Here is a 50,656-nt window from a genome sequence, read left to right as displayed (position 1 = left end):
GGAAGTTGCGATTAAGTGGTCCGCAGCTCCCGATATGACGCCCCAAACCGTCCTTTATCGACGTCCTGTGGCTCAATTTTCCAATTTTCAGCCCAAAATCGTCTCTTCGTGGCTGATTTTGGCCCTGTTTCAGGCTAATTTCCTCATTTCAGGTAGATCTCGCCTGTGCCCGTATCAATTGGTCAACTCGAACCAGGTTCGCCAGGGTGAATAACATCGCCAGTTGACTGTCATTTTTAGCCAGCCCCTTGTACCTGGCTTTGACGAAACCAAACTGACATTTTACTATCCGAAATGGATGCTCAACCTTCGCTCGGATACTCGCTTTCAGGTATTCGTAACGGATGGCCAGCTTGTTCTTGCGCGGGTGTTGCTTCAATGCATTCACTTTGCCGGGACGCTTGGCGATAAGCCAGTCTGCGCTGACATCGCTGAGCTCATCGCGCTTTTCGGCCCCCTGATAACCAGCATCGGCTGAGATAAATTCTTCATCGCCATGCAGTAACTTGCCAACCTGATTGAGGTCGTGCTCGTTAGCCGCCGTGGTCACCAGACTGTGGGTCAGGCCACTTTTGGCGTCCACGCCAATGTGCGCTTTCATGCCGAAGTACCACTGGTTACCTTTCTTGGTCTGGTGCATGTCTTCATCACGGCTGTTGTGTTTGTTTTTGGTAGAGCTGGGGGCTTGAATGATGGTGGCATCCACCAAGGTGCCCTGGGTCATTAGAACGCCACACTCTGCTAGCCAGTGATTAACGGTACTGAAGATTTTGCGGGCCAGTTCATGCTGCTCCAGCAAATGCCGGAAATTCATGATGGTAGTGCGGTCTGGAATGGCTTTATCCAGTGACAGGCGAGCAAATTGGCGCATGGAGGCGATTTCATAGAGGGCATCTTCCATGGCCTCATCGCTCAGGTTGTACCATTGCTGCATGCAGTGAATACGCAGCATGGTTTCCAGCGGATAGGGCCTGCGACCATTACCGGCCTTGGGATACACAGGCTCGATAACGCCAAGTAATTTGTCCCAGGGAAGCAAGTCATCCATTCTGCCAAGGAAAACTTCTTTGCGGGTCTGGCGGCGTTTACTGGAAAACTCACTGTCGGCAAAAGTCAGTTGCTGGCTCATCCGGTTACTCATTCTGGGTTCAGGTTACAACACGATGATCTCACATCTCGGACTTATTCGCACCTTCCCTAACTCGGTCTGCGGCCACCCTCAACAAGGTGAAAGTCACGAAGAGGCTGTTATCCGCCGCTGTCGTTATGAGCTGGGCGTAGAGATTGCCAGTCTGACTCCCGTCTACCCGGCATTTCGCTATCGCGCGACCGATCCCAGTGGGATCGTCGAGAATGAGGTCTGCCCGGTCTATGCAGCACGGGTGACCAGTGAACTGCAGGTCAATCGCGATGAAGTGATGGATTATCAGTGGAGCGATCTGGAGGAGGTTTTACGCGGAATTGACGCGACGCCGTGGGCTTTCAGCCCGTGGATGGTGATGCAGGCGTCAAACGATACGGCGCGAGCGTCACTCCTTAACTTTAGCCGTCAGAAATAAAAAACCCCGGCATGTCAGCCGGGGTTTTTTATTAGCCGTCGCCGTGAAGCTTATTTGACCGGACGCATCGCCGGGAACAGGATCACATCACGGATGGTGTGGCTGTTGGTGAACAGCATCACCATACGGTCGATACCAATACCCAGACCCGCGGTCGGCGGCAGACCGTGCTCCAGCGCGGTGACGTAGTCTTCGTCGAAGAACATCGCTTCGTCGTCGCCCGCCGCTTTCGCGTCAACCTGATCCTGGAAGCGCTGCGCCTGATCTTCCGCATCGTTCAGCTCGCTAAAGCCGTTACCGATCTCACGACCGCCGATGAAGAACTCAAAGCGATCGGTGATTTCCGGGTTCTCGTCATTACGACGCGCCAGCGGAGACACTTCTGCCGGGTATTCGGTAATGAACGTCGGCTGAATCAGATGCGCTTCGGCCACTTCTTCGAAAATTTCCGTCACGATACGGCCCAGACCCCAGCTCTTCTCGACCTTGATACCGAGAGATTCAGCGATCGCTTTGGCGGAGTCGAAGTTATCCAGTTCAGCCATTTCCGTTTCCGGACGGTATTTCTTGATAGCCTCGCGCATAGTCAGTTTTTCGAACGGTTTGCCGAAGTCGAACACTTCATCGCCGTAAGGCACTTCCGTTTTACCCAACACGTCCTGCGCCAGCGTACGGAACAAAGACTCGGTCAGTTCGATCAGATCTTTATAGTCCGCATAGGCCATGTAGAGTTCCATCATGGTGAACTCTGGGTTATGACGCACGGAGATCCCTTCGTTACGGAAGTTACGGTTGATTTCGAATACGCGCTCGAAGCCGCCAACCACCAGACGCTTCAGGTACAGTTCCGGCGCAATACGCAGGTACATGTCCAGATCCAGCGCATTGTGATGGGTGATAAACGGACGCGCAGACGCGCCGCCTGGGATCACCTGCATCATCGGGGTCTCAACTTCCATAAAGCCGCGACCGACCATGAACTGGCGGATGCCTGCCAGGATCTGAGAACGCACTTTAAAGGTGTTGCGGGATTCATCGTTAGAGATGAGATCCAGATAGCGCTGACGATAACGCGCTTCCTGATCCTGCAAACCGTGGAATTTATCCGGCAGCGGACGCAGCGCTTTGGTCAACAGACGCAATTCGGTGCAATGGATAGACAGTTCGCCGGTTTTGGTTTTGAACAGCTTTCCTTTGGCGCCGAGGATGTCGCCGAGATCCCATTTTTTGAACTGCTCGTTGTAAACACCTTCCGGCAGATCGTCACGGGCAACGTACAGCTGAATGCGGCCACCCACGTCCTGCAACGTCACAAAGGACGCTTTCCCCATGATACGACGGGTCATCATGCGGCCTGCAACGGACACCTCGATGTTCAGCGCTTCCAGCTCTTCGTTCTCTTTCGCATCGAAGTCAGTATGCAGTTGGTCTGAGGTGTGATCGCGACGGAAATCGTTCGGGAAGGCGATACCCTGCTCACGCAGGCCAGCCAGTTTCTCACGACGCGTTTTCAGTTCGTTATTAAGATCGGCTACCGCGTCAGCGCCCTGTGCGTGTTGTTCAGACATGTTGGTTCCTCATAACCCTGCTTTCAAACTTGCTTCGATAAATTGATCCAGGCTGCCATCCAGCACCGCCTGCGTGTTGCGGGTTTCAACCCCGGTACGCAAGTCTTTAATGCGGGAGTCATCAAGGACGTAAGAACGGATCTGGCTTCCCCAGCCGATGTCGGATTTAGTGTCTTCCATCGCCTGCTTCTCAGCGTTTTTCTTCTGCATTTCCAGTTCATAAAGCTTCGCTTTCATCTGCTTCATGGCCTGGTCTTTGTTCTTGTGCTGGGAGCGGTCGTTCTGGCACTGCGTCACAATCCCGGTCGGGATGTGGGTAATACGCACCGCGGATTCCGTACGGTTAACGTGCTGACCGCCCGCACCGGATGCGCGATACACGTCGATACGCAGGTCCGCCGGGTTGATTTCGATATCAATATCGTCATCCACTTCCGGGTAAACGAACGCGGAGCTAAACGAGGTATGGCGACGACCACCGGAGTCGAACGGGCTCTTACGCACCAGACGGTGAACGCCGGTTTCCGTACGCAGCCAGCCGTAGGCATATTCGCCAGAAATCTTAATGGTCACGGACTTGATCCCGGCCACTTCCCCTTCTGACTCTTCAATAATTTCGGTCTTGAAGCCGCGTGCTTCTGCCCAGCGCAAATACATACGCTCCAGCATGCTTGCCCAGTCCTGCGCTTCAGTACCGCCGGAACCGGCCTGGATATCGAGGTAGCAATCGGCGCTGTCATATTCGCCGGAGAACATACGGCGGAACTCCAGTTGCGCTAGTTTTTCGTCAAGCGTATCGAGTTCAGCAACGGCTTCGTTAAAGGTTTCTTCGTCGTCGGCTTCTACAGCCAGATCCAGCAGGCCGGAAACATCTTCCAGACCCTGAGACATTTGGTCGAGGGTGTCGACAATCGCTTCAAGCGAGGAACGTTCCTTACCCAGCGCCTGTGCGCGTTCGGGTTCGTTCCAGACGTCAGGCTGTTCCAGCTCGGCGTTTACTTCTTCCAGACGCTCTTTCTTGGCATCATAGTCAAAGATACCCCCTAAGAACGTCAGAGCGCTCCGTGAGGTCCTGAATGCGGTTTTTTACCGGATTAATTTCAAACATGGTCTGATTTCTTTTATTGGACTTGTCAAAATGCGGTGATAAGAGCGGGATTGTACCCAATCCACGCGCTTATTTATAGAGAATAGTGACGGGAAATTGGTCAGATTACACGGGCCAGATATTATCGATGATGATCTGCAAACTGCGGTTGCCGCGAAATTCGTTAATATCCAGTTTGTAGGCCAGCTCGACTTCGCGCACGCCGTTATCCGGCCAGCAGGCAGTGTCGACGTTAAAGGCGATGCCGTCTAACAGCGGTCCTCCGCCAACGGGTTCGACCATCACTTTCAAATGTCGCTCGCCAACCAGACGCTGCTGAAGCAGGCGAAAACGCCCGTCAAACAGCGGTTCCGGGAACATTTGCCCCCACGGACCGGCATCACGCAGCAGTTGCGCGACCTCCATCGTCATCTCCGCGGCGCTGAGCGGGCCGTCAGAGACCACTTCCCCCTGTAACAGCGAGGGATCCAGCCATTCCGTGACCAGCTCGCCAAAACGCTGCTGGAACAGGTCGAATTTTGCCTCTTCCAGCGACAGTCCCGCCGCCATCGCATGGCCGCCGAATTTAATCATCAACCCCGGATGCAACGTATCCAGCCGCTCCAGCGCATCACGCATGTGCAGTCCCTGAATGGAACGTCCGGAGCCTTTTAGCGTGCCATCGCCAGCCGGTGCGAAAGCGATCACCGGGCGGTGAAAACGCTCTTTAATGCGCGAGGCGAGGATCCCGACCACCCCCTGATGCCACTCAGGATGATACATCGCCAGACCTCCGGGCAGCGTTTCGCGACTGCGTTCCAGCTTCTCGCACAGGGTCAGCGCTTCCGCCTGCATTCCCTGTTCAATCTCTTTACGGGTCTGGTTTAACGCATCCAGTTCGTTGGCCAGTACCCGCGCTTCGCCAATGTTATCGCACAACAGCAGCGCCACGCCGACGGACATATCATCCAGCCGACCCGCCGCATTCAGACGCGGACCAAGCGCAAACCCTAAATCGCTGGCGGCGAGTTTTTGCGCATCACGGTTGGACACTTCCAGCAACGCTTTGATCCCCGGACGGCATTTCCCGGCACGAATGCGGCTTAAGCCCTGCCAGGTGAGGATTCGGTTGTTGGCATCCAGCGGCACCACGTCCGCCACGGTGCCCAGCGCGACCAGATCGAGCAGATCCGCCAGGTTTGGCGGCGCAATGCCGCGTTCGTCAAACCAGCCTTTGTCGCGCAGGAAGGTGCGCAGGGCGAGCATCAGGTAAAACGCCACGCCCACACCGGCCAGCGATTTCGAGGGGAAATCACAATCGGGCAGATTCGGGTTGATGATGGCTTCGGCGGCGGGCAGCGTCTCGCCCGGCAGGTGGTGATCGGTGACCACGACCGGGATCCCCAGCGCCCTGGCGTGATCCACACCGGCATGGGAAGAGATACCGTTATCGACGGTGACGATCAGCTGCGCGCCACGCGCATGGGCCTGATCGACCACTTCCGGACTTAAGCCGTAACCATCCTCAAAGCGGTTTGGCACGAGGTAGCTGATGTTATCGCAGCCCAGAGCGCGCATACCCAGCACGCTCAGGGCGGTACTGGTCGCCCCATCCGCATCGAAATCGCCGACAACAATGATGCGCGTCCCCTCGCGAAAGGCGTTATAGAGAATTTCGACCGCTTTTTCGACGCCACTCAGTTGCTGCCATGGCAGCATGCCTTTGACGCTGCGCTCAAGATCCTGAGCACTGCGTACGCCACGGCTGGCATACAGGCGACGTAGCAGCGGCGAAAGGTCGGCAGGCAGTTCTACCGACTCATCGACTTCCCGCCGACGAAGTTGTATCTGTTGTTTCACGCGAATTACTTACCACTGGTCTGTTTTTGGTGCTCGTCAAGAAACGCTTTCATCTCTTTCGGTCCCTGATAGCCTGGCACGACATAGCCGTTGCTCAGCACAATCGCCGGTGTACCGCTTACGCCAAACTGCACGCCCAGCGCATAGTGATCCGCGATGTTCACCTCACAGGTCGCCGCTTTCACGCCTTTGCCTGCCATCGCGTCGTCAAACGCTTTGGCTTTGTCTTGCGCGCACCAGATTGACTTCATATCCTGCTCGGCCTGACTATCCAGTCCCTGACGCGGGAAGGCGAGATAGCGCACGGTAATGCCCAGCGCATTGTAATCCTTCATCTCTTCATGCAGCTTGTGGCAGTAGCCGCAGGTGATATCGGTAAAGACGGTAATGACGTGTTTTTCCTGCGGCGCCTTATAGACGATCATTTCGTTTTCCAGCGCGTTCAGATGCTTCATCAGCAGCTGGTTGGTCACGTTGACTGGCGTCGCGCCGCTGACATCGTACATTGGCCCCTGAATGATGTGTTTACCATCTTCAGTCACATACAGCACGCCGCTGTTGGTCAGCACCGTTTTCATCCCGGCAACCGGGGCGGGTTGAATATCCGTGCTCTGCACGCCCAGTTTCGTCAGAGACTGACGGATCGCGGCGTCGTCGGCGTGTGCCAGGCCGGAAAACGCAGTGGTCAGCAGGGTAAACAGCATTAAACCTTTTTTCATAACCTTTCCTGTTCGCTCAGCATTCACGCTCTTGGGTGATGCTGTTGATGAAGTTGACGCAGGCGCGCTGTCGCAACATGAGTATAAATCTGCGTGGTGGAGAGATCGCTGTGACCCAGCAACATCTGCACCACGCGTAAATCGGCGCCATGATTGAGCAAATGCGTGGCAAATGCGTGGCGTAAAACGTGCGGCGACAGCTTTTCACTGTCGATTCCCGCTAAGACGGCATAGTGCTTAATGCGGTGCCAGAAGGTTTGGCGCGTCATCTGCTGCGCGCGCTGGCTGGGAAACAGCACGTCAATCGATACGCCGTTCAGCAGCCACGGACGCCCATGTTCCAGATACGTCTCCAGCCAGTACACCGCCTCTTCGCCCAATGGCACGAGACGCTCTTTATTGCCTTTACCAATCACCCGCACTACGCCCTGACGCAAGCTGACATCGCTCATCGTCAGTCCGACCAGTTCAGACACGCGCAGTCCGGTGGCATATAAAATCTCAAGCATGGCTTTATCGCGTAACTCCAGCGGTTGGTCAACCACGGGAGCTTGTAATAACCGTTCTACTTGCGCTTCACTGAGATCCTTCGGCAGACGCTGCGGGAGCTTGGGCGATGCCAGCGTCGCGCTTGGATCGTCGGTGCGAATTTTCTCGCGGTAAAGATGCTGGAATAGCCGCCGCACCGCGCTCAGCAGTCGTGCGGTACTGGTAGCTTTATACCCACCGTCCATCCGCTCGGCCAGCAAGGCCTGCAGATCATCACTTTGCGCGGTTTCCAGCGACACCTGACGGTGCGCGAGCCACTCCACCAGCATGGTCAGATCGCGGCGATAGGCGCTCAGCGTATTTTCCGCCAGATTTTTCTCCAGCCAGAGCGCATCAAGGAATTGTTCGATGCGCGCAAGATCCTGTTCCACATCTGCTCCTTTGATTCTGCAGTCTGCCATTATGACTCAATGATACGGGTTTCTGGTACACTACGCGCAAAGTCATAGCAAGTATTGAGACGTTTACGCGATGAATATTGGTCTTTTTTACGGTTCCAGCACCTGCTACACCGAGATGGCTGCGGAGAAAATTCGTGACATCATCGGCCCGGAACTGGTGACGCTGCATAATCTGAAAGATGATGCCCCGGCCCTGATGGAGCAGTACGATGTGCTGATCTTAGGCATTCCCACCTGGGATTTCGGTGAAATTCAGGAGGACTGGGAAGCCGTCTGGGATCAACTGGACGAACTCAACCTCGAAGGCAAAATTGTCGCGCTTTACGGTATGGGCGACCAGTTAGGCTACGGCGAGTGGTTCCTTGACGCGTTGGGCATGTTGCATGACAAACTGTCGACCAAAGGCGTCAAATTCGTCGGTTACTGGCCTACCGAAGGCTACGAGTTCACCAGCCCTAAACCGGTCATTGCCGATGGGCAGTTGTTCGTCGGTCTCGCACTGGATGAAACCAATCAATACGATCTCAGCGATGAGCGTATTCAGGCGTGGTGCGAGCAGATTCTCGGTGAAATGGCCGAGCACTATTCCTGATAACCGTTTTGCCGGATGATGGCGTGAACGCCTTATCCGGCCTACATGACACACCGCATCGTAGACCTTAAAGCTGCCCGCCATCAGGCATTCGTCGGCGCTACCCTTGCGTCGACGGTTGCATCATCAGGCGGCGTAAATCCCGCCATTCCGCCTTATCCATACTGTCAGCCGCGAGCCACAAATGCTGGCGTTTACCGGCTTCTGAGCGCAAGCGCAGCATCATGCCGGTTTTGATCATCCACGGTGCACTGACGATATGCCAGTCCTGCCCCTGCCAGCGGAGCCGTCCATCCATCAGAAGTTTGACCTCTCCCTGACGGGCGTTAATTCGCCGCTGGCTGCGGACACAGTCAAACACCACTAGCGAAAGCAGTATCAACCACAGCGGCGTGTAGCTCAGCGGCCATGGCATTAATAGAATCGCCGCGGCCACCAGCCCATGCAGAAGGAGTGATAGCCACTGTGCGCGCCATGAGACGCGGAGATCAGATTGCCACAGGACCACGATCCCGATTCCGTGTCTGGATGAGTCGTACCATCTGCTCCAGTTCAGCATCTGCCGGTTTACCGTGATTCATCAACCAGTTGAATAAATCCGGGTCATCACACTCCAGCAGGCGGATAAAAATACGTTTTTCATCATCACTCAACGTGTCGTATTCATGTTCGAAAAACGGCATGATGGAAATATCGAGTTCACGCATACCGCGTCGGCATGCCCAGTGAATACGTGCTTTATTGTTAATATCCATGTTCTTCTTCCTGTCTCACTCAAATGAACTACCCGGCTATTGTAACGTGTTTTTCATCCTGTTTTGCGGGAATATCCGTAACCACAAGCGCGATCGCTAATTAAATCCCCAATAAGTCAATGGGTTCATGTTTTCTGGATGCCGCCTCGCAATCTGTAAGATAAGGCACAAATGGGACTATCAAAGCGCTTGCATTGGGCCATAGCTCTTTTACCATTAGTCATTATCACTGCGTTAAGCAAATCAGGACATTTTTATGGCATTTACTCCATTTCCACCTCGTCAACCCTCAGCTTCAGCGCGTTTGCCCTTGACGCTGATGACGTTAGATGACTGGGCGCTGGCCACGATTACCGGGGCTGACAGCGAGAAGTATATCCAGGGTCAGGTGACAGCTGACGTGAGTCAACTGACTGAACACCAACACGTCCTGGCCGCCCACTGCGACGCTAAAGGAAAAATGTGGAGCAACCTGCGGCTGTTCCGCGACGGCGACGGTTTTGCCTGGATTGAACGCCGTAGTCTGCGTGATGCGCAGGTGGGCGAACTGAAAAAATACGCTGTGTTCTCGAAAGTGACGATTGCCCCAGACGACGAACGCATACTGCTGGGTGTGGCGGGTTTCCAGGCGCGTGCCGCACTGGTGAATCTGTTCAGCGAACTGCCCGACAGCGAAAAGCCTGTCACGCATGAAGGAGCGACGACCCTGCTGTGGTTTGAACATCCGGTAGAACGCTTCCTGTTGGTTACCGATGTGGCAACCGCGGAAACCGTAACCGAAAAACTGCGTGGTGAAGCCGAACTGAATAACAGTCAGCAATGGCTGGCGCTGGATATTGAGGCCGGTCTGCCGGTGATTGATTCAGCAAACAGCGCGCAGTTTATCCCGCAGGCGACTAATCTCCAGGCGCTGGGCGGTATCAGCTTTAAGAAAGGCTGTTATACCGGTCAGGAGATGGTGGCACGAGCGAAATTCCGCGGGGCGAACAAACGCGCGTTATGGTCTCTGGCGGGTAAGGCCAGTCGTGTACCGGAAGCGGGTGACGATCTTGAAATGAAAATGGGTGAGAACTGGCGTCGTACTGGCACCGTCCTCGCGGCAGTGCAACTGGATGACGGTCAGCTACGGGTACAGGTGGTGATGAACAACGATATGGAGGCCGACAGCGTATTCCGCGTGCGCGACGATGCCAACACGTTGCACATCGAACCGCTGCCCTATTCACTGGAAGAGTAATTCATCAGCACCTGATGGCGCTTCGCTTATCCGGTCTACGGGGAAAAGTCGTAGTCCGGATAAGACGGTAAAGCATCACATCACGCCTGTCCTACGTACAAATAGATGGCCAGAAAGTGGCATACGCTGCCGCCCAGCACAAACCCGTGCCAGATAGCATGGTTGTAGGGAATACGCTTACTGACGTAGAAAATCACTCCCAGCGAATAGACCACGCCGCCTACGGCCAGTAGCGTTACGCCGCCCGCCGCCAGTTTGATCGCCAGTTGATACACCACAATCAGTGACAGCCACCCCATCGTCAGATAGGTCACCAGCGACAGCACTTTAAACCGGTGGGCTATCGTCAGTTTGAATAAAATGCCGAGCAGCGCCAGACTCCAGATAACGATCATTAGCCCACGCGCCAGCGGTGAATTTAGCCCAACCAGCAGAAACGGCGTATAGGTCCCGGCAATGAGCAGGTAAATCGCACAGTGGTCGAATTTTTTCAGCCAGATCTTCGCCCGCTGATGTGGTATCGCGTGATACAGGGTCGATGCCAGAAACAGCAAAATCATGCTGCCGCCGTACAGGCTGTAACTGGTAATCGCTGTCGCACTGGCATTCATGTCCACCGCCTGCACCAGCAACAACACCAGACCGACGATACCAAACACCAGCCCAATGCCATGACTGATGCTGTTGGCGATTTCCTCTGCCAGTGAATATCCTTGCGCGATTAATGGCTTCTGGACCATAACTTACTCCGGAGAAACGAACTTGTTCGTGATTGCACCTCTAGCGTAACTGAGAATGGTTCCAGTGAACACCTGTTAGCTAAAATAAATATCACTTTAAAACTAATCGTTATAAATCAAAATGTTGAAACGTATTTTTCAACTAACAGTTGTTCATTTAATTCAAAGGCGTTTAAAATCAATCACATAAAACTGTGACTGATTCGGGTAAATCTCGCCAATCACCCGCTTCAGTTCCTCCAGCGTCATGTTTTCCTGTTGTGCATGTTTTTCCGTCAACGTGTCGAGCGTGACGGTTGACGTTCCCAGCACCTCAATTGTGCAAAAATAGCCATCGTCCTCGAAACGCCCTACCCGCAGAATGTCACCGGTCCTGAAGTGAGATTCTGACTCATCACGAATAGTGATCGTTTTACGCCCTGCCAGAATGTCGTCCTGGAAACGCTGAAAAAAAGTGATGTCATTTGGCTGCATGTTATTATTCCCTTTAGGTAAAATCTGATGAGTGAGTATTGCCATAGTGAGTATGTTCTCCCACGCTGCCATCGCCAGTCTCAACAACATTGAGATGTTGGTCTACAACTATGTCATCAAGAACCGTGACAAAGTCATGTACATGACCATTCGGGAGCTGGCTGAAGCGGCGGGTGTATCGACCACCACCGTGTTGCGTTTCTGTCGCAAGCTTAACTGTGAAGGCTACTCTGAATTTCGCGTACGCTTTAAATTATATTTAGAGCAGAACGAACCGCAACAGGCTAATTTTGGCGCCAGCGAAATTATCAGTTTCTTTAAAGGCGTAAATAACGATGAATTTGATCAATTACTCGATCAGGCTGTAGAGATTATTTTATCGTCCGAGCGCATTATATTTGTCGGTGCCGGTACCTCAGGTGCCCTGGCGAAATATGGCGCGCGTTTTTTCTCAAACGTCGGGAAATTCAGCAACCACATTGATGATCCTTATTTCCCGGTGACGAACGATATGGCGCGTAATGCGCTGGCAATTGTGTTATCGGTCTCTGGCGAAACCGAAGAGATCCTGCGCTTTGCCAGCCAGTTCAGCCTGCATAACTGCAAAGTGCTTTCGATTACCAGCCATGAACACTCGCGCCTCGCCAAACTGGCGGACTTTAATCTCTCCTGGCATGTGCCGCAAACCCGCATTGCTGGCGTGTACGATATCACCACGCAAATTCCCGTTATTTATATTCTCGAATCCCTTGGCCGAAAGCTGGCGAAAAAAATAGCATAAAAAAACAGATTGTTTTTTGGCGGTAACAAATTACCGTTTCGCTATTTTGTTATATCGTGACATTTACCTTCCCTTTGTTAGACTCAAATCAGATTGTATTAATTTGAGATGACGCAACGATGAAAAAACTCACCTTACCAAAAGATTTTCTCTGGGGCGGCGCGGTTGCTGCACATCAGGTTGAAGGCGGCTGGAACAAAGGCGGTAAAGGACCGAGCATTTGTGACGTTCTGACCGGCGGCGCGCATGGCGTACCCCGTGAAATCACTCAGCAGGTGGTGCCGGGTAAATATTACCCGAACCACGAAGCGGTCGATTTTTATGGCCACTATAAAGAAGACATCAAGCTGTTTGCCGAAATGGGCTTTAAATGCTTCCGCACGTCCATCGCCTGGACCCGAATCTTCCCACAAGGTGACGAAACACAGCCAAATGAAGAAGGGCTGAAATTCTACGACGACATGTTTGATGAATTGCTCAAGTACAATATCGAACCGGTCATTACCCTTTCTCACTTTGAAATGCCGTTGCACCTGGTTCAGCAGTACGGCGGCTGGACTCACCGCAAGGTCGTTGATTTCTTTGTTCGTTTTGCCGAAGTGGTGTTTGAACGCTATAAGCATAAGGTCAAATACTGGATGACCTTCAACGAAATCAACAACCAGCGCAACTGGCGTGCGCCGCTGTTTGGCTATTGCTGCTCTGGCGTTGTTTATACCGAGCACGAAAACCCGGAAGAGACCATGTACCAGGTGCTGCACCACCAGTTTGTTGCCAGCGCGTTAGCCGTGAAGGCGGCGCGTCGCATCAATCCGGAGATGAAGGTGGGCTGCATGCTGGCGATGGTCGCGCTGTATCCATTCTCCTGCAAGCCAGAAGACGTCATGTTCGCCCAGGAATCCATGCGCGAGCGTTATGTTTTCACTGACGTTCAGTTGCGCGGTTACTACCCGTCCTATGTCCTCAATGAGTGGGAGCGTCGCGGCTTTAACATTAAAATGGAAGACGGCGATACCGCGATTCTGCGTGAAGGTACCTGCGATTACCTCGGCTTCAGTTACTACATGACCAACGCAGTGAAGGCCGAAGGCGGCAGTGGCGATGCCATTTCGGGGTTCGAAGGCAGCGTACCGAATCCGCACGTCAAAGCCTCCGACTGGGGCTGGCAGATTGACCCGGTGGGTCTACGCTACTCGCTGTGCGAACTGTATGAACGTTACCAGAAACCGTTGTTCATCGTTGAAAACGGCTTTGGCGCTTACGATAAAGTAGAAGACGATGGCAGCATTAACGACGACTACCGCATTGACTATCTGCGCGCCCATATCGAAGAGATGATGAAGGCGGTCACGTATGACGGTGTGGATCTGATGGGTTACACGCCATGGGGCTGTATCGACTGCGTCTCTTTCACTACCGGCCAGTACAGCAAACGTTATGGCTTTATCTATGTGAACAAGCACGACGACGGCACGGGTGACATGTCCCGTTCACGCAAGAAGAGTTTCGACTGGTACAAAGCCGTGATCGCCAGCAACGGCGAGGTGCTGTGAGCTTTTGCCGGATGACGGTGTAAACGCCTTATCCGGCCTACATGCTCTTTCGGGAAAGGGAATATAAGCCGGATATCGCGCAGCGTTATCCGGCAAACATTACATTACTTCCCGCCCGCCAGTTCCAGAAAACTGCCCGTGACATACGACGCTTTCTCGCTCAGCAGCCAGGCTATGGCCTGCGCCACCTCTTCCGGCTGTCCGCCGCGCTGCATAGGTAACATCGACTTCACGCGATCCACCCGTCCAGGCTCGCCACCGGAGGCGTGGATTTCGGTGTAAATTAACCCCGGACGTACACCGTTGACCCGTATACCCTGCGCCGCCACCTCCAGCGCCAGTCCCGTCGTCAGAGAATCGACAGCCCCTTTCGACGCCGCATAGTCAACATATTCCCCCGGCGCGCCCAGCCGCGACGCCGCTGACGACACGTTCACAATCGCCCCGCCGTGACCGCCGTGTTTGTGCGACATCCGCTTGACCGCTTCGCGACAGCAGAGGAAATACCCCGTCACGTTGGTCGCTAACACGCGGTTAATCCGCTCGGCAGAGAGGTTTTCGATTGTACTTTGTTCAAACAAAATTCCGGCATTATTGACCAGCGCCACCAGCGGCTCATTTTCACGGTCGATCGATTCGAACATCGCCACGACCTGCGCTTCGTCACTGATATCTGCACGCAGGGTAAACGCGTTCCCGCCAGCGGCGACTATCTTATTCACCACCTCGGTGGCAGCCCGAATATTATGATGAAAATTAACGGCAACCGTGTAACCCTCATCTGCCAGCTGCAACGCGGTCGCGCGCCCAATGCCACGACTGCCGCCGGTAACCAGTGCGATTCCCATAGCGTTCTCCCGATATGAAAAAGCCGGGTGGCGGCTTCGCCTTACCCGGCCTACAAATGATTTACTACCGTGGCAAAATTACTGGTATTCGCTCATCGGCACGCAGGAGCAGAACAGGTTACGGTCGCCATAAACGTCATCAAGACGCTTCACGGTTGGCCAGTACTTGTTCGCTACACCCGCCGGGAAGACCGCCACTTCACGGCTGTAACCGTGATTCCACTCTGCTACCAGCTCGTTTTGGGTATGCGGCGCGTTAACCAGTGGGTTATCTTCCAGCGTCCATTCGCCGCTCTGCACGCGATCGATTTCCGCACGAATCGCCAGCATCGCGTTGATAAAGCGATCCAGTTCCACTTTGCTTTCTGATTCCGTTGGCTCAACCATCAGCGTACCCGCGACCGGGAACGACATGGTCGGCGCATGGAAGCCGTAGTCGATCAGGCGTTTGGCAATATCCAGTTCACTGATACCGGTCGCTTCTTTCAGCGGACGGATGTCGAGAATACACTCGTGCGCCACGCGACCATCGCGGCCGGTATACAGAACCGGGAATGCGTCTTTCAGACGGCTGGCAATGTAGTTGGCATTCAGAATTGCCACCTGACTTGCCTGCTTCAGTCCTTCAGCGCCCATCATGCGGATGTACATCCAACTGATTGGCAGAATTGATGCGCTGCCGAACGGTGCGGCAGACACCGCGCCCTGACGGGTCAGCATCCCTTCAATCTGCACCACACTGTGGCCTGGTACAAACGGCGCAAGGTGCGATTTCACGCCAATCGGTCCCATGCCTGGGCCACCGCCGCCGTGCGGAATGCAGAAGGTTTTGTGCAGGTTCAGGTGCGAAACGTCAGCGCCGATAAATCCCGGCGAGGTGATACCCACCTGAGCATTCATATTTGCGCCGTCGAGATAAACCTGACCACCGAATTGATGCACGATCTCGCACACTTCGCGGATCGTCTCTTCGTAAACGCCGTGGGTAGACGGATAGGTCACCATGATGCAAGAGAGATTTTCGCCCGCCTGAGCGGCTTTTTCACGCAGATCGCCAAGATCGATATTCCCGTTCTTATCACAGGCCACGACCACTACCTGCATCCCCGCCATCTGTGCGGAAGCCGGGTTAGTCCCGTGCGCAGAGGCCGGAATCAGGCAGATATCGCGATGCCCTTCATTGCGGCTTTCGTGATAATGGCGGATCGCCAGCAGACCGGCGTATTCCCCTTGTGCACCAGAGTTCGGCTGCATACAGACGGCGTCGTAACCGGTCAGTTTGACCAGCCAGTCAGAAAGCTGACCAATCATCTGATGGTAGCCTTCCGCCTGTTCTGGCGGGCAGAAAGGATGCAGTTCGGCAAATTCCGGCCAGGTAATCGGGATCATTTCCGCTGCCGCATTCAGCTTCATGGTGCAGGAACCCAGCGGGATCATCGCCTGATTCAGCGCCAGATCTTTGCGCTCCAGCGAGTGCATGTAGCGCATCATCTCAGTTTCACTGTGATAGCGATTGAATACCGGGTGGCTCAGGATGGCGTCATCACGCAGCATACTTTCCTGAATTGAACGACTGTCGTGCGCCACCTCTTTGTCCAGGGTGTCGATGTTCAGACCGTGGCCGTCACCCAGCAGAACCGTAAACAACTGCAAGACATTTTCACGGGTGGTGGTTTCATCAAGCGTAATGCCGACTGCGTTATGGATATCACTGCGCAGGTTGATTTCTGCCGCTTGCGCACGCGCCAGCACTGCGGCTTTGTCCGCCACTTCCACGCACAGTGTGTCAAAATAGTGGGCATGACGCAGTTTCAGCCCTTTTTGTTGCATGCCCACGGCCAGGATATCGGTCAGACGGTGGATACGATTCGCAATGCGTTTCAGGCCAACCGGGCCATGATACACGGCATACAGGCTGGCGATGTTTGCCAGCAGTACCTGTGAGGTACAAATGTTGGAGTTCGCTTTCTCGCGGCGAATATGCTGCTCACGCGTCTGCATCGCCATACGCAGCGCGGTATTGCCCGCCGCATCTTTCGATACGCCGATAATACGACCCGGCATGGAGCGTTTGAATTCATCTTTTGCTGCAAAAAATGCCGCGTGTGGACCGCCATAGCCCATCGGTACGCCAAAGCGTTGCGCAGAGCCGAAAACAATGTCCGCGCCCTGTTTGCCCGGCGCGGTCAGCAGCACCAGCGCCATAAAATCGGCAGCAACGCTGACGATCACTTTGCGTGATTTCAGTTCGCTAATCAGCGTGCTGTAGTCGTGGACTTCACCGGTGGTACCCACCTGCTGTAACAGCACGCCGAACACATCCTGGTGATCCAGTACTTTCGCCGCATCATCCACAATCACGTCAAAACCAAAAGTTTCCGCACGCGTACGAACAACATCCAGCGTTTGTGGATGCACATCTGCGGCAACAAAGAAACGGTTCGCGTTTTTCAGTTTGCTGACGCGCTTCGCCATTGCCATCGCTTCTGCAGCCGCAGTGGCTTCATCGAGCAGCGAAGCGGAAGCCATGTCCAGACCGGTCAGATCCAGTGTCACCTGTTGGAAGTTCAGCAGTGCTTCCAGGCGGCCCTGAGACACTTCCGGCTGATAAGGCGTATAGGCGGTGTACCAGCCCGGGTTTTCCAGCATGTTACGCAGGATAACCGGTGGCAGTTGCACGGCGGTATAACCCATGCCGATGTATGACGTGAAGCGCTTGTTACGTCCGGCGATGGCCTTTAATTCTGCCAGCGCGGCGTATTCGGTCGCCGCCTCGCCCACCTGCGGCGGTGTTGCGAGCTGAATGTCTTTCGGCACAATCTGGCCGATCAGCGCGTTTAACGACCCGGCACCAACGGCATTCAGCATCTCTTGCTGTTGCGTGGCGTCCGGTCCGATGTGGCGTTCAATGAAAGCGCCGCTGTTTTCAAGCTGGCTTAACGTCTGTGTCATGGGCGATGGTTCCTGAAACGTGCAGTGAATCGTGATTGTCTCTGTCTGCGAGCCCGGTGGCGCTAACGCTTACCGGGCCTACGCATGCCTTCCAGGCCGGATAAGCGCAGCGCCATCCGGCAAAGGCAGATTTACTCGTCTTCTAACAATGCTTCGTACGCAGTGGCATCCAGCAGCGAGTCCAGTTCGCTCTCATCACTGGCTTTGATTTTGAAGATCCAGCCATCGGCGTACGGCTCGCTGTTCACCAGTTCCGGGGAGTCGCTCAGGGCATCGTTAACGGCCACGATCTCACCGCCGATCGGCGCATAGATATCAGAAGCGGCTTTGACCGATTCGGCAACCGCGCAGTCATCACCCGCACTCACGGTCGTGCCGACTTCCGGCAGGTCAACAAAAACCATGTCGCCCAACAGTTCCTGAGCGTGTTCGGTAATGCCAACGGTGTAAGAGCCGTCAGCTTCTTTGCGCAGCCATTCGTGTTCTTTACTGTATTTCAGTTCTGCTGGTACGTTGCTCATCAATCAATCTCCAGAAAAGGATGAATCACGCGACGGCTTTGCCGTTACGCACAAAAACAGGTTTAGTGACTTTTACCGGCATTTCGCGGTTGCGAATCTGCACAATGGCCGTTTCGCCAATTCCCTCAGGGACGCGCGCCAGCGCGATGCTGTAGCCCAGCGTCGGTGAGAAGGTACCGCTCGTGATAACGCCTTCCTGCTGATTGCCCTGGGCATCGGTGAAACGTACCGGCAGTTCGTTACGCAGCACACCTTTTTCGGTCATGACCAGGCCAACCAACTGTTCGTGGCCTTTTTCACGCTGCGCTTCCAGTGCTTCACGACCGATAAAGTCGCGATCGGCGGGTTCCCAGGCAACAGTCCAGCCCATATTAGCCGCCAGTGGAGTGATCCCCTCATCCATCTCCTGGCCATACAGGTTCATACCCGCTTCCAGACGCAGCGTATCGCGCGCGCCCAGACCACACGGTTTCACCCCCGCTTCCACCAGCGCACGCCAGAAATCCGCCGCCTTTTCATTCGGCATCGCAATCTCATAGCCCACTTCACCGGTATAACCGGTCGTGGCGATAAACAGGTCGCCGGCCTGCACGCCGAAGAACGGTTTCATGCCTTCAACGGCTTTGCGCTGCTCATCAGTAAACAGAGATGCCGCCTTCGCCTGCGCGTTAGGCCCCTGCACCGCGATCAGCGACAGGTCATCACGCACGGTAATGTCGATGGCATAAGGTTCAGCGTGTTGGGTAATCCAGGAGAGGTCTTTTTCGCGAGTGGCGGAGTTAACAACGAGGCGGAAGAAGTCTTCGGTAAAGTAATAGACAATCAGGTCATCTATCACGCCGCCCGAGGCGTTAAGCATACCGGAATAAAGCGCCTTGCCGGTTTTCGTGAGCTTTGCCACATCGTTCGCCAGCAGATAACGCAAGAACTCCCGAGTGCGACTGCCGCGTAGATCGACGATGGTCATGTGCGACACATCAAACATTCCGGCATCGGTGCGAACCGCATGGTGTTCATCGAGCTGAGAACCATAATGCAGCGGCATCATCCAGCCGTGGAAATCGACCATGCGCGCGCCGCATAGCGTGTGTTGTTCGTACAAAGGCGTCTGTTGAGCCATCTTGTCCTCATTGAATAAGCGGGGCTGACCACCCTTTCGCAGCGAAAATTGTCGCCACGAAACCCGGCATCGACGTCACTCCTGGACTCCGACGCAAACGTTCTCTTTGCCCCTGAACTTACCACCGAAATCCACGCTAAACCATAAAACAAAATTAACCATCACATTAGCTTATGACCAAAAACCGCCAAAACACCATCAGCATAAAAAACCATTGAAAAGGCCATTAATACAGATAAATGATAAGCACTCATCCATATCAGCCGCACATATCAACATTAAACTCTAAAAAAATGTCAAAACTGGCGTTGCGATAAAATCATGACATTAGAAAATATAATGCGAAAAGAAGAGTGAAATTAGTTTATTTCAAATGAGGGAAACCTCCCGGCGAAGACGCCGGGAGAAGGAAATGTGACGGGTTTCAAATTCTTTAAAAAGAGGGAATGCTTAGCGAAGCCACTCAGGCAGATCGTTTAATCCCATTGCCTGACGGAGAAGTTGCGGTTTAACGCCAGGGAGCGTATCAGCCAGTTTCAGCCCTATATCACGCAGCAGTTTTTTCGCCGGATTCGTCCCCGCAAACAGCTCGCGGAATCCCTGCATGCCCGCGAGCATCATCGCGGCGCTGTGCTTACGGCTACGCTCATAGCGACGCAAATAAAGGTACTGACCGATGTCTTTACCCTGACGATGCAGACGTTTGAGTTCATCCACCAGTTCTGCTGCATCCATAAAACCGAGGTTTACGCCCTGTCCGGCCAGCGGATGGATAGTATGCGCAGCGTCGCCCACCAGCGCCAGACGATGCGCGGCAAACTGGCGCGCATAGCGTCCTGTCAGCGGAAACACCTGGCGGTCGCTTTCCACCTGACACAGCCCCAGACGATTATCAAAGGCGATGTTCAGCGCCTGATTAAATTGCTCATCGCTAAGCTGCTGCATCCGTTCAGCCGCTTCCGGCACAAGCGACCAGACGATGGAGCACAAATGCGGATCGCTGAGCGGCAAAAACGCCAGAATGCCTTCACCGTGAAACGCCTGACGGGCAACAGCACCGTGCGCTTCTTCGGTGCGAATAGTCGCGACCAGCGCATGATGGCGGTAATCCCAGAAGGTCAGCGGGATGTCTGCCTTATTGCGTAGCCACGAATTCGCCCCATCGGCGCCAATCACCAGACGCGCGGTGAGCATTGCGCCATCTTTCAGCGTCAGGAAGGCTTCGTTTTCCCCCCACGCCACCTGCTGCAATTCGGCAGGCGCCATCAGCATGATATCGGAGGATTGCTGCGCTTTTTGCCACAGCGCGTAATGGATCACGGCGTTCTCTACGATATGGCCCAGATGGCTGTAGCCCATGCTTTGGTCATCAAATTCAATGCGGCCAAAGCTGTCCTTATCCCACACTTCCATCCCGTGATAACAACTGGCGCGACGAGCCACAATGTCTGACCAGACGCCCAGACGGGTAAGCAGTTTTTCACTGGCGGCATTGATTGCCGACACGCGAAGCGCAGGATCGGCATCCATTGCCAACGGCTGCGGTTCGCGCTGTTCGAGCACAGCGACACGTAAACCGCTGCCCTGTAACCCGCACGCGACAGCCAGGCCAACCATGCCTCCACCCACGATTGCTACATCAACACTTTGCACTGTTTACTCCTGGAAATCGGAAACCGCCATCGGGCGTCATGTTCGTATAAATACCGGATGGCGCTTCGCTTATCCGGTCTGGAGATGTTTACCGCGCCACCCAGCCTAACGTCCGCTGCGCAAACGCATTGCGGGCGGGAGGGCATAATTCCATGGTCATCAGTCCCATGTTGCGCCCAACAACCAGCGGCGCCCAGCGGTTGGCAAACAGATGGACCAGACTGTCCGTCACGCCGACCGTAGCCTGGCGATCCCCCTGACGACGCTGTTGATAGTGCGAGAGCACGGCGTAATCACCGACGTCCCTGCCCGTTGCCTGCGCTTCAGTCAGCGTTTCGGCGAGGCTCATGACATCGCGCAGTCCGAGGTTGAACCCCTGCCCTGCAATCGGATGCAGCGTCTGCGCGGCGTTACCCACCAGCACGGTACGGTGCGTGAATGCCTTCGCCGCCGTGGTGAGCGACAGCGGATACGCGCTCCGTTTGCCTGCGTGCGTGATTTTCCCCAACCGCCAGCCAAATGCCGTCTGGAGTTCGCGACAGAAACGTTCATCTGACCAGCTCAGAATCTTCTCACGGTGTTCCAGCGGATGGCACCACACCAGCGAACTGCGCCCTTCAGACATCGGCAGCATCGCCAATGGTCCATGCGCCGTAAACCGTTCAAACGCGCGGCCATTATGTGCAACGGCGGTTGAGACGTTAGCGATCACCGCCAACTGCTCATAGGGTTCCTGTTGCCAGTCAACGCCGCAGGCGGTGGCCAGCGCTGAACGGGTACCATCCGCTGCCACCAGAACGCGTCCGACGATCGTTTCGCCCGTCTCCAGCGTGACATTCACCTGGTCTTCGGTACGCGACACGCTGGCAACCCGATCCGGGCAGTGCAACGTGACGCCAGGCGCTTTTCGCAGCAGAGCAAACAGGCGTAACCCCACGTCATGCAGCTCAACCACCTGACCCAGCGCCGGAATGCGATAGTCCTCAGCGTCGAGCGTCACAAAACCGGCATGACCCCGATCGCTGACGTGGACGGTATTGATCGCGGTGGCGCAGTCGGCAATTGCCTGCCAGACGCCAATGCGTGCCAGTTGTTGGCAGGTCCCCGCCGCGAGCGCAATCGCCCGGGCATCAAACCCGGGATGACTGTCCGCTTCGGGGGCAGTCGCTTCAATCAGATGAACCGGCAGCATCCCCTGACTCAACCGGGAAATCGCCAGCGCCAGCGTCGCGCCCACCATGCCACCGCCAACAATGATCACGCTCATGCCTTTTTCGCCGCCGCCATTAACGCTTCAATCTCATCCGCCTTTTTGACGACGCCAGCGGTCAGATTTTCGTTGCCGTTTTCGGTGATCAGAATGTCATCCTCAATACGGATCCCGATCCCCCGATACGCTTCCGGGACATCGGCATCAGGCGCAATATACAGCCCTGGTTCAACGGTAATCACCATTCCTGGCTTCAGGATGCGGGAACGATCCTGCTCATATTCGCCGACATCATGGACATCCAGCCCCAGCCAGTGGCTCAGACCGTGCATAAAGAACGGACGATGCGCATTATCGGCGATCAGTTGCTCCACTTCGCCCTGCAAAATACCCAGCTTCACCAGCCCGGTAATCATAATGCGCACGACTTCGCCGGTGACTTCCTGAATCGAGGTGCCCGGACGGTACAGACGCAGGCTGGTTTCCAGTGATTCCAGGACGATGTCGTAGATTTCACGTTGCGCCGGGGTAAATTTGCCATTCACCGGGAACGTTCGGGTGATATCCCCGGCATAGCCCTGGTATTCACAACCTGCATCAATCAGCACCAAATCGCCGTCGCGCAGTTCACTTTCATTTTCGGTGTAATGCAGAATGCAGCCATTTTCACCGCTGCCCACAATGGTGTTGTAGGACGGATAGCGTGCGCCGTGGCGAGTAAATTCGTGGTGAATTTCGCCTTCCAGGTGATACTCAAACATCCCCGGACGGCATTTCTCCATCGCCCGGGTATGCGCGAGTGCCGTAATTTCTCCGGCGCGACGCATCACCGCAATCTCTTCAGGCGACTTAAACAGGCGCATTTCATGCACCATCGGCCGCCAGTCGATCAGGGTCGACGGCGCTTTCAGGTTCTGGCGCGAGCCTTTGCGCAGTTTTTCCAGCGCGGTGAAGACAATCTCATCCGCATACGCATATTCGCCCTGCGCGTGATACACCACGTCCAGACCATTAAGCAGTTGAAAAAGCTGTTGATTAATTTCGCTGAAGGCCAGCGCGCGATCCACCGCCAGTTTTTCCGGCGCGGCATCTTGTCCCAGACGTCGACCAAACCAGATTTCTGCAGTCAGATCGCGAACGCGGTTGAACAACACGCTGTGGTTATGGGTATCGTCGCTTTTAATCAGTACCAGAACGGCTTCCGGTTCGTTAAAACCGGTGAAATACCAGAAATCGCTGCTCTGGCGATACGGGTATTCACTGTCCGCGCTGCGCGTGACTTCCAGCGCGGCAAAAATCAGCGCGGCGCTGCCTGGCTGCATTTGCGCAAGCAGTGCCTGGCGACGACGTTGGTATTCCTGCGGTGTCATGACGTGGCCTCCATTATCGTTTTACTTTTTAGTGTAGGGTCGGTTTACGCACTTCCGGTGCGGTCGGCTGCTGACGAGTGAAGGTATCGTGGCACAGCAGCGCCGCGACACGCACATACTCGATGATCTCTTCGAGCGACATCTCCAGCTCTTCTTGATCTTCATCTTCGTCATAGCCGAGCTGCGCGATATTGCGCAAATCGTCGATGGCTTCGCCCGTTTCGCCGGTCACTTTATCGAGCTTCGGCTGCGTGACGCCGAGGCCAAGCAGGAAGTGATTAACCCATCCCGCCAGTGCGTCTGCACGATCGAAAACGCTCACGTCATCGCCTTCAGGCAGATAAAGCTGAAAAAGGAAACCATCATCTTCCAGCGCGTCGCTGGTCGCGGAGTGCATTTTACGCAGCGCCTGAGCCAGTTCATGACCGAAGGCCAGCCCTTCGTTCGTCAGGTCGTGAAGCAGCGGCTGCCAGGAGCTGTCGTTATTACCACCGCAAATCATCCCGCTGATCAAACCGTGCATTTCCGCAGGGGTCAGTCCGGCCCCTTGTTGGTTCAAATACTGGTTCATTTCACTGTAACCAGGCATTTCGTTCTGTATAGACATAAGCATTCGTCATCAAAGGGAGGATATTCATGGTATGCTACCACTTTGGACCCTGGTGAACCAGAATAGGGCTTGTATCTTCACACCAGGGTAGCTATAGTGTCGCCCCTTCGCGGACCCAGGGTCTGGAGACGAAGGCAGCACAGTCAATCAGCAGGAAGGTGGCATGTCTGCACAACCCGTCGATATCCAAATATTTGGCCGTTCACTGCGAGTGAATTGCCCGCCTGAACAAAGGGATGCGTTGAATCAGGCTGCGGACGATCTGAATCAGCGGTTGCAAGATCTGAAAGTTCGCACTAGAGTCACAAATACTGAGCAACTGGTATTCATTGCTGCACTGAATATTAGCTACGAACTGGCTCAGGAAAAAGCGAAGACCCGCGACTACGCGGCGAGCATGGAACAACGTATTCGGATGCTCCAACAGACCATTGAACAGGCACTGCTTGATCAGGGTCGCATAACCGAAAAAACGAACCAAAACTTTGAATAACACTTTTCGGTTTACTATGGTAGAGTGACCGTGAAGACAAAAATTTCTCTGAGATGTTTGCAAGCGGGCCAGTCCCCTGAGCCGATATTTCATACCACAAGAATGTGGCGATCCATGGTTGGTGAGCATGCTCGGTCCGTCCGAGAAGCCTTAAAACTGTGACGACGCATTCACCTTGAACCAAGGGTTCAAGGGTTACAGCCTGCGGCGGCATCTCGGAGATTCTCCTTCTACCTGGCGACAGCCATGACATTACTTTCTGAACTCCCTTTATCACGACAAACCATTCGCCAGATGATTAGGCAACGTCGTCGTGCGCTCACACTTTCGCAGCAAATCACCTTCGGTCAGCAGGCCGCAACACGCATGCTTGCATACCCTCCCGTAGTGATGGCGCACACGGTCGCCGTGTTTTTGTCATTTGATGGCGAACTCGATACTCAGCCCCTAATCGAACAACTCTGGCACGCGGGAAAACGCGTCTATCTCCCGGTCCTGCACCCTTTCAGCCCCGGTAATTTGCTGTTTCTGCACTATCACCCGCACAGTGAACTGATCACTAATCGGCTGAAGATTCAGGAACCTAAACTCGACGTTCGTGATGTTCTGCCGCTTTCGCAACTGGACGTGCTGGTCACGCCACTGGTGGCGTTTGATGAGTACGGTCAGCGTTTAGGGATGGGTGGCGGATTCTACGATCGCACCTTGCAAAACTGGCAACAGCATGGTCTGACGCCCGTAGGGTATGCCCACGACTGTCAGCGTGTGGAGAAATTGCCGGCAGAAGAGTGGGATGTCCCCTTACCGGCCGTCGTAACGCCGTCAAAAGTGTGGGAGTGGTAAGCGCTTCTTTGCTGATTGACACCGCCGTTTTTTTGACCTAAATTTCCTCGGTAAGGGTGAGGGAGGCGAACCTCCCTCCTGCGTTTTCGCTGTTAATATGCTGGCCAGGCGATGATTAACAGGATAAGCAGCATGATGACATAACTCATCATCGTCCCTTTCCTTTTTAGAGCCCCTGCTTCGGTAGGGGCTTTCCCGTTTCAGCGTCGTGCTGCGCCTCTATCGTAAATTCCTTTTGTTGATGTACAACGCGTAGCGAAGCCTTTAATCATCAATTGCGGCAAGGCTCGAAAACAAGATGTATACGTTACAAAAAGGATGGCGATGTCGGGAAAACGAAAGGAGAAAGGAAGAAATGACGGGCAGACTCAGCGCCTGCCCGCATCGGTAAGGATCAGTACAACAGGCGCGCGCGAATAGTGCCCGGAATGGCCTTCATCGCCAACAGCGCTTTCTCGGCGACTGCTTCATCCGCTTCAATGTCGATAACGACATAACCCATTTGCGCCGACGTTTGCAGATACTGCGCGGCAATGTTGACGCCCTGCTCGGCAAAAATCTGGTTCAGGGAAGTCAGCACGCCAGGACGGTTTTCATGGATGTGCATCAGACGACGCCCGCCGTGGAGCGGCAGCGACACTTCCGGGAAGTTAACCGCAGAAAGCGTAGAGCCGTTATCAGAATACTTCGCCAGTTTACCTGCCACTTCCAGACCAATGTTTTCTTGCGCTTCCTGAGTGGAACCTCCGATATGCGGCGTCAGAATCACGTTATCAAAGTCGCAAAGCGGTGAAGTGAACGGATCGCTGTTGGTTGCCGGCTCGGTCGGGAACACGTCGATTGCTGCCCCTGCCAGGTGTTTGGTCGCCAGCGCATCGCACAGCGCGGGAATATCTACCACGGTGCCACGTGCGGCGTTGATCAGCAGCGAGCCAGGCTTCATCAGCGCGATCTCTTTCGCGCCCATCATGTTCTTCGTTGAGGCGTTTTCCGGCACGTGCAGGCTGACCACGTCGCTCATGTTGAGCAGTTCAGACAGATGCTGAACCTGAGTGGCATTACCCAGCGGCAGCTTGTTTTCAATGTCGTAGAAGTAAACGTGCATCCCCAGGGATTCCGCCAGAATACCCAACTGAGTCCCGATGTGGCCGTAGCCAATAATGCCGAGTCTTTTACCACGCGCTTCAAACGAACCGGCAGCCAGTTTATTCCACACGCCGCGGTGCGCTTTGGCGTTTGCTTCCGGTACGCCGCGCAGCAGCAGTAGCAGCTCACCAATCACCAACTCCGCCACGGAACGGGTGTTAGAGAACGGCGCGTTAAACACCGGAATACCGCGCTTTGCTGCCGCCTTCAGGTCTACCTGGTTGGTGCCGATACAGAAGCAACCGATAGCGACCAGTTTTTCCGCCGCGTTAATCACCTCTTCTGTCAGATGGGTACGGGATCGCAGGCCAATGAAGTGGGCATCACGGATGGACTCTTTCAGCTCTTCAGCATCCAGTGCCCCTTTGTGAAATTCGATGTTGGTATAACCTGCCGCCCGAAGGCTATCCAGCGCCTTTTGATGCACGCCTTCAACCAGCAGAAATTTAATCTTGTCTTTCTCCAGCGATACCTTTGCCATTTCCCGACCCTGTCTTTTTATGCAATCTGATATTGTGTGTGTGGATTTGCATCCGCCTTTCAACATATCAAAAATAATTATTGCGGCAATATGAACGTTTGCGTCGCTCTGTTGAGGAACGTTCATTCAGTGGCAAATGCCAGAGGAAAATGCTGGGGATAAGTTTTTCTTTGGAGAAATCAGCAGGGCAAGATTCAAAACGTGATACATGTCACCAAATTTGCCCTGCAAAAAAATTTTAACCGGGGAAGCGCTCCCCTGGTCAGATCATTTCACGATGGTTTTGACGCCGTCAGCGGTCCCGATTAACGCCACATCCGCGCCACGGTTAGCAAACAGGCCGACAGTCACCACGCCGGGAATAGCGTTAATGGCATTTTCCATCGCCACCGGATCGAGGATCTCCATGCCGTGCACATCAAGGATCACGTTACCGTTGTCAGTCACCACGCCCTGACGGTATTCCGGACGACCGCCCAGTTTGACTAACTGGCGGGCCACTGCGCTGCGCGCCATTGGGATAACCTCAACCGGCAGCGGGAAGTTACCCAGAATATCCACTTCCTTGGACGCGTCGGCGATACAGATAAATTTCTTCGCCACGGAGGCAATGATTTTTTCACGGGTCAGCGCCGCGCCGCCGCCTTTAATCATCTGCATGTGACCGTTAATTTCGTCCGCGCCATCAACGTAAACGCCAAGGCTGTCCACTTCGTTGAGATCAAACACAGGGATGCCGAGGCTTTTGAGTTTTTCGGTTGAGGCATCCGAGCTGGAAACCGCGCCTTCAATCTGACCTTTCATGGTGCCCAGCGCGTCAATAAAGTGCGCGGCTGTTGAACCGGTACCTACCCCTACAATGGTGCCGGGCTGTACATACTGAAGTGCCGCCCATCCTACTGCTTTTTTCAGTTCATCCTGCGTCATGATTGTCTCGCTTTTGTGGAGAAAAATTCACGCGCATTATAGACCATTGCGCGGAAAAATCTTCCCGACCCGCTCGCAGGCTGCGGATTTCGTCTTTACCCAATGCAAATTTATGTCATAGTGCAGAACAAGCAAAAATTTCAGGAGTGTGTCAGATCAATGAAACGTCCGGACTACAGAACACTACAAGCACTGGATGCCGTTATACGTGAACGCGGGTTTGAGCGCGCGGCGCAAAAGCTGTGCATCACCCAATCTGCCGTTTCGCAACGCATCAAGCAGCTTGAGAATATGTTCGGACAACCGCTGCTGGTCCGCACCGTTCCGCCGCGTCCGACCGAGCAGGGGCAAAAACTGTTGGCGCTGCTTCGTCAGGTCGAACTGCTGGAAGAGGAATGGCTGGGCGATGAGCAGACCGGCTCCACGCCGTTGCTGCTGTCGCTGGCGGTTAACGCCGACAGTCTGGCGACCTGGCTGTTACCGGCTCTGGCGCCGGTACTGGCTGACTCCCCTATTCGTCTTAACCTGCAGGTGGAAGATGAAACCCGCACCCAGGAACGTCTGCGTCGCGGCGAAGTGGTAGGCGCGGTGAGTATTCAGCATCAGGCGCTGCCCAGTTGTCTGGTGGATAAACTCGGCGCGCTCGACTATCTGTTTGTGGGTTCCAAAGCGTTTGCTGAACGCTACTTCCCGAACGGTGTCACCCGCTCCGCGCTGCTGAAAGCGCCTGCGGTGGCGTTTGACCATCTGGACGATATGCACCAGGCCTTCCTGCAACAGAACTTTGATCTGCCGCCGGGCAGCGTTCCATGCCACATCGTCAACTCTTCGGAAGCCTTTGTGCAACTGGCGCGTCAGGGCACCACCTGCTGTATGATCCCGCACCTGCAGATTGAAAAAGAGCTGCAAAGCGGTGAACTGATCGATCTCACGCCAGGCCTGTTTCAGCGCCGGATGCTCTACTGGCATCGGTTTGCGCCTGAAAGCCGCATGATGCGCAACGTCACCGACGCGCTGCTGGCCTACGGTCACAAGGTGCTGCGTCAGGACTGAGCCGGTCTCATTCTGCGGTGTAGAAGTGTCTGAGCTCATCGAACTGCATGGCAAATTCGATGTAGCTCATCAGCGCGGGAGAGTTCAGCTTACGGCTGGGATAAACCAGCCAAAGATCGTTTCCCGCCACTGTCCATGGCGCCAGTACCGGTATCAGAGCGCCCTTTTCGATTTTATCTTCCAGCATAAACGCCGGCAGCAGCGTGATCCCCGCCCCTGCGATGGCGCTTTCGCGGGCATAGACCAAATTATCCGTCAGATGCACCCGCTCAGGCATGTACTGATAGTCTTCATCACCGCGATGAAATAACCACTCAGCCCAGGCTTTGTGCGCGATGCAATGGTGTTCGACCAGTTGACGGGGATGGTTCAACGGCGCATAACGTGACAGATAATCGGGCGAGGCCAGCAAATAGCGCGGACAATGGCCAATCATACGTCCGATCAGCGAGGAATCCTGCGGCTTACCAGTGCGCAACGCGACGTCAAAACCGCTGTCCACCAAATCCAGCAGTTCATCGGAGATACTGACCTCAAGATAAACATCGGGGTAGCGTTGCTGGAACTGCGTGTTCAGGCGCGCGAGCAGTGTCGCGCCAATGCCCGCCGGCGACGTGATGCGCAATCGTCCGCTGGGGTTGTCGCGCAGGCGCTGAACCGCATAATCGGCGCGTTCGCTGGCAGCGAGTATTTCCCGGCAGTGCACCAGATAGTGTTCACCGGCGTAGGTCAGGTTCAGTTTGCGGGTGGTACGGTTGATCAGGCGAATGCCAACGTGCTGCTCAAGCTGGCTGATACGCTGACTGACGCTCGACTTCGGCAGCCCCGCCTTTTGCGCGGCGACGGTAAAACTGCCGTGTTCGGCGACCAGGGCAAACAGCGCCATATCCTGCAAGTGCTTAAACATCGCGTTCCCCCCTGGCGAGGATCACCCCTGCTCACCCATCATCTCTTTGACCAGCTCGACGCAACGCAGGAAACGGCCATCGTAATCCGCCTCTTCGACATGCACGAAGTCGATATTGTTTTCGCGCAACATCTCCACCAGCAGCGTCTGAAATTCTTTGCGATCCACTGAACTACCGAGGCTGCGCAGACCGTCCGCCACCCACGGCGTGTTATTTTCCAGCAAGATCACCAGGTCAAAGCGGTATTCATCGATCAACGCCTGCACAAACGGATGTTCTCGCCCTTCGTACTTTTTGCAGAAGGCCTGAGTCGTGACGAAGTCAGTGTCGACAAACGCCACTTTATTGGCGTACTTCACTGCAAAATCAATGTACTGCGCGTGGCCCAGCGCGATTTTATCGTAGTCAGAATATTGTAGCGCCATCTCATCCCCCCCGAGGTGAGAGAAGACATAATCCCGGCCATACTCCCACGCACTGGTGGTATTGAAGATATTCGCCAGCTTATTGACCAGCGTCGATTTCCCACTCGATTCTCCGCCCAGCACCGCCACGGTACGCACGAAGAACGGCTTCACTTCGGTAGGAATATATTCCCAGTAGCGGAAGGGGTTTTCACGGATTTGCGCGCCGCTGATGCTCATAAAGGTCCGTTTCGGGTCGATAAGCACCGTTTCGATACCCAGATGTTCCAGGTACTGCGGGGCATCGGCTTCCTCTGAGGTATAGATCCAGTTTGGCGCAATCCCCTTCTCCGCCATAAACGCTTTGATGCCCTTACTCCAGACGTCCCAGCCGTGCGGATACGGCTCCATCCCCTCTTCGTTGAAGGCATGAATGCGGATATTTTTCTGATATTTGAACGTTTGTAACAGCCAGCGCAGACGATCCGGCACGGTCGGTTGCTGGGACATGGCGCTGTCTTCAAACAGCGCGCGGTCGCGCGTATCGTCATAGCCCATGATGATATGCAACTCGTCCACCTGGCTACAGGCGCGCTGAATCAGATAGATATGACCGGTGTGCAGCGGATAAAATTTGCCGAACACCACACCGATATTTTTCTGCTGCCGGGGAAACTCCAGCCCCAGAAAACGGTGCAACGCCTCCAGCTTTTGCGCGCTGGGGCTTTTGATCTTGGCATTGAGAAGTTGGCTGAGATAGCCCTTGGTCATTCCACTGGCATCCGCCACTTGTTGCAGGGTACAGCCCTTTTGCTTGATCGCGGTTTTCAGATAATCAAATGACGACATGGGTAACCTCCGTTTCACTCATTATAAGTCGTCAAACACGTTTAACGCATCCGCCAGCTTCTTGACACCAAAAACCTGCATCCCTTCCGGCGGTTTTTTCGGCACGTTAGCTGCCGGAACAATCGCGCGACGGAAACCATGTTTTGCGGCCTCGGAAATACGCTCCTGACCGCTGGGCACCGGGCGAATCTCTCCTGCCAGCCCCACTTCGCCAAACACTACCAGGTCCTGCGGCAGCGGCCTGTCGCGCAGGCTGGAGACCATCGCCAGCAGCAGCGCCAGATCCGCGCTGGTCTCTGTGACTTTGACGCCGCCCACCACGTTAACGAACACGTCCTGATCGGCCATTTGCAGACCGCCGTGACGGTGCAACACCGCCAGCAGAATCGCCAGACGGTTCTGCTCCAGCCCCACCGCGACGCGACGCGGGTTGGCCATCATCGAGTGATCGACCAGCGCCTGGATCTCCACCAGCAGCGGTCGCGTCCCTTCCCAGACCACCATCACCGAACTGCCGGAGGTGACTTCATCACCACGACTCAGGAAGATCGCCGAAGGGTTGCTCACTTCGCGTAGTCCCTGTTCGGTCATCGCGAAGACCCCTAACTCATTCACCGCGCCAAAACGGTTTTTGTGGCTGCGCAGGGTACGAAAACGGGAATCGGCATCGCCATCCAGCAATACCGAGCAGTCGATGCAGTGTTCAAGCACTTTTGGCCCGGCCAGCGAGCCGTCTTTGGTCACGTGGCCCACCATCACAATCGCCACGCCGCGCGTCTTGGCAAAGCGCGTCAGGTAGGCCGCCGTCTCACGCACCTGCGCCACGCTGCCGGGTGATGACTGGATATCCGCCATGTGCATAACCTGAATGGAGTCGATCACCATCAGCTTCGGCTGCTCTTCTTCTGCAATCAGGCAAATCTGCTCAATACTGGTTTCCGAAAGCATGTTGAGATTGTTGGTCGGCAAACCGAGACGGTGCGCGCGCATTGCCACCTGCTGCAGGGACTCTTCCCCGGTGACGTACAGGGTTTTCATCTGCTCCGCGAGCTTGCACAGCGTCTGCAATAACAGCGTGGATTTACCCGCGCCGGGGTTACCGCCAATCAGAATCGCACTGCCGGGAACGACGCCGCCGCCCAGCACGCGGTCAAACTCTTTAAAACCGGTGGAAAAACGCGGCAGCTCTTCCAGGCTGATATCGGAAAGCTTCTGAACCTTTGCAACGCCAGCGCTCCCGGCATAACCACTCAGTCGCTCATTACGCGCCACCGTCGGCGATGCAGCCAGGCGCACCTCGGTGATGGTGTTCCAGGCATGACAGGCGCTGCATTGCCCCTGCCAGCGCGGATAATCCGCCCCGCATTCATTACATACAAAGGCGCGTTTTGGAGCTTTTGCCACGGTTTACCTCGTTATCTCTGTACCGCCTGTGTGCCGGATGGCGGCGGCGCCTTACCCGGCCTACACCTTAATACCAGCCGGTATCTCAATTATTTCTGGTTCATGCTGCCGGAGAGAATGCAGAACACCCCCATCAGGTCAGCGTGACGGATAGTAATCTCCGTCTTTTCATTCACTTTCGGCTTGGCATGGTACGCAATCCCCAGCCCCGCCGTTTTGATCATCGGCAGATCGTTGGCGCCATCGCCAATCGCCACGGTCTGCGCGATCGGGATTTCATATTCCTGCGCCAGTCGGGTCAGCGTTTTGGCCTTATACTGCGCATCGACGATATCGCCAATCACGTTGCCGGTAAATTTACCGTCCATGATCTCCAGTTCATTCGCCACTGCCGCCGTTAGCCGCAGTTTCTCACGCAGATATTCGGCAAAGAAGGTAAAGCCGCCGGAGGCGATTGCCACCTTCCAGCCCAGTGTTTCCAGCTTCAGCACCAGTTGCGTCAGGCCTGGCATCAGCGGCAGACTTTCACGTACCTGATGCAAAATATTGGCATCCGCGCCTTTCAGCGTCGCCACACGACTGCGCAGGCTGGCGGTGAAGTCGAGTTCGCCGCGCATCGCCCGTTCGGTCACTTCCGCGACCCTTTCGCCGGTACCGGCCAGTTTGGCGATCTCATCAATGCACTCGATCTGAATCGCGGTGGAATCCATGTCCATCACCAACAGGCCAGGAGTACGCAAATGCGGGATTTTCCCCAGCGGCGCAACGTCTAATTGCGCATCATGCGCCAGTTTCGTCGCGCGAGGCGTGAGCGAACCGGCAAGGCGAATGACCTGATAGTCCTCGACACACCACGCCGCGACAATCACCATCGCCGCGCCCAGTTTGCTCTGGTACTGAGTCAGACGTTGTTTATCCAGCCCGCGTCCGTACAGCAGCCAGCCGCTACGTCCAGCGTGGTAATCCAGTGGCATCACCTCGTCACCACTCAAAGAAAGGGGCAAACCTGGCCATAAAGAGACATCTTCAGGCAAATCGCACCAGGTAATGTTAGGCATTAAAGCTCCTGTAAAATCGTTCGGGCCGGGAAGGTTCACGGGGAAAATAACGCATGAGGCTACCCTGTAACCATCGCTTCTGGCAACATTAAGCCTCAAATTTTCAGCAGGTGGAATATGGCTCGCGCAAAACTGAAATTCCGACTTCATCGTGCAGTGATTGTATTGTTCTGTCTCGCACTGCTTGTTGCGCTCATGCAGGGCGCCTCCTGGTTCAGTCAAAATCACCAGAGACAGCGTAATCCGCAGCTTGAAGAGTTGGCGCGCACGCTGGCGCACCAGGTCACGCTGAACATCGCGCCGCTGATGCGTACCGAAACGCCTGACGAAAAACGCATCAAGACGATTCTGCAGCAGTTAACGAAGGAAAGCCGCATACTTGATGCCGGCGTTTATGATGAACAAGGCGATATGATTGCCCGCGCAGGCGAAAGCGTAAATGTGCGCGACCGTCTGGCGCTGGACGGTAAAAAAGCCGGCGGCTACTTCAACCAGCAGATTGTTGAACCCATCCAGGGGAAAAATGGCCCACTGGGCTATCTTCGCCTGACGCTGGATACGCATACCTTAGCCACTGAAGCTCGGCAGGTGGACAACACTACTAACATTTTACGCCTGATGCTGCTGCTTTCACTGGCCATCGGCGTGGTGCTGACCCGCACTCTGCTGCAGGGTAAACGAACCCGCTGGCAGCAATCGCCCTTCCTGCTCACCGCCAACAAGTCGGTGCCGGAAGAGGAAGAGAGCGAGAAAAAAGAGTAATTCGTTACAGGAAAGGAAAACTGACATGTCGACACTTCGCCTGCTTATTTCTGACTCTTATGACCCCTGGTTTAACCTGGCGGTCGAAGAGTGTATTTTCCGTCAGATGCCCGCCACTCAGCGCGTGCTGTTTTTGTGGCGCAATGCCGATACGGTCGTCATTGGGCGTGCGCAAAACCCGTGGAAAGAGTGCAATACGCGGCGGATGGAAGAGGACAACGTGCGCCTGGCGCGCCGCAGCAGCGGCGGTGGCGCGGTCTTCCACGATCTCGGCAATACCTGTTTCACCTTTATGGCCGGGAAGCCGGAATACGATAAGACCATCTCGACGTCCATTGTCCTGAATGCGCTTAACGCACTGGGCGTGACGGCTGAAGCTTCAGGACGTAACGATCTGGTGGTGAAAACGGCGGATGGCGACCGTAAGGTTTCTGGCTCAGCCTACCGCGAAACCAAAGATCGCGGTTTTCATCACGGCACACTATTGTTGAACGCCGATCTCAGCCGACTGGCAAACTACCTGAATCCAGACAAAAAGAAACTGGCGGCCAAAGGCATTACCTCTGTACGCTCGCGCGTGGCGAATCTCACCGAACTGTTGCCAGGCATCACCCATGATCAGGTGTGTGCGGCGGTAACCGAGGCCTTTTTTGCCCACTACGGCGAACGCGTTGAAGCGGAGGTGATCTCCCCGGACAACACGCCCGATCTGCCGAACTTTGTCGAAACCTTCGCCCGCCAGAGCAGTTGGGAGTGGAACTTCGGGCAGGCACCAGCCTTCTCGCATCTGCTGGATGAACGTTTTACCTGGGGAGGCGTCGAACTGCACTTTGACGTTGAGAAAGGGCATATCACCCGTGCGCAGGTGTTTACGGACAGTCTCAATCCGGCACCGCTAGAAGCGCTGGCCGCACGTCTTCAGGGCTGCCTGTATCGTGCCAGTGTCGTACAGCAGGAGTGCGAATCTTTGACGAGGGATTTTCCGGAGCAGGAAAAAGAGTTGCGGGAATTGTCAGCGTGGATTGCACAGGCGGTGCGCTAATAAAAAGCCCGCTGGCACTGCTCAGCGGGCCTGGAAAACCGTAGGCCGGGTGAGGCGAAGCCTCCCCCCGGCACACCAGGTCTTACGCTTTATCGCCCAGCAGAACGGATTCCAGCGCGATTTTAATCATGTCGTTGAACGTGGTTTGACGTTCAGCCGCCGTCGTCTGCTCGTGCGTACGGATGTGGTCAGACACGGTGCAGATAGTCAGTGCTTTCGCGCCAAATTCTGCCGCCACGCCGTAGATACCCGCCGCTTCCATTTCCACGCCCAGGATGCCGTATTTTTCCATCACGTCGAACATTTCGCCGTCCGGAGAGTAGAACAGATCCGCAGAGAACAGGTTGCCAACGCGTGCGTCCACACCCAGTGCTTTTGCCGCGTCAACCGCGTCACGTACCATGCCGAAATCAGCAATCGCGGCAAAATCATGGTCTTTGAAACGAATGCGGTTCACTTTGGAATCGGTGCAGGCACCCATACCAATTACCACGTCACGCAGTTTTACGTCCGGACGAACAGCACCACAGGACCCTACGCGAATGATTTTCTTCACGCCGAAATCGGTGATCAGCTCTTTGGTGTAGATGGAGCAGGACGGGATACCCATACCGTGACCCATGACGGAGATCTTACGGCCTTTGTAAGTCCCGGTGAAACCTAACATGCCGCGAACGTTGTTTACTTCGCGTACATCTTCAAGGAAAGTTTCCGCAATGTGTTTTGCGCGCAGCGGGTCGCCCGGCATCAAAACGACGTCAGCGAAATCACCCATTTCTGCATTAATGTGAGGAGTTGCCATCTTTTATCCTTATTTCGTTGTTATTGCCTGATGGCGGCTATGCCTTATCAGGCCTACAAAATGTATTCAAATACCCTAAGGATTTCGCGTTGTAGGAAGGCGACGAATTCGTGAATCCCCGGGAGCATAGATTAACTATGTGACCGGGGTGAGCGAATGAAGTCAACGCATCTACAGCGCGAAAGACAACGGGTATTACAGCATGTTTTTACCGTATTCCATTGGCGACGTGCCAAAGTACGAAGCGAGAGTCTGACCAATATCCGCAAAAGTTTCGCGGTGGCCTAACGAGCCCGGTTTTACTTTCGGGCCGTACACCAGCACCGGAATGTGTTCACGGGTGTGATCGGTACCGGTCCAGCTCGGATCGCAGCCATGGTCAGCGGTCAGGATCAGAATGTCATCTTCACCCACCAGCTCCATCAGCTCCGGCAGACGGCGATCGAACAGCTCAAGACCCGCTGCATAGCCCGCTACGTCACGACGGTGGCCCCAGGAGGAGTCGAAATCCACGAAATTGGTGAAGACAATTGTCTGATCGCCGGCTTCTTTCATCTCTTTAATGGTGGCGTCAAACAGCGCGTCCAGGCCGGTGGCTTTCACTTTTTTAGTGATGCCGCAGTTGGCGTAGATGTCCGCGATTTTACCGACGGAAACCACGTGGCCGTCTTTCTCATCAACCAGTTTCTGCAACACGGTAGGCGCTGGCGGTTCAACGGCCAGATCGTGACGGTTGCCGGTACGCTGGAAGTTACCCGCTTTGTCGCCAATGAACGGACGCGCGATGACGCGACCGATGTTGTAACCGCCTTCGGTCAGCTCTTCACGGGCGATTTCGCACAGCTCGTAGAGTTTATCCAGACCAAACGTTTCTTCGTGGCAGGCAATCTGGAACACGGAATCCGCGGAGGTATAGAAAATCGGTTTACCGGTTTTCATATGCTCTTCGCCCAACTGGTCCAGAATCACCGTACCGGAAGAGTGGCAGTTACCGAGATAGCCCGGCAGGTTCGCACGTTTGACCAGTTTATCCAGCAGTTCCTGCGGGAAACTGTTTTCGTGGTCGCTGAAATAACCCCAGTCAAACAGAACCGGCACACCGGCGATTTCCCAGTGGCCAGACGGCGTATCTTTACCGGAAGAGAGTTCATGCGCCCAGGCGTATGCACCAATCACTTGTGCGTTAGCGTCCATACCGGCTGCGATTTTACCGGTAGACCCTTCATGCGCTTTCACCAGACCCAGGCGGGTCAGGTTTGGCAGATTCAGTGGGCCTTTACGCCCTTTGTCAGCCTCGCCTTTGGCACAGGCTTCAGCGATATGCCCCATGGTGTCGGAACCGACGTCGCCAAAGCGATCCGCGTCTTCCGTCGCACCAATACCAAAGGAGTCCAGCACCATAATAAATGCACGTTTCATCTTGTTCTCCATTCATCTGCGCTGCAAAAAAGCGATCAGATCAGTATATAGCTATTCGGTGATACGACGATAGACCGTTGGTGTGCTTTCAGGCGCTTTATCGTCAAGGATAATTGCCGCTTTGACGGCTTTCGCCGCGTCCTGCCAGCTGGCTTCATCTTTCGCGTGGATCACCGCCAGCGGACGCTGCCCGTCTACGCTGTCGCCAAGACGCGCCATATCGGTAAAGCCGACGCTGTAATCAATGGTATCCGACGCCTGGCGACGACCGCCGCCCATCGACACCACCGCCATACCCAGCGCACGCGTATCCATCGCGCTGACGAACCCTTCGCTATCAGCGTAAACCGCTTTACTGAGCATTGCCGTCGGCAGGTATTTCGCGTAGTTCTCCACGAAGTCGGTCGGGCCTTTCTGGGCGGCAACCATCCGGCCAAAGATCTCAGCGGCTTTACCGTTATCCAGCACCGCCTGCAATTTCGCCCGCGCGTCAGCGTCGTCTTTCGCCAGATTGCCGGAGATCAGCATTTCAACACACAGCGCCATCGTCACATCGAACAGGCGTGGGTTGCGGTATTCGCCGGTCAGGAACTGCACCGCTTCGCGTACTTCCACCGCGTTACCCGCGCTGGACGCCAGTACCTGGTTCATGTCGGTCAGCAGCGCGGTGGTGCGCACGCCAGCACCGTTCGCCACGCCCACAATCGCTTCCGCCAGCGCTTCAGAGAGCTCATAGGTTGGCATAAACGCGCCGCTGCCGACTTTCACATCCATAACCAGCGCATCCAGCCCTTCAGCCAGTTTTTTCGCCAGAATGGAGCCGGTGATAAGCGGGATGGAATCCACCGTTGCGGTAATATCGCGGGTGGCATAAAAACGTTTGTCCGCCGGTGCGAGCGAGCTGGTTTGCCCGATGATCGCCACACCCACGTCCTTAATGATTTCGCGGAAACGGTTGTCGTCCGGGAAGATGTCGAATCCCGGAATAGCTTCCAGTTTATCGAGCGTACCGCCGGTATGACCCAGTCCGCGACCTGAAATCATCGGAATGTAGCCGCCACAGGCTGCGACCATTGGGCCGAGCATCAGCGACGTCACGTCGCCCACACCGCCGGTGGAGTGTTTATCCACGATCGGGCCGTTCAGATTCAGGCTCTTCCAGTCCAGGACGGTTCCTGAATCCCGCATTGCCATGGTCAGCGAAACGCGTTCTGGCATCGTCATATCGTGGAAGAAAATGGTCATCGCCAGGGCGGCGATCTGCCCTTCTGAGATGGTATTGTCACGAATACCATTGATAAAGAAACGAATTTCTTCATCGCTCAACGCATGACCATCACGTTTTTTACGAATAATTTCTTGTGCGAGAAACACGATAACCTCCCGATTAGGGCCGGGTAAGCCATGTGCTCCCCGGCGAGTCGTATTGATGCCGGATAGCGGCTAACGCCTTATCCGGCCTACGATGGGCAATTCAAATTTAGTAGCTGCTTGCGCTCTTACCATCGCCGTGACCCAGCGCTTTCAGCAGGCTTGCCAGCAGGCTGGATGCCCCAAAGCGATAGTGACGAGAATCCGCCCAGTCCGCGCCGAACAGTTCATCAGCGATAGCCAGGAACTGCTGGGCATCTTCTGCGGTACGCACGCCGCCCGCAGGTTTGAAGCCCACAGTTTTGGATACACCCATATCGCGGATCACTTCCATCATGATGCGAGCACTTTCCGGCGTGGCGTTTACGGGTACCTTACCGGTAGAGGTTTTAATGAAATCCGCACCTGCTTTGATAGAGATTTCAGAGGCCTTACGAATAAGCTGCTCTTCTTTCAGCTCACCGGTTTCGATGATCACTTTCAGCAGCACGTTTGCCGCCGCGCACGCGTCTTTACAGGCTTTCACCAGATCGAAGCCGACCTGCTCGTTACCAGCCATCAGCGCACGGTACGGGAAGACCACGTCCACTTCATCCGCCCCGTAAGCAATCGCCGCGCGGGTTTCCGCCAGCGCGATCTCAATATCGTCGTTGCCATGCGGGAAGTTAGTCACCGTCGCAATACGGATATCCGGGGTGCCCTGCTCTTTCAGCGTTTTACGCGCAATCGGGATAAAACGCGGATAGATGCAGACTGCTGCCGTGTTGCCAACCGGAGTTTTCGCCTGATGACACAGGGCGATCACTTTTTCATTGGTGTCGTCGTCATTCAGGGTGGTCAGGTCCATCAGTTTCAGTGCGCGCAGGCTGCTTGCAGTTAAATCGCTCATAACATTCTCCAACGGCGTCGCCGTATAAAATTCTCACCTTGCGAGTCTGTTAGTATTCTAACATCGACTCACCGTTACACTTCGATATACATCACAGTTAATGAAAACTACGTACAAATTTGCATTACTGTAATGAGATCAACTTCAAAAAATAGTCCTTTTCTGTCGATTTCTTCTCCACTCAGGCGCATCAGGATCAAAGTGCTGACAGCACATCTTTCTACAATGACGTTATGATCTTCGGCCTATAAAGGAATTACGATGCCTACGACCCATGAAACCGCGCTGCAACAACGTTGCCAGCAAATCGTCACCAGCTCACTCCTCAGTCCGGAACAGAAACGTCATTTTCTCGCGCTGGAAGCAGAGAACAACCTGCCTTACCCTTCACTGCCCGCCGGGGCGCGCCAGGCGCTGGACGACGGGGTTATCTGCGATATGTTCGAAGGTCACGCGCCATATAAACCGCGCTATGTGCTTCCCGATTACGCGCGTTTTCTGGCCAACGGTTCAGCATGGCTGGAACTGGAAGGGGCGAAAGATCTGGACGATGCACTGTCTCTGTTGACCATTCTGTATCACCACGTGCCTTCCGTCACATCGATGCCGGTTTACCTGGGGCAACTGGATACGCTGCTGCAACCATATGTGAAAATTCTAACACAAGAAGCGATCGATATTCGAATAAAACGTTTCTGGCGGTATCTCGACAGAACGCTGCCTGACGCTTTTATGCACGCCAACATTGGCCCGACAGATACCCCCATCACCCGGGCTATTTTACGCGCCGACGCAGAGCTAAAGCAGGTTGCGCCTAATCTGACGTTCATCTACGACCCGGAAATCACCCCCGATGATCTGCTGCTGGAAGTGGCAAAAAACATCTGTGAATGCAGCAAGCCGCATATTTCCAATGGGCCGGTAAATGATAAAATTTTCACAAAAGGTCACTATGGTATCGTCAGCTGTTACAACTCTCTGCCGCTTGCCGGTGGCGGCAGCACGCTGGTTCGTCTCAATCTGAAAGCCATTGCCGAGCGCAGCACTTCTGTCTATGACTTCTTTAACCGCACACTGCCGTACTATTGTCAGCAGCAAATTGCCATCATCGATGCACGATGTGAGTTCCTCTATGAAAAATCACATTTCTTTGAGAATAGCTTCCTGGTGCAGGAAGGTCTGATCGATCCACAACGTTTTGTGCCGATGTTCGGTATGTACGGCCTGGCGGAGGCGGTTAACCTGTTGTGCGAAAAAGCGGGTATGAATGCGCGCTACGGCAAAGATGAGACGGCGAACGATCTGGGCTATCGCATCAGCGCCCAGCTTGCGGATTTTGTCGAGAACACGCCGGTGAAATATGGCTGGCAGCAGCGCGCCATGCTGCATGCCCAGTCGGGGATCAGTTCAGATATTGGCACTACGCCGGGCGCACGTTTGCCCTATGGCGATGAACCGGATCCGATCACCCACCTGCAAACCGTCGCACCACACCACGCGCATTATCAGTCCGGTATCAGCGACATTCTGACGCTCGATGAGACCATCAAGCGTAACCCGCAGGCGCTGGTGCAACTCTGTCTGGGTGCGTTCAAAGCGGGAATGCGCGAGTTTACCGCCAACGTCAGCGGCAACGATCTGGTCCGCGTTACCGGGTACATGGTGCGCCTGTCGGATCTGGAAAAATACCGCGCTGAAGGTTCACGAACCAATACCACCTGGCTGGGGGAAGAGGCCGCACGCAATACGCATATTCTGGAACGCCAACCTCGTGTCGTCAGTCATGAACAGCAGATGCGCTTCAGTCAGTAAGGTTATCCCGTTCTCCTGCGTGGACGGGCCGGGCAGTCGTCTGGCCCTCTTTCTGCAAGGGTGCAATCTGCGCTGTAAGAATTGCCATAACCCGTGGACGATGGGACGCTGCAACGACTGCGGCGAATGCGTTCCACAGTGCCCACACCAGGCGCTGAGTTTCAGTGATGGGAATGTTGTCTGGCATGCTGAGGTCTGCGAACAGTGTGATACCTGTTTGCAGATGTGCCCGCAGCAGGCAACGCCGATGGCGCAAACAATGAGCGTGGACGAGGTGTTGCGCCAGATCCGCAAAGCATCATTGTTCATTGAGGGAGTCACCGTCAGCGGCGGCGAAGCCACAACGCAGTTGCCTTTCGTTGTGGATTTGTTTACGGCGGTTAAGGCCGACCCGCAGCTCCGGTCGCTGACTTGTCTGGTCGACAGCAATGGGCTGTTGAGCGAAACCGGCTGGCAGAAACTGCTACCGGTTTGCGATGGTGTGATGCTCGATCTCAAAGCCTGGGATAGTGAGTGCCACATCGCACTCACCGGTCGGGATAACGCGCAGATCAAGCGCAGTATTACGCTGTTGGCGCAGCGAGGAAAGCTGGCAGAACTGCGCCTGCTGGTCATCCCCGGGCAGGTGGATTATCTGCTGCACATTGATTCACTCGCCGCATTCATCGGACAACTGGGAAATGTCCCGCTACGACTGAATGCCTTTCATGCGCACGGGGTATACGGTGAGGCAAAATCCTGGCCAAGCGCGACGCCACAAGAGGTGGAGACGCTGGCGCAGGCATTACGGGAACGCGGCGTGACTGAGCTTATCTTCCCTGCGCTATATCTCTAGAGTAAATAATGCTGTCGTATTGCGATACAGCGCCTCAGCGATCGCCTCTGCGGGTTCCGGGCGCAGTTCGCATAACACATCGAACACTCTCGCAGCCTGTTCCGGGCGATTTGGCTGCCCCTGAAAACCATTCAACGGCATATCCGGCGCGTCGGTCTCCAGCAGCAGCGCCTCCAGCGGCAATCGTGCCATCACGTCACGGGTTTTACTGGCGCGCGGATAGGTAATCGTCCCGCCCACCCCGATTTTGTAGCCCAGTTGCACAAAACGTTCTGCCTGCTGCAGGCTGCCAGCAAAACCATGTACCACCCCGGTACGCGGCAAATCCTGGCGCTTAAGGTGCATCGCCAGCGTGTCATGCGTACGTCGGGAATGCAGGATCACCGGTAAATCGTAGCGTTTTGCTAACCGCAACTGGGCTTCCAGAAACCGTTCCTGCTTCGCGAACTGCGGATCGTCGCGATACCGATCCAGGCCAACCTCACCAATGGCGATCACTTTTGTCGGGCGCGTCGCCAGCGCCTGCTGCAGACGTGCAAGATCCTCATCGGTATGTTTCTCAATCACGATGGGATGCAGTCCCAGCGCGGCATACAACCGGGAAAAGCGTTCCGCCAGCGCCTGCACGCGGGCAAAGTTTTCCGCTGCGGTGGCCGGAATGATGATCTTCTCAATGCCCGCCTCACCCGCGAGTTGCAGGCTGTGGGTTTCATCCCCGGTAAAAGGCGGAAAATCAAAGTGACAGTGGGTATCGATAAAGCGAAAACTCACGCCAGATCCTCATTGCTGAATGTCGTATCGTTAGCCTGCGGCGCATCGCTCACCACCGCCGCATGGGTATCGTTGGCCACCGGTGCTGGTGGAACCACCACTGGCGTCGGCGTGACGATTTGCGGCAGATGGCGTGATAACGGCGGTTCCGCTGCCAGTAGTTTTCCCACGGTCGCCAGGAAGTAGCGCCCACACAGCCGCCCGGTTTTATAATCTTCCCGCAATGCCGGAATCCGGCTTCCCAGCGCCATACTTTTTAGCGGCTTCGGCGGGTAGATTTCAAAGATCTTCAGCTTGCCCGGCGGTTTTTCAATGAATCGCTGAATTTCCGTATAGCTGGCTTCGTGGTGTTGAACCAGATTGAGCAGCGGCTGCAGGCTGCTTTCGCCCAGCCAGCGCTCCATCCGCTTGAACCACTGCGGGGTGTAATACATTTGCGAAGGCACCGTTCGAATCACCACCAGCGTTTTCGCCCCCTGCTTCACGGCCTCACGCACCGGAATGGCATCGCTGATCCCACCATCCAGGTAATTGATCCCCTCCAGCGATACGCCACTACGATAGAACCCTGGGATCGCGCTGGACGCCCGGATCAGATCGAGCCAGTTTTGCGTATTGGGAGAGAAATAGTAGGGCGTGTAGTCATCACCCCGACAGGCGCACATGTAAAACGATTTCCCGGTTTCGAACAGGCGCGAGGCGGTATCCATCTGTAACGGCATCTGACTGGCCGTAGATTCCACCAGCCAGTCGAGATCGATCAGATTCCCACCGCGCACGAAGCGTACCGGGTCAAAGAATTCCCGTCTGGTGGTATAGCGCATGATGACTTTGCGCCCGTAGCCGGGCTGGTTGCACAGATAGGCCGACAGGTTTTGCGCCCCCGCCGAGGTGCCGTAATAGAGATCGAACGGATTAAACTGCGCGCGCATGAACTCGTCCAGTACACCTGCGGTAAAGATGCCACGCTGCCCGCCGCCCTCGCAGACCAACGCCAGGCGACCCGGTTTGAACCTTCTTAATGACAACGGCGCAATATTGCCGAGCGTGACGGGTATACGCTGCCCCACCTCTGCCTTCCTGTTTCTTATTACGTAATGTGCCAAAATAACGCAAATAGACGGCGGCTAAAACCGAAAAAGCCAGTCCACTGGACTGGCTTGACAGCAAAATCATTGTACGCCTTACGCGCTAGGGCCGCTTACGCCCTGTAAACAGGCTGACCAGGAAGAGAATAATCCCGACGACGAAGACAATTTTCGCCGCGCCCGCTGCCGTACCGGCCAGTCCACCAAATCCCAGAGCGGCGGCAATTAACGCGATAACCAGAAATATAATGCCCCAACGAAACATACGCTTCTCCTTTACCATAGTTAATGTCGACCGCTTGATATGAGCGCTCAGGCTGCTCATTCACGCTATTGTTTGTGTAGTGCTAGTGCTCATGACGTCCTCCGACCGGGGCCGGAGGAGAAAACGAAGACTTACTGCGCTTTCAGATCGTTTTTGACGCTTTTTACGCCATCAACGGCTTTCGCGATGCTCTCAGCGCGCTCGATTTGCGCCTGGGAATCCACGGTGCCGGAAAGCTGGACCACACCATCGGTCGTTTCTACTTTCACTTTGCGAGAAGGAACGATGTCATCCGCCAGCAGTTTCGCTTTGATCTCACTGGTGGTTGCCGTATCGCCGGCATAGCCTTTCACGGAGTCTGATTTGCTGTCGCGCACGTGGAGTTTGTCGCTGACGGAGGTTACGCCTTCAACACCTTTCGCCACGGTCACGGCCGCTTCCGCCTGCGCCTGGCTTTCGACGAAGCCGCTCAGCGTCACGACTTTCTGCTCGGTTTTGACGGAAATATCGGTGCTCTTAATGTTTTCATGATCCACCAGTGCCGCTTTCACTTTGGCGGTAATGGCGCTGTCATCCATGAAATTACCGACTTTATTCATAGAGCTATCGACTTTCTGCCCTGCGCTTTCTACACCGGATTGCGCTTTATCCATTGTGGTGTTTTCTGCATACGCAGAACCCGTTGCCACAGCGGAGGTCAACATCACGGCCAGCAGAGTTTTAGAAATCTTCAGTCTTGTCATAGTCATCGATTTTTTCCTGTATGGTTTGCTCATAATTTGAGCTCAGGCAACATAAGGTTGCATTGCTGAATGTGGTGAAAAATTCACCCAGCTCAGAAGTCAATGGCGGCGGTCACAATCACGCAACAGAAAAGGTGATGATGATACGCTGACAGGTGCCCCTCTGAGTCAGTTATTAATATCGTGACTACACCAGACATTAGCTTTAACTACTTAGATTCACGAGTTGAACGGTATTTAAAGCCAATGTTTATGTCATCACTTTGTTAAATATAGATCACAATTTTGAAAAAGCGCGGAGGATTGCATAAAAAACAGGCAGTCATAAGCAAAACAGAGGGATTTAAGAACATTCCGCAAGGGGATAATAAGGCTGGAAAAGTCGCAGGGCGCAGCGACAGCCGCGCCCTGAAGGGGTAATTAGTGTTCGCGCGTCTTACGGAACTGAACGTCTGGATAACGCTCTTGCGTCAGGTTGAGGTTCACCATCGTCGGTGCGATGTAGGTCAGGTTATCACCGCCATCCAGTGCCAGCTGAACTTCATTCTTACGCTTAAACTCTTCGAATTTCTTCGCATCAGCGCATTCCACCCAGCGTGCCGTCGCCACGTTGACAGATTCATAAATGGCTTCAACGTTGTACTCGCTCTTCAGACGGGCAACAACCACGTCGAACTGCAGTACCCCGACCGCGCCCACAATCAGATCGTTATTGGCGATCGGGCGGAACACCTGTACCGCACCTTCTTCGGAAAGCTGTACCAGCCCCTTCAGCAACTGTTTCTGCTTCAGCGGATCTTTCAGGCGAATACGACGGAACAGTTCCGGCGCGAAGTTCGGTATACCGGTGAACTTCATCATTTCACCCTGGGTGAAAGTATCGCCAATCTGGATTGTACCGTGGTTGTGCAGACCGAGGATATCGCCCGGGTAAGCCTCTTCTACATGCGAACGGTCACCGGCCATAAAGGTCAGCGCGTCAGAGATCACCACGTCTTTGCCGATACGGACCTGACGCATCTTCATGCCTTTTTCGTACTTGCCGGAAACAACGCGCATGAATGCCACGCGGTCACGGTGTTTCGGATCCATGTTGGCCTGAATTTTAAAGACAAAGCCAGTGAACTTCTCTTCTTCCGCTTCCACCACGCGCGTATCGGTCTTGCGTGGCATTGGCGCTGGCGCCCACTCCACCAGACCATCCAGCATGTGGTCAACGCCGAAATTACCCAGTGCGGTACCAAAGAAGACCGGGGTAATTTCGCCCGCCAGGAACAGCTCTTTATCAAACTCGTTAGAGGCGCCCTTCACCAGTTCCAGTTCGTCACGCAACTGCTGCGCCAGATCCTCGCCAACGGCCGCGTCGAGATCCGGGTTATCCAGACCTTTAACGATGCGCACTTCCTGAATGGTATGGCCTTTACCCGTCTGATACAGATAGGTTTCATCTTTATAGAGGTGATAAACCCCTTTGAACAGCTTGCCGCAGCCAATCGGCCAGGTGATCGGCGCACAGCCGATTTTCAGCTCGTTCTCAACTTCGTCCAGCAACTCCATCGGGTCACGGATGTCGCGGTCGAGTTTGTTCATAAAAGTCAGGATCGGCGTATCGCGCAGACGGGTGACTTCCATCAGCTTACGGGTACGATCCTCGACGCCTTTCGCGGCGTCGATCACCATCAGACAGCAGTCCACTGCCGTCAGGGTACGATAGGTATCTTCGGAGAAGTCTTCGTGCCCCGGGGTGTCCAGCAGGTTAACCAGGCAGTTGTGATACGGAAATTGCATCACGGAGGTGGTAATGGAGATCCCACGCTGCTTTTCCATTTCCATCCAGTCTGATTTCGCATGCTGGCTGGAACCACGGCCTTTTACCGTACCGGCAGTCTGGATCGCCTGTCCGAACAGCAACACCTTCTCAGTGATAGTCGTTTTACCCGCATCCGGGTGAGAAATAATGGCAAAAGTGCGGCGCTTGGCCACCTCCTGCAAATAAGGAGACAACGTCATAGTTCATTCTTCTTGAGTAAACGCGGCATCGCACCGCGCATGTTGAATACGAAAAATTGCGGCTATTTTACCCATCAGCGGGGGGGAGGCAATCAGTGTTTACACAGGAGCAGCTCCAGTTCGTGTAATGACGATACGGTCCAGGTCGGCTCGATGCCTTCGGGCTGCTCGCGATGATGCGCATTCAGCCAGCAGGTAGAAAGCCCGGCGTTGATGCCGCCAAGAATATCGGACGCGGCGGTATCTCCAACCATCAGCACCCGATCACGATCGGGATTGCCCGCCTGCGCCAGGGCGTAATCAAAAATCTTCGGATCCGGCTTCGCCACGCCCACTTCTTCAGAAATGACCAGCAAATCAAAGTAGTCGCGTAGTCCCGTGCGCTCCAGGCGGATCTGCTGTAAGGAGGTGAAACCGTTGGTAATAATGCCAATTTTGGCTTTGCCGCGTATCGCATTGAGCAGCGAAACGGCCCCTGGCAGCGGCGCGCAAATTTCGGCCATCGCGTTCATAAAGGCATCGTTAAGCGAGCCCGGTTCCACCTTTAACCGTTCTGCCCAGCTCTGGAAGCGAGCATGCTGAAGCTGTAATGAGGTGATCGCGCCGTTCTGATAATCCACCCATAGCGGTTTATTCACGGCCTGGTAGTCCTGAAAATCCTCAGCGGTAAAGGTGATGCTGTAGTCGAGAAACATCCGCTGTAAGCCAGTAAACGAGTCAAACGTGAACAGCGTTTCGTCGGCATCAAAGAAAATCCAGTCCCACTTCATCATTACACCTTCTTTTACATACTGATTGGCAGTGCCATTATGATGGCGTCCTCACGACCGTCAGCGGTCGGATAATAATTGCGGCGAATCGTTGCCTCGTTGAAGCCTAAGCTTTCATACAGTGCGATGGCGGCAACGTTGGAAGCGCGAACCTCCAGCCACAGCGTCAGGACGCCGCGTTTTTCTAATTCATCAATGAGATGTTCCAGCAGCGCTTTCCCTATTCCCCGGCGCTGAAAGTCGGGATCAACGGCAATGTTGAACAGCGTAGCTTCATCCAGCACTACCTGCGTAATGGCAAACGCCGCCATTCTCCCCTCTACCGTCAATTGATAGTTGAGATAACGCTCCCCCTGATTACTGGCAAACGTGTGCTCACTCCAGGGAAACGCATGGGCGCGCTTTTCAATCTGAAACGCGGCGGGTAAATCACTCTGACTGAGGGAAGAAATCGTGTTCATGTGTGCAGATTTGTTGCCATAGTGCGGCGCGTGCCGTTGGGTTTACCCGCAATTCATCAAATGCCGGCGTTGCAATCTGCGCGCCTTCCAGCGTCAGCGGCGCATCTGTACCCACTCGCCAGCTGTTGCAGCGGCTGCCCTGCGGCAGCATCGCGACGCGTTCGGGCGTCACCTGCAATACCTGATCGGGGCTCAGCGTTAAGGCTCGCAGAATGTCACTGACCAGAGGTTCTGTCAGCGGCGGCAGTGTTTCACCGACCATCACCAGACGGACGTGCGCAGGAATGGAAATCGCGATCTCTCCCTGCAACGCGCCGGGGCGACGCAGCGACCACTGGGTAATGCCCAGTTGCTGTAACTGCCAGTCTCGTCGGGTTGTCATAGCGAATCGCTCCTGTATTCAGGGGCGCAAATATAGCAAATTAGTCGAATAGACGCCATCAAACGTCTATAATCGCCCGCTGTATGAATTAAGGAGTTTTCCATGTCTGCTTTTACCCCGGCAAGTGAAGTCTTGCTGCGCCACAGTGATGATTTCGAACAAAGCCGTATTCTGTTTGCCGGAGACTTGCAGGATGACCTGCCCGCGCGCTTTGAAAGCGCAGACCGCCGCGTGCATACCCAACAGTTCCACCACTGGCAGGTGCTGAGCCGCCAGATGGGCGACAACGCACGTTTCAGCCTTGTCGCACAAGCGCAAGACGTTGCCGACTGTGACACCTTTATCTATTACTGGCCGAAAAACAAGCCGGAAGCCCAGTTCCAGTTGATGAATATTCTGTCGCTGCTTCCTGTGGGAACCGACATTTTCGTAGTCGGTGAAAACCGCAGTGGCGTACGTAGCGCCGAGCAAATGCTGGCGGAATATGCCCCGCTGAACAAAATTGACAGCGCGCGTCGTTGCGGCCTGTATCATGGTCGTCTGGAAACGCAGCCGATGTTTGATGCCGATAAATTCTGGGGCGAATACCACGTTGATGGGCTGACGATCAAAACCTTGCCTGGCGTCTTCAGCCGCGATGGTCTGGATGTCGGCAGCCAGTTACTGCTCTCCACGCTGACACCACACACTAAAGGTAAAGTGCTGGACGTCGGCTGTGGCGCAGGTGTACTTTCTGTCGCGCTGGCCAGTCACTCGCCGAAAGTGCGTTTAACGCTCTGCGACGTCGCCGCGCCGGCGGTGGAAGCCAGTCGCGCCACCCTGGCGGCGAACGGCATTGAGGGTGAAGTCTTTGCCAGCAACGTCTTCTCTGAAGTGACGGGACGCTTTGATATGATCATCTCTAACCCACCGTTCCATGACGGCATGCAAACCAGCCTTGATGCCGCACAATCTCTGATTCGCGGTGCCGTACGTCATCTGAACAGTGGCGGTGAACTGCGCATAGTTGCTAACGCCTTCCTGCCGTATCCGCAGGTACTGGATGAGACCTTTGGCTTCCACGAGGTCATCGCCCAGACCGGACGCTTCAAAGTGTATCGTACGGTCATGACCCGCCAGGCGAAAAAAGCCTAGTCGCGATAACGGCCATGCGAATGGCCGTTGAGAGGGATGACAAACCTCATCCCGATACCGGACAAGCAGAGAACACCTCATTAAAAACAAGGAAAATCAACTCATTGATTTTCGGCTGATAACCACAAAGAAGGAAAAACCACGTTTTTTCCTTCTTTGTCAGCAGTCTGAACGGCCATGTGAATGGCCGTTTTTGCAGCAATCACCGCTATCCTACGTAATTAACTATTGACGAAAAACTGAAAACCACTAGAATGCGCCTCCGTGGTAGCGATTCTTTTTAAGAATCGATGGTATGCGAAGGTGGCGGAATTGGTAGACGCGCTAGCTTCAGGTGTTAGTGTCCTTACGGACGTGGGGGTTCAAGTCCCCCCC

At 54.8% G+C, this 50,656-nt stretch carries 48 protein-coding genes, 1 other RNA gene and 2 pseudogenes; 15 read left to right on the top strand and 36 right to left on the bottom strand.

Going from position 1 to position 50,656, the window contains the following annotated elements:
• Positions 1-148 precede the first annotated feature (148 nt).
• On the bottom strand, positions 149-1,129 hold the full coding sequence (locus tag OGW13_RS12390; RefSeq protein ID WP_000082736.1) for an IS5-like element ISEc68 family transposase: 981 nt from the start codon (positions 1,127-1,129) through the stop codon (positions 149-151).
• Positions 1,130-1,199: 70 nt separating this feature from the next.
• Here OGW13_RS12390 and idi point away from each other — a divergent pair.
• Positions 1,200-1,559, top strand: a pseudogene (gene idi, locus OGW13_RS12385) (isopentenyl-diphosphate Delta-isomerase); the annotation flags it as partial.
• A gap of 50 nt (positions 1,560-1,609) precedes the next feature.
• On the opposite strand, the gene lysS reads toward idi, so the two are convergent.
• The 5 genes from lysS to xerD form a co-directional block, all read right to left on the bottom strand.
• Positions 1,610-3,127 (bottom strand): lysine--tRNA ligase, encoded by a 1,518-nt coding sequence (gene lysS / locus OGW13_RS12380; RefSeq protein ID WP_044254020.1) that lies wholly within the window; start codon positions 3,125-3,127, stop codon positions 1,610-1,612.
• Positions 3,128-3,136: 9 nt separating this feature from the next.
• Positions 3,137-4,235, bottom strand: a protein-coding gene (gene prfB / locus OGW13_RS12375; protein ID WP_099433741.1) for a peptide chain release factor 2 whose coding sequence is annotated in 2 segments (ribosomal slippage) — positions 3,137-4,159 and positions 4,161-4,235 — 1,098 coding nt in all. Because the reading frame shifts where the segments join, the coding sequence is not laid out codon by codon here.
• 105 nt (positions 4,236-4,340) lie between these two features.
• Entirely contained in the window at positions 4,341-6,074 is a 1,734-nt protein-coding gene (recJ, locus tag OGW13_RS12370; protein ID WP_042999369.1) for a single-stranded-DNA-specific exonuclease RecJ, read from the bottom strand.
• A 5-nt stretch (positions 6,075-6,079) separates the two neighbouring features.
• On the bottom strand, positions 6,080-6,793 hold the full coding sequence (dsbC, locus tag OGW13_RS12365) for a bifunctional protein-disulfide isomerase/oxidoreductase DsbC (RefSeq protein WP_042999368.1): 714 nt from the start codon (positions 6,791-6,793) through the stop codon (positions 6,080-6,082).
• Between the two features lie 23 nt (positions 6,794-6,816).
• Entirely contained in the window at positions 6,817-7,713 is an 897-nt protein-coding gene (xerD, locus tag OGW13_RS12360; RefSeq protein ID WP_042999367.1) for a site-specific tyrosine recombinase XerD, read from the bottom strand.
• Positions 7,714-7,813: 100 nt separating this feature from the next.
• Between xerD and fldB the strand changes: the two genes are divergently transcribed.
• A complete protein-coding gene (gene fldB / locus OGW13_RS12355) occupies positions 7,814-8,335 on the top strand; it encodes a flavodoxin FldB (RefSeq protein ID WP_042999366.1) in 522 nt (173 codons plus the stop codon).
• A 100-nt stretch (positions 8,336-8,435) separates the two neighbouring features.
• Here the strand turns inward: fldB and OGW13_RS12350 are convergent, their stop codons facing one another.
• Both OGW13_RS12350 and sdhE read right to left on the bottom strand, forming a co-directional pair.
• Positions 8,436-8,843, bottom strand: coding sequence for a protein YgfX (locus OGW13_RS12350; RefSeq protein ID WP_287116172.1), 408 nt, complete (start codon positions 8,841-8,843; stop codon positions 8,436-8,438).
• Positions 8,824-9,090, bottom strand: a complete 267-nt coding sequence (gene sdhE / locus OGW13_RS12345) for an FAD assembly factor SdhE (RefSeq protein ID WP_042322123.1) — start codon at positions 9,088-9,090, stop codon at positions 8,824-8,826. Before sdhE ends, OGW13_RS12350 begins: the two co-directional genes overlap by 20 nt.
• 256 nt (positions 9,091-9,346) lie before the next feature.
• On the opposite strand from sdhE, the gene ygfZ reads away from it, so the two are divergent.
• Entirely contained in the window at positions 9,347-10,327 is a 981-nt protein-coding gene (gene ygfZ / locus OGW13_RS12340) for a tRNA-modifying protein YgfZ (protein ID WP_042999364.1), read from the top strand.
• Between the two features lie 80 nt (positions 10,328-10,407).
• Here ygfZ and trhA read toward each other — a convergent pair whose 3' ends face one another.
• Together trhA and yqfB are read right to left on the bottom strand one after the other, a co-directional pair.
• Positions 10,408-11,067 carry a PAQR family membrane homeostasis protein TrhA gene (gene trhA / locus OGW13_RS12335; RefSeq protein WP_044264418.1) on the bottom strand — a complete coding sequence of 220 codons (660 nt, stop codon included), beginning with the start codon at positions 11,065-11,067 and terminating at the stop codon, positions 10,408-10,410.
• 162 nt (positions 11,068-11,229) lie between these two features.
• Positions 11,230-11,541 (bottom strand): N(4)-acetylcytidine aminohydrolase, encoded by a 312-nt coding sequence (gene yqfB / locus OGW13_RS12330; protein WP_054176763.1) that lies wholly within the window; start codon positions 11,539-11,541, stop codon positions 11,230-11,232.
• Positions 11,542-11,593: 52 nt separating this feature from the next.
• Between yqfB and OGW13_RS12325 the strand changes: the two genes are divergently transcribed.
• Positions 11,594-12,322 (top strand): MurR/RpiR family transcriptional regulator, encoded by a 729-nt coding sequence (locus OGW13_RS12325; RefSeq protein WP_044264419.1) that lies wholly within the window; start codon positions 11,594-11,596, stop codon positions 12,320-12,322.
• A 119-nt stretch (positions 12,323-12,441) separates the two neighbouring features.
• Positions 12,442-13,875, top strand: a complete 1,434-nt coding sequence (gene bglA, locus OGW13_RS12320) for a 6-phospho-beta-glucosidase BglA (protein ID WP_042999360.1) — start codon at positions 12,442-12,444, stop codon at positions 13,873-13,875.
• 104 nt (positions 13,876-13,979) lie between these two features.
• Here the strand turns inward: bglA and OGW13_RS12315 are convergent, their stop codons facing one another.
• From OGW13_RS12315 to gcvT, 4 genes are all read right to left on the bottom strand, one after another.
• A complete protein-coding gene (locus OGW13_RS12315; protein WP_042999359.1) occupies positions 13,980-14,723 on the bottom strand; it encodes an SDR family oxidoreductase in 744 nt (247 codons plus the stop codon).
• Positions 14,724-14,801: 78 nt separating this feature from the next.
• Complete coding sequence (gene gcvP / locus OGW13_RS12310) at positions 14,802-17,675, bottom strand: aminomethyl-transferring glycine dehydrogenase (RefSeq protein WP_061069607.1); 2,874 nt, start codon at positions 17,673-17,675, stop codon at positions 14,802-14,804.
• A 131-nt stretch (positions 17,676-17,806) separates the two neighbouring features.
• On the bottom strand, positions 17,807-18,196 hold the full coding sequence (gene gcvH, locus OGW13_RS12305) for a glycine cleavage system protein GcvH (protein WP_042999357.1): 390 nt from the start codon (positions 18,194-18,196) through the stop codon (positions 17,807-17,809).
• A gap of 25 nt (positions 18,197-18,221) precedes the next feature.
• Positions 18,222-19,316: a glycine cleavage system aminomethyltransferase GcvT gene (gene gcvT, locus OGW13_RS12300; RefSeq protein WP_044264424.1), complete on the bottom strand. Its 1,095-nt coding sequence runs from the start codon at positions 19,314-19,316 to the stop codon at positions 18,222-18,224.
• 317 nt (positions 19,317-19,633) lie between these two features.
• On the opposite strand from gcvT, the pseudogene OGW13_RS25870 reads away from it, so the two are divergent.
• A pseudogene (locus tag OGW13_RS25870) lies at positions 19,634-19,693 on the top strand (hypothetical protein); the annotation flags it as partial.
• 73 nt (positions 19,694-19,766) lie between these two features.
• Here the strand turns inward: OGW13_RS25870 and ubiI are convergent.
• The 4 genes from ubiI to ygfB all read right to left on the bottom strand — a co-directional run bounded on the left by ubiI (position 19,767) and on the right by ygfB (position 24,156).
• Positions 19,767-20,969 (bottom strand): FAD-dependent 2-octaprenylphenol hydroxylase, encoded by a 1,203-nt coding sequence (gene ubiI, locus OGW13_RS12295; RefSeq protein WP_287116171.1) that lies wholly within the window; start codon positions 20,967-20,969, stop codon positions 19,767-19,769.
• Positions 20,970-21,057: 88 nt separating this feature from the next.
• The gene (gene ubiH, locus OGW13_RS12290) at positions 21,058-22,236 is read right to left on the bottom strand and encodes a 2-octaprenyl-6-methoxyphenyl hydroxylase (RefSeq protein WP_090048378.1); all 1,179 of its coding nucleotides are present in this window, start codon (positions 22,234-22,236) and stop codon (positions 21,058-21,060) included.
• Entirely contained in the window at positions 22,233-23,549 is a 1,317-nt protein-coding gene (gene pepP, locus OGW13_RS12285) for a Xaa-Pro aminopeptidase (RefSeq protein ID WP_287116170.1), read from the bottom strand. Before pepP ends, ubiH begins: the two co-directional genes overlap by 4 nt.
• A gap of 28 nt (positions 23,550-23,577) precedes the next feature.
• Positions 23,578-24,156 (bottom strand): UPF0149 family protein YgfB, encoded by a 579-nt coding sequence (ygfB, locus tag OGW13_RS12280; protein ID WP_287116169.1) that lies wholly within the window; start codon positions 24,154-24,156, stop codon positions 23,578-23,580.
• 166 nt (positions 24,157-24,322) lie between these two features.
• On the opposite strand from ygfB, the gene zapA reads away from it, so the two are divergent.
• The 3 genes from zapA (at position 24,323) to OGW13_RS12265 (ending at position 25,495) form a co-directional block, all read left to right on the top strand.
• The gene (gene zapA, locus OGW13_RS12275; protein WP_042999351.1) at positions 24,323-24,652 is read left to right on the top strand and encodes a cell division protein ZapA; all 330 of its coding nucleotides are present in this window, start codon (positions 24,323-24,325) and stop codon (positions 24,650-24,652) included.
• 42 nt (positions 24,653-24,694) lie between these two features.
• Positions 24,695-24,878: non-coding RNA, 6S RNA (gene ssrS / locus OGW13_RS12270), on the top strand.
• Between the two features lie 20 nt (positions 24,879-24,898).
• Positions 24,899-25,495 (top strand): 5-formyltetrahydrofolate cyclo-ligase, encoded by a 597-nt coding sequence (locus OGW13_RS12265; RefSeq protein ID WP_044253985.1) that lies wholly within the window; start codon positions 24,899-24,901, stop codon positions 25,493-25,495.
• 394 nt (positions 25,496-25,889) lie between these two features.
• On the opposite strand, the gene serA is transcribed toward OGW13_RS12265, so the two are convergent.
• Positions 25,890-27,122, bottom strand: a complete 1,233-nt coding sequence (gene serA / locus OGW13_RS12260) for a phosphoglycerate dehydrogenase (protein ID WP_042999349.1) — start codon at positions 27,120-27,122, stop codon at positions 25,890-25,892.
• Positions 27,123-27,389: 267 nt separating this feature from the next.
• Positions 27,390-28,049, bottom strand: coding sequence for a ribose-5-phosphate isomerase RpiA (gene rpiA, locus OGW13_RS12255; protein ID WP_042322083.1), 660 nt, complete (start codon positions 28,047-28,049; stop codon positions 27,390-27,392).
• A gap of 159 nt (positions 28,050-28,208) precedes the next feature.
• Here rpiA and argP point away from each other — a divergent pair, with 159 nt between their 5' ends.
• Complete coding sequence (gene argP / locus OGW13_RS12250) at positions 28,209-29,102, top strand: DNA-binding transcriptional regulator ArgP (protein WP_042322080.1); 894 nt, start codon at positions 28,209-28,211, stop codon at positions 29,100-29,102.
• A gap of 7 nt (positions 29,103-29,109) precedes the next feature.
• Here the strand turns inward: argP and OGW13_RS12245 are convergent, their stop codons facing one another.
• From OGW13_RS12245 to serB, 4 genes are all read right to left on the bottom strand, one after another.
• Positions 29,110-30,009, bottom strand: a complete 900-nt coding sequence (locus OGW13_RS12245; RefSeq protein ID WP_042999348.1) for a LysR family transcriptional regulator — start codon at positions 30,007-30,009, stop codon at positions 29,110-29,112.
• A 21-nt stretch (positions 30,010-30,030) separates the two neighbouring features.
• Entirely contained in the window at positions 30,031-31,263 is a 1,233-nt protein-coding gene (gene nadR / locus OGW13_RS12240) for a multifunctional transcriptional regulator/nicotinamide-nucleotide adenylyltransferase/ribosylnicotinamide kinase NadR (protein WP_042999347.1), read from the bottom strand.
• Positions 31,264-31,284: 21 nt separating this feature from the next.
• The gene (radA, locus tag OGW13_RS12235) at positions 31,285-32,667 is read right to left on the bottom strand and encodes a DNA repair protein RadA (RefSeq protein WP_044253979.1); all 1,383 of its coding nucleotides are present in this window, start codon (positions 32,665-32,667) and stop codon (positions 31,285-31,287) included.
• A gap of 89 nt (positions 32,668-32,756) precedes the next feature.
• On the bottom strand, positions 32,757-33,725 hold the full coding sequence (gene serB, locus OGW13_RS12230; protein ID WP_042999345.1) for a phosphoserine phosphatase: 969 nt from the start codon (positions 33,723-33,725) through the stop codon (positions 32,757-32,759).
• 117 nt (positions 33,726-33,842) lie between these two features.
• Between serB and OGW13_RS12225 the strand changes: the two genes are divergently transcribed.
• Both OGW13_RS12225 and lplA read left to right on the top strand, forming a co-directional pair.
• Positions 33,843-34,487: a YtjB family periplasmic protein gene (locus OGW13_RS12225; protein ID WP_044327062.1), complete on the top strand. Its 645-nt coding sequence runs from the start codon at positions 33,843-33,845 to the stop codon at positions 34,485-34,487.
• 25 nt (positions 34,488-34,512) lie between these two features.
• Positions 34,513-35,529, top strand: a complete 1,017-nt coding sequence (gene lplA, locus OGW13_RS12220; protein WP_044253975.1) for a lipoate--protein ligase — start codon at positions 34,513-34,515, stop codon at positions 35,527-35,529.
• A gap of 82 nt (positions 35,530-35,611) precedes the next feature.
• On the opposite strand, the gene deoD is transcribed toward lplA, so the two are convergent.
• From deoD to deoC, 4 genes are all read right to left on the bottom strand, one after another.
• On the bottom strand, positions 35,612-36,331 hold the full coding sequence (gene deoD / locus OGW13_RS12215) for a purine-nucleoside phosphorylase (protein ID WP_042999343.1): 720 nt from the start codon (positions 36,329-36,331) through the stop codon (positions 35,612-35,614).
• Positions 36,332-36,526: 195 nt separating this feature from the next.
• A complete protein-coding gene (deoB, locus tag OGW13_RS12210) occupies positions 36,527-37,750 on the bottom strand; it encodes a phosphopentomutase (protein ID WP_109739486.1) in 1,224 nt (407 codons plus the stop codon).
• Positions 37,751-37,801: 51 nt separating this feature from the next.
• Positions 37,802-39,124 (bottom strand): thymidine phosphorylase, encoded by a 1,323-nt coding sequence (gene deoA / locus OGW13_RS12205; RefSeq protein WP_042999341.1) that lies wholly within the window; start codon positions 39,122-39,124, stop codon positions 37,802-37,804.
• A 106-nt stretch (positions 39,125-39,230) separates the two neighbouring features.
• Positions 39,231-40,010, bottom strand: a complete 780-nt coding sequence (gene deoC / locus OGW13_RS12200) for a deoxyribose-phosphate aldolase (RefSeq protein ID WP_044253966.1) — start codon at positions 40,008-40,010, stop codon at positions 39,231-39,233.
• A gap of 261 nt (positions 40,011-40,271) precedes the next feature.
• Here deoC and OGW13_RS12195 point away from each other — a divergent pair, with 261 nt between their 5' ends.
• Together OGW13_RS12195 and OGW13_RS12190 are read left to right on the top strand one after the other, a co-directional pair.
• On the top strand, positions 40,272-41,822 hold the full coding sequence (locus tag OGW13_RS12195) for a YjjI family glycine radical enzyme (RefSeq protein ID WP_287116168.1): 1,551 nt from the start codon (positions 40,272-40,274) through the stop codon (positions 41,820-41,822).
• A complete protein-coding gene (locus tag OGW13_RS12190) occupies positions 41,794-42,657 on the top strand; it encodes a YjjW family glycine radical enzyme activase (protein WP_287116167.1) in 864 nt (287 codons plus the stop codon). The genes OGW13_RS12195 and OGW13_RS12190 overlap by 29 nt, the downstream gene beginning before the upstream one ends.
• Here the strand turns inward: OGW13_RS12190 and OGW13_RS12185 are convergent.
• The 8 genes from OGW13_RS12185 to OGW13_RS12150 form a co-directional block, all read right to left on the bottom strand.
• Positions 42,646-43,428 carry a metal-dependent hydrolase gene (locus OGW13_RS12185; RefSeq protein ID WP_044253956.1) on the bottom strand — a complete coding sequence of 261 codons (783 nt, stop codon included), beginning with the start codon at positions 43,426-43,428 and terminating at the stop codon, positions 42,646-42,648. The two genes, OGW13_RS12190 and OGW13_RS12185, sit on opposite strands and share 12 nt — an antisense overlap.
• Entirely contained in the window at positions 43,425-44,498 is a 1,074-nt protein-coding gene (locus tag OGW13_RS12180; protein WP_042999336.1) for a patatin-like phospholipase family protein, read from the bottom strand. Before OGW13_RS12180 ends, OGW13_RS12185 begins: the two co-directional genes overlap by 4 nt.
• Before the next feature lie 121 nt (positions 44,499-44,619).
• Positions 44,620-44,781 (bottom strand): DUF1328 domain-containing protein, encoded by a 162-nt coding sequence (locus OGW13_RS12175; RefSeq protein ID WP_003019081.1) that lies wholly within the window; start codon positions 44,779-44,781, stop codon positions 44,620-44,622.
• 131 nt (positions 44,782-44,912) lie between these two features.
• Positions 44,913-45,530 carry a molecular chaperone OsmY gene (gene osmY, locus OGW13_RS12170; RefSeq protein WP_042999335.1) on the bottom strand — a complete coding sequence of 206 codons (618 nt, stop codon included), beginning with the start codon at positions 45,528-45,530 and terminating at the stop codon, positions 44,913-44,915.
• A 414-nt stretch (positions 45,531-45,944) separates the two neighbouring features.
• Entirely contained in the window at positions 45,945-47,534 is a 1,590-nt protein-coding gene (prfC, locus tag OGW13_RS12165) for a peptide chain release factor 3 (RefSeq protein ID WP_044327055.1), read from the bottom strand.
• 92 nt (positions 47,535-47,626) lie between these two features.
• A complete protein-coding gene (gene yjjG / locus OGW13_RS12160) occupies positions 47,627-48,304 on the bottom strand; it encodes a pyrimidine 5'-nucleotidase (protein WP_044264694.1) in 678 nt (225 codons plus the stop codon).
• A 14-nt stretch (positions 48,305-48,318) separates the two neighbouring features.
• Complete coding sequence (gene rimI, locus OGW13_RS12155; RefSeq protein ID WP_044253929.1) at positions 48,319-48,765, bottom strand: ribosomal protein S18-alanine N-acetyltransferase; 447 nt, start codon at positions 48,763-48,765, stop codon at positions 48,319-48,321.
• Positions 48,734-49,147 (bottom strand): DNA polymerase III subunit psi, encoded by a 414-nt coding sequence (locus tag OGW13_RS12150; protein WP_104446016.1) that lies wholly within the window; start codon positions 49,145-49,147, stop codon positions 48,734-48,736. Before OGW13_RS12150 ends, rimI begins: the two co-directional genes overlap by 32 nt.
• Before the next feature lie 102 nt (positions 49,148-49,249).
• Between OGW13_RS12150 and rsmC the strand changes: the two genes are divergently transcribed.
• A complete protein-coding gene (rsmC, locus tag OGW13_RS12145; RefSeq protein ID WP_042999332.1) occupies positions 49,250-50,281 on the top strand; it encodes a 16S rRNA (guanine(1207)-N(2))-methyltransferase RsmC in 1,032 nt (343 codons plus the stop codon).
• Positions 50,282-50,656: the final 375 nt, after the last annotated feature.

Origin of the sequence: Citrobacter sp. Ca225 (assembly GCF_030337175.1) — a bacterium.
Taxonomy (GTDB): Bacteria; Pseudomonadota; Gammaproteobacteria; order Enterobacterales; family Enterobacteriaceae; genus Citrobacter_A; species Citrobacter_A amalonaticus.
Note: the sequence above shows the minus strand (reverse complement) of the source record. Positions and strands in the feature narration are given on the sequence as shown.

Bases quoted from the DNA above. Each gene is read 5' to 3' on its own strand.
- prfC (WP_044327055.1), bottom strand. From the start codon at position 47,534: ATGACGTTGTCTCCTTATTTGCAGGAGGTGGCCAAGCGCCGCACTTTT.
- rsmC (WP_042999332.1), top strand. From the start codon at position 49,250: ATGTCTGCTTTTACCCCGGCAAGTGAAGTCTTGCTGCGCCACAGTGAT.
- OGW13_RS12150 (WP_104446016.1), bottom strand. From the start codon at position 49,147: ATGACAACCCGACGAGACTGGCAGTTACAGCAACTGGGCATTACCCAG.
- gcvT (WP_044264424.1), bottom strand. From the start codon at position 19,316: ATGGCTCAACAGACGCCTTTGTACGAACAACACACGCTATGCGGCGCG.
- fldB (WP_042999366.1), top strand. From the start codon at position 7,814: ATGAATATTGGTCTTTTTTACGGTTCCAGCACCTGCTACACCGAGATG.
- OGW13_RS12175 (WP_003019081.1), bottom strand. From the start codon at position 44,781: ATGTTTCGTTGGGGCATTATATTTCTGGTTATCGCGTTAATTGCCGCC.
- deoC (WP_044253966.1), bottom strand. From the start codon at position 40,010: ATGAGCGATTTAACTGCAAGCAGCCTGCGCGCACTGAAACTGATGGAC.
- ygfB (WP_287116169.1), bottom strand. From the start codon at position 24,156: ATGTCTATACAGAACGAAATGCCTGGTTACAGTGAAATGAACCAGTAT.
- gcvH (WP_042999357.1), bottom strand. From the start codon at position 18,196: ATGAGCAACGTACCAGCAGAACTGAAATACAGTAAAGAACACGAATGG.
- lplA (WP_044253975.1), top strand. From the start codon at position 34,513: ATGTCGACACTTCGCCTGCTTATTTCTGACTCTTATGACCCCTGGTTT.
- ygfZ (WP_042999364.1), top strand. From the start codon at position 9,347: ATGGCATTTACTCCATTTCCACCTCGTCAACCCTCAGCTTCAGCGCGT.
- OGW13_RS12190 (WP_287116167.1), top strand. From the start codon at position 41,794: ATGAACAGCAGATGCGCTTCAGTCAGTAAGGTTATCCCGTTCTCCTGC.
- rimI (WP_044253929.1), bottom strand. From the start codon at position 48,765: ATGAACACGATTTCTTCCCTCAGTCAGAGTGATTTACCCGCCGCGTTT.
- trhA (WP_044264418.1), bottom strand. From the start codon at position 11,067: ATGGTCCAGAAGCCATTAATCGCGCAAGGATATTCACTGGCAGAGGAA.
- OGW13_RS12390 (WP_000082736.1), bottom strand. From the start codon at position 1,129: ATGAGCCAGCAACTGACTTTTGCCGACAGTGAGTTTTCCAGTAAACGC.
- OGW13_RS12195 (WP_287116168.1), top strand. From the start codon at position 40,272: ATGCCTACGACCCATGAAACCGCGCTGCAACAACGTTGCCAGCAAATC.
- serB (WP_042999345.1), bottom strand. From the start codon at position 33,725: ATGCCTAACATTACCTGGTGCGATTTGCCTGAAGATGTCTCTTTATGG.
- rpiA (WP_042322083.1), bottom strand. From the start codon at position 28,049: ATGACGCAGGATGAACTGAAAAAAGCAGTAGGATGGGCGGCACTTCAG.
- OGW13_RS12225 (WP_044327062.1), top strand. From the start codon at position 33,843: ATGGCTCGCGCAAAACTGAAATTCCGACTTCATCGTGCAGTGATTGTA.
- yjjG (WP_044264694.1), bottom strand. From the start codon at position 48,304: ATGAAGTGGGACTGGATTTTCTTTGATGCCGACGAAACGCTGTTCACG.
- deoD (WP_042999343.1), bottom strand. From the start codon at position 36,331: ATGGCAACTCCTCACATTAATGCAGAAATGGGTGATTTCGCTGACGTC.
- lysS (WP_044254020.1), bottom strand. From the start codon at position 3,127: ATGTCTGAACAACACGCACAGGGCGCTGACGCGGTAGCCGATCTTAAT.
- pepP (WP_287116170.1), bottom strand. From the start codon at position 23,549: ATGACACCGCAGGAATACCAACGTCGTCGCCAGGCACTGCTTGCGCAA.
- gcvP (WP_061069607.1), bottom strand. From the start codon at position 17,675: ATGACACAGACGTTAAGCCAGCTTGAAAACAGCGGCGCTTTCATTGAA.
- argP (WP_042322080.1), top strand. From the start codon at position 28,209: ATGAAACGTCCGGACTACAGAACACTACAAGCACTGGATGCCGTTATA.
- OGW13_RS12245 (WP_042999348.1), bottom strand. From the start codon at position 30,009: ATGTTTAAGCACTTGCAGGATATGGCGCTGTTTGCCCTGGTCGCCGAA.
- bglA (WP_042999360.1), top strand. From the start codon at position 12,442: ATGAAAAAACTCACCTTACCAAAAGATTTTCTCTGGGGCGGCGCGGTT.
- sdhE (WP_042322123.1), bottom strand. From the start codon at position 9,090: ATGGATATTAACAATAAAGCACGTATTCACTGGGCATGCCGACGCGGT.
- ubiH (WP_090048378.1), bottom strand. From the start codon at position 22,236: ATGAGCGTGATCATTGTTGGCGGTGGCATGGTGGGCGCGACGCTGGCG.
- serA (WP_042999349.1), bottom strand. From the start codon at position 27,122: ATGGCAAAGGTATCGCTGGAGAAAGACAAGATTAAATTTCTGCTGGTT.
- zapA (WP_042999351.1), top strand. From the start codon at position 24,323: ATGTCTGCACAACCCGTCGATATCCAAATATTTGGCCGTTCACTGCGA.
- OGW13_RS12315 (WP_042999359.1), bottom strand. From the start codon at position 14,723: ATGGGAATCGCACTGGTTACCGGCGGCAGTCGTGGCATTGGGCGCGCG.
- OGW13_RS12265 (WP_044253985.1), top strand. From the start codon at position 24,899: ATGACATTACTTTCTGAACTCCCTTTATCACGACAAACCATTCGCCAG.
- deoB (WP_109739486.1), bottom strand. From the start codon at position 37,750: ATGAAACGTGCATTTATTATGGTGCTGGACTCCTTTGGTATTGGTGCG.
- dsbC (WP_042999368.1), bottom strand. From the start codon at position 6,793: ATGAAAAAAGGTTTAATGCTGTTTACCCTGCTGACCACTGCGTTTTCC.
- OGW13_RS12325 (WP_044264419.1), top strand. From the start codon at position 11,594: ATGTTCTCCCACGCTGCCATCGCCAGTCTCAACAACATTGAGATGTTG.
- yqfB (WP_054176763.1), bottom strand. From the start codon at position 11,541: ATGCAGCCAAATGACATCACTTTTTTTCAGCGTTTCCAGGACGACATT.
- nadR (WP_042999347.1), bottom strand. From the start codon at position 31,263: ATGTCGTCATTTGATTATCTGAAAACCGCGATCAAGCAAAAGGGCTGT.
- osmY (WP_042999335.1), bottom strand. From the start codon at position 45,530: ATGACTATGACAAGACTGAAGATTTCTAAAACTCTGCTGGCCGTGATG.